58 protein-coding genes and 1 other RNA gene (2 of these 59 running past the window's edge) are annotated in these 56,900 nt (G+C 59.6%); 33 read left to right on the plus strand and 26 right to left on the minus strand.

The genetic code is table 11. The features are described 5' to 3' along the window. Nucleotides 1-92 carry the final stretch of a serine hydrolase gene (locus tag V8J85_RS16305; protein WP_339954827.1) on the plus strand. 1,342 nt of this gene lie to the left of the window's left edge, so only the last 92 of its 1,434 coding nucleotides appear in the window; its start codon lies off the left edge, out of view; the stop codon is at nt 90-92. A 326-nt stretch (nt 93-418) separates the two neighbouring features. Then, a complete protein-coding gene (locus V8J85_RS16310) occupies nt 419-2,002 on the plus strand; it encodes an ExeA family protein (RefSeq protein ID WP_339954893.1) in 1,584 nt (527 codons plus the stop codon). Between the two features lie 29 nt (nt 2,003-2,031). Here the strand turns inward: V8J85_RS16310 and V8J85_RS16315 are convergent, their stop codons facing one another. From V8J85_RS16315 to V8J85_RS16345, 7 genes are all read right to left on the minus strand, one after another. Next, nucleotides 2,032-3,081, minus strand: a complete 1,050-nt coding sequence (locus V8J85_RS16315; protein WP_339954828.1) for a TAXI family TRAP transporter solute-binding subunit — start codon at nt 3,079-3,081, stop codon at nt 2,032-2,034. A 23-nt stretch (nt 3,082-3,104) separates the two neighbouring features. Then, entirely contained in the window at nt 3,105-4,199 is a 1,095-nt protein-coding gene (locus V8J85_RS16320; RefSeq protein WP_339954829.1) for a hypothetical protein, read from the minus strand. A gap of 126 nt (nt 4,200-4,325) precedes the next feature. Then, a complete protein-coding gene (locus tag V8J85_RS16325; RefSeq protein ID WP_339954830.1) occupies nt 4,326-5,921 on the minus strand; it encodes an ABC transporter ATP-binding protein in 1,596 nt (531 codons plus the stop codon). Then, entirely contained in the window at nt 5,918-7,108 is a 1,191-nt protein-coding gene (locus V8J85_RS16330) for an ABC transporter permease (protein WP_339954831.1), read from the minus strand. Before V8J85_RS16330 ends, V8J85_RS16325 begins: the two co-directional genes overlap by 4 nt. Then, nucleotides 7,108-8,181 (minus strand): microcin C ABC transporter permease YejB, encoded by a 1,074-nt coding sequence (locus tag V8J85_RS16335; RefSeq protein WP_339954832.1) that lies wholly within the window; start codon nt 8,179-8,181, stop codon nt 7,108-7,110. The genes V8J85_RS16330 and V8J85_RS16335 overlap by 1 nt, the downstream gene beginning before the upstream one ends. A gap of 9 nt (nt 8,182-8,190) precedes the next feature. Next, the gene (locus tag V8J85_RS16340) at nt 8,191-10,140 is read right to left on the minus strand and encodes an extracellular solute-binding protein (RefSeq protein ID WP_339954833.1); all 1,950 of its coding nucleotides are present in this window, start codon (nt 10,138-10,140) and stop codon (nt 8,191-8,193) included. Between the two features lie 134 nt (nt 10,141-10,274). Beyond that, on the minus strand, nt 10,275-10,793 hold the full coding sequence (locus tag V8J85_RS16345) for a c-type cytochrome (RefSeq protein WP_339954834.1): 519 nt from the start codon (nt 10,791-10,793) through the stop codon (nt 10,275-10,277). A 121-nt stretch (nt 10,794-10,914) separates the two neighbouring features. On the opposite strand from V8J85_RS16345, the gene V8J85_RS16350 reads away from it, so the two are divergent. After that, complete coding sequence (locus tag V8J85_RS16350) at nt 10,915-11,763, plus strand: prephenate dehydratase (protein WP_339954835.1); 849 nt, start codon at nt 10,915-10,917, stop codon at nt 11,761-11,763. Here V8J85_RS16350 and V8J85_RS16355 read toward each other — a convergent pair. Both V8J85_RS16355 and nudC read right to left on the minus strand, forming a co-directional pair. Further along, entirely contained in the window at nt 11,754-12,224 is a 471-nt protein-coding gene (locus V8J85_RS16355; RefSeq protein ID WP_339954836.1) for an SRPBCC family protein, read from the minus strand. The two genes, V8J85_RS16350 and V8J85_RS16355, sit on opposite strands and share 10 nt — an antisense overlap. A gap of 27 nt (nt 12,225-12,251) precedes the next feature. Then, the gene (nudC, locus tag V8J85_RS16360; RefSeq protein ID WP_339954837.1) at nt 12,252-13,196 is read right to left on the minus strand and encodes an NAD(+) diphosphatase; all 945 of its coding nucleotides are present in this window, start codon (nt 13,194-13,196) and stop codon (nt 12,252-12,254) included. Nucleotides 13,197-13,314: 118 nt separating this feature from the next. Here nudC and V8J85_RS16365 point away from each other — a divergent pair, with 118 nt between their 5' ends. Together V8J85_RS16365 and ffs are read left to right on the plus strand one after the other, a co-directional pair. Continuing rightward, nucleotides 13,315-15,105: a bifunctional 2',3'-cyclic-nucleotide 2'-phosphodiesterase/3'-nucleotidase gene (locus tag V8J85_RS16365; protein WP_339954838.1), complete on the plus strand. Its 1,791-nt coding sequence runs from the start codon at nt 13,315-13,317 to the stop codon at nt 15,103-15,105. A gap of 38 nt (nt 15,106-15,143) precedes the next feature. Continuing rightward, nucleotides 15,144-15,241: signal recognition particle sRNA small type (gene ffs / locus V8J85_RS16370), an RNA gene on the plus strand. A 35-nt stretch (nt 15,242-15,276) separates the two neighbouring features. Here the strand turns inward: ffs and V8J85_RS16375 are convergent. Both V8J85_RS16375 and V8J85_RS16380 read right to left on the minus strand, forming a co-directional pair. Then, entirely contained in the window at nt 15,277-15,861 is a 585-nt protein-coding gene (locus V8J85_RS16375; RefSeq protein ID WP_339954839.1) for a hypothetical protein, read from the minus strand. After that, on the minus strand, nt 15,849-16,463 hold the full coding sequence (locus V8J85_RS16380; RefSeq protein ID WP_339954840.1) for a hypothetical protein: 615 nt from the start codon (nt 16,461-16,463) through the stop codon (nt 15,849-15,851). The genes V8J85_RS16375 and V8J85_RS16380 overlap by 13 nt, the downstream gene beginning before the upstream one ends. A gap of 251 nt (nt 16,464-16,714) precedes the next feature. Between V8J85_RS16380 and rsgA the strand changes: the two genes are divergently transcribed. Beyond that, entirely contained in the window at nt 16,715-17,746 is a 1,032-nt protein-coding gene (gene rsgA / locus V8J85_RS16385; RefSeq protein WP_339954841.1) for a ribosome small subunit-dependent GTPase A, read from the plus strand. A gap of 32 nt (nt 17,747-17,778) precedes the next feature. Here rsgA and V8J85_RS16390 read toward each other — a convergent pair whose 3' ends face one another. From V8J85_RS16390 to V8J85_RS16405, 4 genes are all read right to left on the minus strand, one after another. Continuing rightward, a complete protein-coding gene (locus tag V8J85_RS16390) occupies nt 17,779-18,135 on the minus strand; it encodes a DnaJ family domain-containing protein (RefSeq protein WP_339954842.1) in 357 nt (118 codons plus the stop codon). Nucleotides 18,136-18,137: 2 nt separating this feature from the next. Then, nucleotides 18,138-19,187, minus strand: coding sequence for a RelA/SpoT domain-containing protein (locus V8J85_RS16395; RefSeq protein ID WP_339954843.1), 1,050 nt, complete (start codon nt 19,185-19,187; stop codon nt 18,138-18,140). 87 nt (nt 19,188-19,274) lie between these two features. Then, nucleotides 19,275-19,748 carry a phosphatase domain-containing protein gene (locus tag V8J85_RS16400; protein ID WP_339954844.1) on the minus strand — a complete coding sequence of 158 codons (474 nt, stop codon included), beginning with the start codon at nt 19,746-19,748 and terminating at the stop codon, nt 19,275-19,277. Beyond that, nucleotides 19,741-21,267, minus strand: coding sequence for an ankyrin repeat domain-containing protein (locus tag V8J85_RS16405; RefSeq protein ID WP_339954845.1), 1,527 nt, complete (start codon nt 21,265-21,267; stop codon nt 19,741-19,743). The genes V8J85_RS16400 and V8J85_RS16405 overlap by 8 nt, the downstream gene beginning before the upstream one ends. Before the next feature lie 184 nt (nt 21,268-21,451). Here V8J85_RS16405 and V8J85_RS16410 point away from each other — a divergent pair, with 184 nt between their 5' ends. From V8J85_RS16410 to recR, 6 genes are all read left to right on the plus strand, one after another. After that, entirely contained in the window at nt 21,452-21,835 is a 384-nt protein-coding gene (locus V8J85_RS16410; RefSeq protein ID WP_339954846.1) for a YidH family protein, read from the plus strand. Between the two features lie 266 nt (nt 21,836-22,101). Then, complete coding sequence (locus tag V8J85_RS16415) at nt 22,102-23,841, plus strand: DNA polymerase III subunit gamma/tau (RefSeq protein ID WP_339954847.1); 1,740 nt, start codon at nt 22,102-22,104, stop codon at nt 23,839-23,841. After that, the gene (locus V8J85_RS16420) at nt 23,817-24,206 is read left to right on the plus strand and encodes a hypothetical protein (protein ID WP_339954848.1); all 390 of its coding nucleotides are present in this window, start codon (nt 23,817-23,819) and stop codon (nt 24,204-24,206) included. Before V8J85_RS16415 ends, V8J85_RS16420 begins: the two co-directional genes overlap by 25 nt. A 13-nt stretch (nt 24,207-24,219) precedes the next feature. Next, nucleotides 24,220-24,564, plus strand: coding sequence for a YbaB/EbfC family nucleoid-associated protein (locus V8J85_RS16425; protein ID WP_339954849.1), 345 nt, complete (start codon nt 24,220-24,222; stop codon nt 24,562-24,564). A 35-nt stretch (nt 24,565-24,599) separates the two neighbouring features. Further along, nucleotides 24,600-25,694: a TraB/GumN family protein gene (locus tag V8J85_RS16430; protein WP_339954850.1), complete on the plus strand. Its 1,095-nt coding sequence runs from the start codon at nt 24,600-24,602 to the stop codon at nt 25,692-25,694. Then, nucleotides 25,687-26,280 (plus strand): recombination mediator RecR, encoded by a 594-nt coding sequence (gene recR, locus V8J85_RS16435; RefSeq protein WP_339954851.1) that lies wholly within the window; start codon nt 25,687-25,689, stop codon nt 26,278-26,280. The genes V8J85_RS16430 and recR overlap by 8 nt, the downstream gene beginning before the upstream one ends. Here recR and V8J85_RS16440 read toward each other — a convergent pair whose 3' ends face one another. Next, a complete protein-coding gene (locus V8J85_RS16440; protein WP_339954852.1) occupies nt 26,281-27,171 on the minus strand; it encodes a LysR family transcriptional regulator in 891 nt (296 codons plus the stop codon). A gap of 104 nt (nt 27,172-27,275) precedes the next feature. Between V8J85_RS16440 and V8J85_RS16445 the strand changes: the two genes are divergently transcribed. Next, a complete protein-coding gene (locus V8J85_RS16445) occupies nt 27,276-27,884 on the plus strand; it encodes a class I SAM-dependent methyltransferase (protein WP_339954853.1) in 609 nt (202 codons plus the stop codon). Between the two features lie 72 nt (nt 27,885-27,956). Here the strand turns inward: V8J85_RS16445 and V8J85_RS16450 are convergent, their stop codons facing one another. Next, nucleotides 27,957-28,724 (minus strand): DUF1013 domain-containing protein, encoded by a 768-nt coding sequence (locus tag V8J85_RS16450; protein ID WP_339954854.1) that lies wholly within the window; start codon nt 28,722-28,724, stop codon nt 27,957-27,959. Between the two features lie 133 nt (nt 28,725-28,857). Here V8J85_RS16450 and V8J85_RS16455 point away from each other — a divergent pair, with 133 nt between their 5' ends. From V8J85_RS16455 to V8J85_RS16465, 3 genes are all read left to right on the plus strand, one after another. Next, nucleotides 28,858-29,487, plus strand: coding sequence for a ribonuclease T2 (locus tag V8J85_RS16455; RefSeq protein ID WP_339954855.1), 630 nt, complete (start codon nt 28,858-28,860; stop codon nt 29,485-29,487). Between the two features lie 83 nt (nt 29,488-29,570). Next, nucleotides 29,571-29,894: an SH3 domain-containing protein gene (locus V8J85_RS16460; protein WP_339954856.1), complete on the plus strand. Its 324-nt coding sequence runs from the start codon at nt 29,571-29,573 to the stop codon at nt 29,892-29,894. A 104-nt stretch (nt 29,895-29,998) separates the two neighbouring features. Then, nucleotides 29,999-30,625, plus strand: a complete 627-nt coding sequence (locus tag V8J85_RS16465; RefSeq protein WP_339954857.1) for an HAD-IA family hydrolase — start codon at nt 29,999-30,001, stop codon at nt 30,623-30,625. On the opposite strand, the gene V8J85_RS16470 is transcribed toward V8J85_RS16465, so the two are convergent. Beyond that, entirely contained in the window at nt 30,589-31,341 is a 753-nt protein-coding gene (locus V8J85_RS16470; RefSeq protein ID WP_339954858.1) for an alpha/beta hydrolase, read from the minus strand. The two genes, V8J85_RS16465 and V8J85_RS16470, sit on opposite strands and share 37 nt — an antisense overlap. A 63-nt stretch (nt 31,342-31,404) precedes the next feature. Between V8J85_RS16470 and V8J85_RS16475 the strand changes: the two genes are divergently transcribed. The 3 genes from V8J85_RS16475 to V8J85_RS16485 all read left to right on the plus strand — a co-directional run bounded on the left by V8J85_RS16475 (nt 31,405) and on the right by V8J85_RS16485 (nt 34,405). Continuing rightward, nucleotides 31,405-32,883, plus strand: a complete 1,479-nt coding sequence (locus V8J85_RS16475; protein WP_339954859.1) for an NAD-dependent succinate-semialdehyde dehydrogenase — start codon at nt 31,405-31,407, stop codon at nt 32,881-32,883. A gap of 1 nt (nt 32,884) precedes the next feature. Continuing rightward, a complete protein-coding gene (locus tag V8J85_RS16480; protein ID WP_339954860.1) occupies nt 32,885-33,340 on the plus strand; it encodes a GNAT family N-acetyltransferase in 456 nt (151 codons plus the stop codon). Between the two features lie 81 nt (nt 33,341-33,421). Beyond that, on the plus strand, nt 33,422-34,405 hold the full coding sequence (locus V8J85_RS16485) for a glycosyltransferase family 2 protein (RefSeq protein ID WP_339954861.1): 984 nt from the start codon (nt 33,422-33,424) through the stop codon (nt 34,403-34,405). A 3-nt stretch (nt 34,406-34,408) separates the two neighbouring features. Here the strand turns inward: V8J85_RS16485 and V8J85_RS16490 are convergent, their stop codons facing one another. Next, entirely contained in the window at nt 34,409-35,584 is a 1,176-nt protein-coding gene (locus V8J85_RS16490) for a Hint domain-containing protein (RefSeq protein WP_339954862.1), read from the minus strand. A 144-nt stretch (nt 35,585-35,728) separates the two neighbouring features. On the opposite strand from V8J85_RS16490, the gene V8J85_RS16495 reads away from it, so the two are divergent. Together V8J85_RS16495 and V8J85_RS16500 are read left to right on the plus strand one after the other, a co-directional pair. Next, complete coding sequence (locus V8J85_RS16495; protein ID WP_339954863.1) at nt 35,729-36,265, plus strand: RNA polymerase sigma factor; 537 nt, start codon at nt 35,729-35,731, stop codon at nt 36,263-36,265. Further along, the gene (locus V8J85_RS16500) at nt 36,262-38,514 is read left to right on the plus strand and encodes a vWA domain-containing protein (protein ID WP_339954864.1); all 2,253 of its coding nucleotides are present in this window, start codon (nt 36,262-36,264) and stop codon (nt 38,512-38,514) included. The genes V8J85_RS16495 and V8J85_RS16500 overlap by 4 nt, the downstream gene beginning before the upstream one ends. Nucleotides 38,515-39,210: 696 nt before the next feature. On the opposite strand, the gene V8J85_RS16505 is transcribed toward V8J85_RS16500, so the two are convergent. From V8J85_RS16505 to V8J85_RS16520, 4 genes are all read right to left on the minus strand, one after another. After that, the gene (locus V8J85_RS16505) at nt 39,211-40,221 is read right to left on the minus strand and encodes a serine hydrolase domain-containing protein (RefSeq protein WP_339954865.1); all 1,011 of its coding nucleotides are present in this window, start codon (nt 40,219-40,221) and stop codon (nt 39,211-39,213) included. 135 nt (nt 40,222-40,356) lie between these two features. Beyond that, nucleotides 40,357-41,040: a helix-turn-helix transcriptional regulator gene (locus tag V8J85_RS16510; protein ID WP_339954866.1), complete on the minus strand. Its 684-nt coding sequence runs from the start codon at nt 41,038-41,040 to the stop codon at nt 40,357-40,359. Then, entirely contained in the window at nt 41,037-41,405 is a 369-nt protein-coding gene (locus tag V8J85_RS16515; protein ID WP_339954867.1) for a VOC family protein, read from the minus strand. The genes V8J85_RS16510 and V8J85_RS16515 overlap by 4 nt, the downstream gene beginning before the upstream one ends. Nucleotides 41,406-41,534: 129 nt before the next feature. Next, on the minus strand, nt 41,535-42,296 hold the full coding sequence (locus V8J85_RS16520) for a hydroxypyruvate isomerase family protein (RefSeq protein WP_339954868.1): 762 nt from the start codon (nt 42,294-42,296) through the stop codon (nt 41,535-41,537). A 122-nt stretch (nt 42,297-42,418) separates the two neighbouring features. On the opposite strand from V8J85_RS16520, the gene V8J85_RS16525 reads away from it, so the two are divergent. From V8J85_RS16525 to V8J85_RS16535, 3 genes are all read left to right on the plus strand, one after another. Further along, a complete protein-coding gene (locus tag V8J85_RS16525; RefSeq protein ID WP_339954869.1) occupies nt 42,419-42,610 on the plus strand; it encodes a hypothetical protein in 192 nt (63 codons plus the stop codon). A gap of 71 nt (nt 42,611-42,681) precedes the next feature. After that, complete coding sequence (locus tag V8J85_RS16530; RefSeq protein ID WP_339954870.1) at nt 42,682-43,410, plus strand: sterol desaturase family protein; 729 nt, start codon at nt 42,682-42,684, stop codon at nt 43,408-43,410. 81 nt (nt 43,411-43,491) lie between these two features. Then, on the plus strand, nt 43,492-43,956 hold the full coding sequence (locus V8J85_RS16535; RefSeq protein ID WP_339954871.1) for a YHS domain-containing (seleno)protein: 465 nt from the start codon (nt 43,492-43,494) through the stop codon (nt 43,954-43,956). Between the two features lie 60 nt (nt 43,957-44,016). Here V8J85_RS16535 and V8J85_RS16540 read toward each other — a convergent pair whose 3' ends face one another. Then, nucleotides 44,017-44,946, minus strand: coding sequence for a hypothetical protein (locus tag V8J85_RS16540; RefSeq protein ID WP_339954872.1), 930 nt, complete (start codon nt 44,944-44,946; stop codon nt 44,017-44,019). 213 nt (nt 44,947-45,159) lie between these two features. Continuing rightward, a complete protein-coding gene (locus tag V8J85_RS16545) occupies nt 45,160-45,735 on the minus strand; it encodes a DUF1285 domain-containing protein (protein ID WP_339954873.1) in 576 nt (191 codons plus the stop codon). Nucleotides 45,736-45,803: 68 nt separating this feature from the next. On the opposite strand from V8J85_RS16545, the gene V8J85_RS16550 reads away from it, so the two are divergent. The 8 genes from V8J85_RS16550 (at nt 45,804) to V8J85_RS16585 (ending at nt 55,493) form a co-directional block, all read left to right on the plus strand. Next, nucleotides 45,804-46,811, plus strand: a complete 1,008-nt coding sequence (locus V8J85_RS16550) for an AAA family ATPase (protein ID WP_339954874.1) — start codon at nt 45,804-45,806, stop codon at nt 46,809-46,811. Continuing rightward, nucleotides 46,808-47,677, plus strand: a complete 870-nt coding sequence (locus tag V8J85_RS16555; RefSeq protein ID WP_339954875.1) for a DUF58 domain-containing protein — start codon at nt 46,808-46,810, stop codon at nt 47,675-47,677. The genes V8J85_RS16550 and V8J85_RS16555 overlap by 4 nt, the downstream gene beginning before the upstream one ends. After that, nucleotides 47,677-50,430 carry a DUF4159 domain-containing protein gene (locus tag V8J85_RS16560; protein ID WP_339954876.1) on the plus strand — a complete coding sequence of 918 codons (2,754 nt, stop codon included), beginning with the start codon at nt 47,677-47,679 and terminating at the stop codon, nt 50,428-50,430. The genes V8J85_RS16555 and V8J85_RS16560 overlap by 1 nt, the downstream gene beginning before the upstream one ends. Further along, the gene (locus tag V8J85_RS16565; protein ID WP_339954877.1) at nt 50,430-52,496 is read left to right on the plus strand and encodes a hypothetical protein; all 2,067 of its coding nucleotides are present in this window, start codon (nt 50,430-50,432) and stop codon (nt 52,494-52,496) included. The genes V8J85_RS16560 and V8J85_RS16565 overlap by 1 nt, the downstream gene beginning before the upstream one ends. A gap of 199 nt (nt 52,497-52,695) precedes the next feature. Next, nucleotides 52,696-53,385 (plus strand): AfsR/SARP family transcriptional regulator, encoded by a 690-nt coding sequence (locus V8J85_RS16570; RefSeq protein ID WP_339954878.1) that lies wholly within the window; start codon nt 52,696-52,698, stop codon nt 53,383-53,385. Nucleotides 53,386-53,642: 257 nt separating this feature from the next. Further along, nucleotides 53,643-54,044, plus strand: a complete 402-nt coding sequence (locus V8J85_RS16575) for a COG4315 family predicted lipoprotein (protein ID WP_339954879.1) — start codon at nt 53,643-53,645, stop codon at nt 54,042-54,044. A 163-nt stretch (nt 54,045-54,207) separates the two neighbouring features. After that, the gene (locus tag V8J85_RS16580; protein WP_339954880.1) at nt 54,208-54,714 is read left to right on the plus strand and encodes an RNA polymerase sigma factor; all 507 of its coding nucleotides are present in this window, start codon (nt 54,208-54,210) and stop codon (nt 54,712-54,714) included. Next, on the plus strand, nt 54,711-55,493 hold the full coding sequence (locus tag V8J85_RS16585; protein ID WP_339954881.1) for an anti-sigma factor family protein: 783 nt from the start codon (nt 54,711-54,713) through the stop codon (nt 55,491-55,493). The genes V8J85_RS16580 and V8J85_RS16585 overlap by 4 nt, the downstream gene beginning before the upstream one ends. Before the next feature lie 149 nt (nt 55,494-55,642). Here the strand turns inward: V8J85_RS16585 and V8J85_RS16590 are convergent, their stop codons facing one another. Beyond that, complete coding sequence (locus tag V8J85_RS16590) at nt 55,643-56,653, minus strand: LacI family DNA-binding transcriptional regulator (RefSeq protein ID WP_339954882.1); 1,011 nt, start codon at nt 56,651-56,653, stop codon at nt 55,643-55,645. A 22-nt stretch (nt 56,654-56,675) separates the two neighbouring features. Between V8J85_RS16590 and V8J85_RS16595 the strand changes: the two genes are divergently transcribed. Next, nucleotides 56,676-56,900, plus strand: the 5' portion of a protein-coding gene (locus V8J85_RS16595; RefSeq protein WP_339954883.1) for a DUF1989 domain-containing protein. Its footprint extends 2,145 nt past the window's final position; only the first 225 of its 2,370 coding nucleotides appear in the window; the start codon lies at nt 56,676-56,678; the stop codon falls past the right edge of the window.

A 56,900-nucleotide genomic window follows, 5' to 3' on the forward strand; every position in this document is an offset into this window, starting at 1 on the left:
TCATGGGACTGACGCGGGAAGGCGCAGACCTGGCCTGCCGCAGATTGCAGGCCCGTGGGACGACCTGTTTCATGATCGGGTCCGAGAGCTAGCAGCCGAAGTGTTGCGGTGACATTTCGATGTCGTCGCATGCGGCGGTCCTTGCACATATGGGTCAGAGGTATCTGCGTACGAGCCGCCGCCCTTTTCGATAGTTCTTGACGTGATGCACGGCACGTCATCTTATACCTTTGTAATATGAACATCATCGCTTTCGGCGTGTCGCGCGCAACGGGTGTAACGATTTGATTTATCTTGACCATTTCCAACTGGATCGTCGCCCTTTCGCGACACGGCCAGAGCTTGCTTTTTTTTTGGGTCGCGACAACATACGCAAGCACTCAAATCACTAAGCGACGGCATCCGGGACGGGGCGTTCCTGACTCTTTTGACCGGAGAAACCGGGCTGGGAAAGACGTTACTGGTCCAGGCATTGCTGGCCGATCTGAGCAAGAATAGCGAATTCAGCCCTTGCCTGATCAGTGACCCACGGGGTGAAACGGCCGTTATCCTCAACCAACTTGTCCAGGTCTTCCAACCGCCCCCGGCGATAGAAGACCCTTGGCATGCTTTTTGGGCGGGTGTCGATCAGACCCGGTCGACGGGATCATCCGCCATCGTCATCGTCGATGATGCGCATCTGCTGTCCAATGAGGGCGCGGCGATCCTGGGCAAGCTCGCCACCGGGGATCGCGCCCGGACGATACCTGTTCCTGTGTTGCTGGTCGGTCAGCCGACGACGGTGCGGCGATTGAACCTACCGGCCTTTCGGCTGCTCAAGGGTGCATCGTCTGATGCATCGATCGACCTGGGGCCATTGTCACCGGATGAGGTTGGGCCGTACATCGACAGTCGGCTGCAAAAGGCCGGCGCACCTGCAGACAACGACATCTTTGCGCCAGAGACGGTTCCCATGATCGCCGATGCGACGGGTGGGGTGCCGCGCCAGATCAACAAACTGTGCGAGGTTTGTCTGTTTCTGGCCGGGGAAAGCAAGGCGACTTCGATCACGGCAGAGTCGCTGCGTCAAACGTTGGTGATCTATGACGACATGGAAGTACCCGGCCAACATGACGCCCTCGACGATCAAAGCGCCCCGTCGGATGTTATCGTCCTACAAGAGCCGCAGCGGCAACAGGTGGACACGCCGCTGCGTGAGAACCCACTACTATCGCCCCCAGTTTCACCCGCCGGACCACGAAGGGGATCGTCTCGCGCGGCGAAGCCCCGCAAGGGTAGACGCGGCACCGGGTTCGCCATCTTAGGCATCGTCGCGATTGCGGTGATCTACGTTCTCAGCCCCTTTGGTCCGTTGCCCGCGGACAATGCCATCATGGTCGCATTGTATGGCGCGCCACCTGTGACCAGCCCGGCAGATCGGTCTGTCGCAACCGAATCTGACGTCGAGAGGACCCAGCCCACCGCGGAACCGGACATAACCGCCCTGCCCGCACTGCAACGCACATTCGATCCGGTCGCGGACCCCGCCGGTCCCTATTACGATGCGGCGATCGCATCGACCGGTTCGCAAGAGATCGCGGTTGCCTACAGCCGGGCGGCCATCCGCGGCCATACACGCAGCGCGCTTTACCTCGGGCAGTTGTTCGAGACGGGGGATGGGGTCACGTTCGCCCCGGATGTCGCCGCGCAATGGTACGCCGTAGCCGAGGATGCGGCGTTGTTGGACAAAGCCGTATCGCCCCGTGATCTGGCTAACGGCGGTGCGATCACCCCGCTTTTTTCCGCGATCAATGGCACAATGGCCGAGTTTATCTGGGAGGGAAACGCGGCCATGTTCCGGTTGGAAATCGGGGATGCAGACGGCAACCCCATTGCCCAATTCACCACACCGTTGACCGCCGCGCTGGTCGAAATCCCGCCGGATGCGGTACTGTGGCGTGTTCAGACCAGCGAGCAGAGCATAGCTGACTGGATCCCGATCGGGGATGAGCGCAACGAATAGCAGGGTTCGCTGCGCCTTTTCGGTCTTTCTCAGCAGCCGATCTGGGCGCAGATACGTTCGCGATAGGCGCGGTTGGCATCGCTTTCATCTGCAGCGGCAGTTGCCGGGCGACCGCCAGTGCAGCTGACGGTATAGCCCGGGGCCAGCCCTTCGTTCACGCAGGCGGCAATGTCCCAGCCCGGCGGGATATCCGTCAAATCGACCTGATTCCACTTCGGGTGACCTTCGGCCTGTAGATCGGAAAACCGGCTGAAGACCTGGTTGGCGATGTCGGATACCGCCTTGCAGCTTTGCCGGTGATAGCTGTTCAGGCGCGGATTATACTCGAACGTCATGAGGATCGCCTTGACCGCGACAACCTCCAGCACGTCTTCCTGAAAGTCATAGGTGCCCGCCGGAATTTCGGCTGGTGTATAGACCGACTGCAGCACAGGGTCCGAGATCGGCACCAAATGGAAGACCTCTGGATCGATATCGGCATCGGCGAACAACCGGGTCGGCGCGCCAGCGACGTAGAAAAACGCATCGATGTCGCCGGACCGCAACTGCGCGAATGAATCGTCGGGGCCGATCGTAAGGGCCTCGGCCACGCCGACCTCGGCCAGATCGAGGATAAGAGAGGCCGTCAGGAACGTGCCGCTATCCTCGACCCCGATCGCCACACGCTTACCGGCAAGATCGGCCAGGCTGTTGATCTCTTTCTTGGCGAGGATGTGAACCTCTTCATTGTAAAGCGGAAAGGCGATGCGGACACCGCTGATGGCGCGTGCAATGGCCGGATCATCGGCGGAATAGGTCTGCAGATACTCCAGAACGTCGCTTTGCACGATCCCAAACTGGGTGCGGGGGCGCTGGCGCACGCCAAGAAAATTTTCCAGCGACCCTGCGGATTCGTTCACGATCAGGGTTTGCCCGCATTCGCCCATCAGGTCGGCGATGTCGTTGCCAAACTGGATATAAGTACCGGTCGGCCCGCCGGTCAGGATGTTCTTTTCGAACTCCTGCGCGCTTGCCGCCCCTGCACCAAGGGCCATCGCGGCGATGGTGATCACCGATTGGAGTGTTCTCAGGTTAAACATATCGATTTTTCCTCACTGAATTCCTAGCAGCGCCCAAGGTCGCGGATCAGCGATACCAAGGTTTGCCTGTTGGCCGCGCCAAAAACCGTTTTCAGGGCGTCCGGTGCGCAAACGCCATCCGACAACAGCTGCTCGAGCTGCGAAAGTTGTCCTGCGGATGCATCGTTCAGTCCCGGCGCGGCCTGCAATGCCTGGCGGATTTGGTCCAAGGTCAATGCATCTTGGCGCGTTTGCGGGTCCGGGGTTGGCGCCGCCGCCGTGTCGGCCTGTGGTTCGGACTGGGGCGTCGGCGCGTTTTGCAATGCGGCCAGTTCCGCCCGTGCAGCGGCGGTTTCGGCCACGGCCTTGTCACGTTCGACGGTTGCATTCGCCAATGCGCTCAGCGCGTCCGAGGTCAGCTGATCAACCCGCTCCCGCGCAACGTTCGCCTGTTCGATCACCTCGGCAAGGCTGTTTTCCTCGGCGACGCGCTGTTCTTGCAGCGCGGTCAATTCCGCCTCGAGCGCGGTCTTTTCAGCGGTGAGCGTAGCCAAGTCGGCACTTGCGGCGGTCATTGCCGTTTCCAAATCAGACAGCTGAGTGCCCGAACTGGTCTCTGCATTGTCCAGTTCGCTTTGCAGTGACGCCAATTCCTGCTCTGCACTGGCCAATTCGGCCATCGTGCTGTCCAGTTTGGCTTGCGCATCGGTTTGTGCCTGCGCCAACGCGGCTTGCTGGGTCGCGAGATCATCGGTCATGCCCGACAACTTGTCGCCCAGCGCGTCAACTTCGTCGGATATGCGCGTCTTTTCGGCCTGCAGATCGTTCAGTTCGGCGCGCACGGCCTCGCGCTGTGTGGTCATCTCGGCCTCTTCGGACCGCAGGTCGGTCACACGGGTTTCTATTGCAGCCAATTCCGCATTTGCTGACGTCAGCTTCTCTTGCGTTTCATCAAAAGCCGCTTGCGCAGCAGCGGCGTCAGCCTCGAGAGACGCGATAATCTTTCTGAATGCATCCGCCTGCTGCGACAGTTGATCGACCGAACTGTCGTCCGACGAAGCGACTGTCTGGGCAAATAGTCCTGACCCAGAAAAAATGAGCAGTGCGAAAACGCACGATGCCGACCTAAAGTTTTTCATATCTATCCAATAAACTGACAAACGGTACACTGCGAAAACGTCTCTTGACGTTAAGCGATGAGTTTACAACCCGTCAACTAAAGCGTGAAGGTGAAAACCCGACCCGAGCGCCGCTCGGAGCCGTCGCTAAGCCACTTTGCCTTCGAACGCCGCCGCCATCAGCGCGCGGGTATAGTCGGTTTGCGGATTGTCGAAAATCGCATCGGCATCCCCGGCCTCGACCACATCGCCTTGCTTCATGACCATGACTTTATGCGACAAGGCGCGCACCACCTTCAGGTCGTGGCTGATGAACAGATAGGCCAGACCGTAGCGCTGTTGCAATTCTCGCAATAGCTGCACGATCTGCACCTGCACGGTCATGTCCAATGCTGACGTGGGTTCGTCCAAAATGACCAGCTTTGGGCGCAGGATCATCGCCCGCGCGATGGCGATCCGCTGCCGCTGACCACCCGAGAACTCATGCGGGTAGCGGTCCATCAACGCGGGGTCGAGCCCGACCTCACCCATGATCTCGGCCACCATTTCACGCTGATCCCGACCCTTTTCCACGCCGTGAACGCCAAGCCCCTCCGATATGATCTCGGCCACTGTCATCCGGGGCGACAGGGACCCATACGGGTCCTGGAACACGATTTGCATCTCGCTGCGCAGGGGGCGCATTTGCCGCTGGCTCAGCCCATCGATCGGTTTGCCCTGAAACACGATCCGCCCCTCAGACTGGATCAAGCGCATGCAGGCCAGCGCCAACGTCGTCTTGCCTGACCCGCTTTCGCCGACAACACCCAAGGTTTCGCCCGCACGCACGGTCATGGTCGCCTGATTGACAGCCTTTACGTAACCGGCGGTCCGTTTGAGCAACCCACGATGGATCGGGAACCAGATCTTTGCCTTTTCGGTTTCCAGAACAACTGGCGCGTCGCCAGACACCGGTTGGGGAACGCCAGTCGATTCCGCGGCAAGCAGGGTTTGAGTGTAAGGATGCTGCGGGTTGCCGAAAATCTCGGTCGTCGGCCCGGTTTCGACGATCTCGCCATTCTTCATCACGCAGACCCGGTCGGCGATCTTGCGCACGATGGTCAGGTCATGGGTGATGAACAGCATCGCCATGCCCTCGTCGCGCTTCAGGTCGGCCAGCAGGTCGAGGATTTGCGCCTGGATGGTCACGTCGAGCGCCGTCGTCGGTTCATCCGCGATCAAGAGTTCCGGCCCATTGGCGAGCGCCATGGCGATCATGACCCGCTGACGCTGCCCGCCCGAAAGCTGATGGGGGTAGGCGCCAAGGCGGCTTTCCGCATCGCGGATACCGACCCGTTCGAGCAGTTGGATGATCCGCTCGCGCACCTTTGGGCCGCGCACGCCCTGGTGCAGCTCGATACTCTCCGCCAGCTGCTTTTCGATCGTGTGCAGCGGATTGAGGGATGTCATCGGTTCCTGGAAGATAAAGCTGATATCGTTGCCGCGGACGCGGCGCAGTTCGCGTTCATTGGCACCGACCATCTCGGCCCCGTCATACCGGATAGACCCCGCCATGACGGCACTGTCGCCCAATAGCTGTACGGTGGACAAGGCAGTGACGGATTTGCCAGAGCCGCTTTCGCCGACCAGCGCGACGGTCTCGCCCTTGTTCACTTGAAAAGACACGCCGCGCACCGCACGGGTCGTGGTGCCATCCTGTCGGAAGGCGACCTTCAGGTTGCGGACATCCAGAAGCGTACTCATCGTCCGTCGGTCCCCGTTTTTTCAAGCGTCATGGGCTGGTCGGCAAAGACCGTATCGTCCTGCACGACATCACCATCGGCCACGAAGGTCTTGCGCGGATCGAACGCATCACGAACGCCTTCGAAGATGAAGACAAGCAGCGACAGCATGATCGCGAAAGTAAAGAAGGCGGTGAAGCCCAGCCAAGGCGCCTGGAGGTTCTGTTTCGCTTGCAGCGTCATCTCGCCCAGTGATGGGGCCGACGATGGCAGGCCAAAACCAAGGAAATCCAGCGTGGCGAGGCCACCGATTGCGCCCGTAACGAGGAACGGCAGCATCGTCACTGTCGCGACCATCGCGTTGGGCAGCATGTGGCGGAACATGATCGTCCAATCGCTTACCCCTAGCGCCTTGGCCGCACGCACATATTCGAGGTTCCGCGCGCGCAGGAATTCCGCGCGCACCAATCCTGTCAGCGCAGGCCAGCCGAACAACACGGTGACAAAGACCAAGAGCCAGAAACTTCGCCCCAGGATCGCGGTCAGGATGATGATCACATAAAGCGATGGCATGCCGACCCAGATTTCAATGAAACGCTGGAACAACAGGTCGGTCCAGCCGCCGCGATAGCCTTGCACAGCGCCGGCAATCACGCCCACGATGGATGACAGGACCGTCACGATAATCGCAAAGAGGACCGACAGCCGGAAGCCATAGATCACCCGGGCAACGACATCGCGTTTGGTGTCGTCGGTCCCCAGCCAGTTATCCGCAGACGGCGCTGAGGGCGCTACGCCGGGCACATCAACAACCGTGTTGTAGGAATAGGGGATGATCGGCCAGATCATCCAGCCACGTTCATAGCCTTCGAATTCGATATCTTCGCCCGCCTGTGCCATGGCGATCAGGCCTTCGGGCGTGTCGAAACATTCGACCAGACCGCCGGTAACGATCAGGCACTGCACCTCCACATCGCGATAACCTGCCTCGGTCGGGAAATCGCCGCCGAAGTCACGCTCGGAATAGAAGCTAAAGATCGGCATGCGGAGTTCGTCGCGATAGCTGACAAGGATCGGTTTGTCGTTGGCGATAAACTCCGCAAACAGCGACATGACGAACAGCACGCTAAAGATAATCAGCGACCACCATGCACGGCGGTTCCGGCGGAAATTGCGCCAGCGGCGCTGATTGAGGGGGGACAGGCGCATCAGCCTCGGGCCTCGAAATCAATGCGCGGGTCGATCAGGACATAGGTCAGGTCGGTGATGATCCCGACGACCAGGCCGATCAGCGAGAACGCAAAAAGCGTCCCGAAGACGACCGGATAGTCCCGCGCCACGGCCGCCTCGAAACCAAGCCGCCCGAGCCCGTCGAGCGAGAAGAGCGTCTCGATAATCAGCGACCCGCCAAAGAAAACACCGATGAAGAGCGCCGGAAAACCCGAGATGACGATCAGCATCGCATTTCGGAAAACATGGCCGTACAACACCTTGCGTTCGGACAGGCCCTTGGCCTTGGCGGTGATCACGTATTGCTTTTTGATCTCGTCCAGAAAGCTGTTCTTGGTCAGCAAGGTCAGCGTCGCAAAGGCCGAAATGGTCGAGGCCAGCACCGGCAAGGTGATATGCCAGAAATAATCCAGAACTTTGCCGATCAGGCTTAGGTCTTCGAAATTGGCCGAAGTCAGGCCGCGCAGGGGGAAGATGCGGAAATAGGACCCACCGGCGAACAGGACGATCAGCAGGATGGCGAATAAGAACCCGGGAATCGCATAGCCGATGATGATCGCGCCAGACGTCCAAGTATCGAACGGCGTGCCATCATGCACGGCCTTCCGAATGCCAAGTGGGATTGAGATGAGATAGGCGATCAGCGTGGACCAAAGCCCCAATGTGATCGACACGGGCATCTTCTCCATCACCAGATCGAACACGCTGATCGAACGGAAGTAGCTTTCGCCGAAATCGAAGCGGATATAATTGCCCATCATGATCAGAAAACGTTCAAGGGGCGGCTTGTCAAAGCCGAATTCGCGTTCGAGTTCTTCGATGAAATCCGCCGGCAGGCCCCGCGCACCGGCATAGTCGCTGTCACCACCGTCAAGCAATTCGCTGCCGCCGCCGGCGATACCTTCAAAGACATCGCCGCCCCCTTCCATCTGGGCAATGATTTGCTCGATCGGTCCACCGGGGACAAATTGGGTCAGACTGAAATTGAGGATCATGATCCCAAGAAGTGTTGGGACCACCAGCAACAATCGGCGAAGGATATAGGCTCCCATATCCTTGCCTTACTGAAATGCACCTGCGGCGCGCAACGCCTCACCAGCTTCGGCGTCGTACCACCAATTATCGATCGGTGAGAGCGACAACGGCGGAATCTCCTTAAATCGGAACATGTCATAATAGGCGACGGTGTGGACGTTCTTTTGCCATTGCGGGATCCAGAAGCCCTCTGCCCGCAGCACACGATCCAGCGCCTGTGTCGATGTCGTCAACTCCTCCAACGTCTCGCTTTCGATCACGATTGTCATCAGTTGGTCAATCGCTGGCGACCGCAGTCGCATCAGATTGCGTGAGCTGTCATCAGCCGTTTCAGACCCGAACCATTGGCGTAGACCCGAGCTCGGTTCAAACCCCTGACCAAGGGAGTGATTCACAAGATCGAAATCACCTGACCGGCGCCGCTCCACATATTGCGAGGTATCGACGCGATTTAATTTTGCCTCGATACCAAGGCGCTGAAGGTTCTCGACAATGGGATTGATCACCCGGTCGAATTGCGGCGAGAATTGCAGAAACTCAGCGGTCAGAACCTTGCCGTCTTTCATGCGCTTTCCGTCAACAACCACCCAACCGGCGTCATCAAGCAAAACAGAAGCGCGGCGCAGCATGCTGCGGTCAAGCGGACGATCTACAGTTCCAGAAACATAGGGCATCACCGCTTCATCTGTCAGAATGCTCGCATCCAGCAAACCGTCATCGACGAGGGGCTGCAAGATCGCTATCTCTCCCTCTGTTGGCACGCCGGTGGCCACCAAATCGGAGTTATCCCAGAAAGACACCGGACGATCATAGATACCATAGAAGAGTGTCTCGTTCATCCACTCGAAGTTCACCATCATGTTGACGGCCTGGCGCACGCGATTGTCCTGCCAAACTTCTTTATCAAGATTGAAAACAAACCCCTGCCCTGAACCGATTGACCCGTCGGGAAGCTCGACCTTATTAACCCAGCCGTTCCGAACACCCAAAAAGTCATACTGCGTTGCCCACTGCAAAGAAGAGTTCTCACTCCGGAAGGTATAAACGCCCGATTTGAACCCCTCCAAAGCAGCGCTGCCGTCGGCGAAGTACTCGATGCGGATCGTTTCAAAGTTGTTTCGACCTTGGTTCACAGGCAGATCCGCGGCCCACCAGTTTGGGTCTTTGCGATAAATAATCTGACGATTGATATCGACAGTATCCAGCAAGTAGGGCCCCGTGCCCACAAAGGGCGCATTGTTTGCTTCATCCAAACGTGTACCGGTTTCCTCAAACCAAGCCTTGCTGAAAACGGGCGTTCCGCCGGCGAACCCGATTACATCGCGCCGTGGCGCGGTATCAGTAAAGCTGAAGCGGATGCGGTGGGTATCCAACACTTCGACAGTATCAATGTATTCGCTCACAACCGCGCGGTATTCGGCGATGCCCTGCTCTTGAAAAAGATTGAAGGTAAATGCGACATCTTCGGCGGTCATGGGTGTGCTGTCGGAGAAAGTCACGTCGTCGCGCAGATTGAAGATCACCCAGTCTTTGCTTTCTGGATACTCTAACGTCTTGCAAAGATAGCAATAAGAGCCATACGGATCATCAGCATAAGCGGTCAGCACCGTTTCGTAGGGCAGCGTATTTAGCGCGCCGGTCGTTCCCTCACGGGCATACTGGTTGAAACTGTCGAACGTGCCTTGCGACCATTGCGAAAACTCACCGCCTTTGGGTGCGTCAGGATTGACGTAACTCAGAACTTCATCCGGCCCGTATTTCAGCTCTCCAAAATTGGTGTATCCGTGGCTCTCGATCACCGTCTCATGTTCTGCGCCAAACACCTCTGCCCCGCCCCAAACCGCCCCCATCGCGATCACCGACCCGACCGCCCAGTGTTTCCACCGCGTCCGCATCTCATCCTGGCGGGCGGTGGCTTGGGCGTGGGGGCGATTTTTCATCATTCTCTCCAGCTTGAAAAACGGCGAAACAGGCATACATGTATAAATGAAGCTAGAGGACGTTTTGGCAAACATTCAAGTTGAGTTTGCGTGATCACCGGTTGATCGCACGTCAATGAGCAGCAAAAAGGCCGCCCGGTCAGGCGGCCTTTTTGCTGCTTAAATTGTGCTTAGTCGTCCAGACTATCGAGATAGGCGATCAGGTTGGCCCGATCTTCGACACTGCGCATGCCGTTATAGCTCATCGCGGTGCCCGGTGCCCAGCCGCGTGGGTTTTCCAGAAAGCCGTTCAGGTTTTCCGGCGTCCAGACCTCGGCCACAGCCGCAAGCGCGCCGGAATAATTGAAATCGTCGTAGAACGCGACTTCGCGACCGACCACGCCATAAAGCGCGGGACCGGTGCCATGCTGTCCGGCCTCGAGCGCGTGACATGACCGGCAGTTGCGCCAAAGCGCCTCTCCGTCCGCGGCGCTGGCCGAGGCCATGACCACAGAAAAATCAACTTCTTCAACGGGTTCACCGTCGGCAGGCTCATCCGTTTCGACTTCGATCACATAGGCCTGTTCGTGGTGATCACCGTGACCACCGACGTGATAAATTTCTTCGGCCACCCAAGCCCCCAACAGATACACCAGGAACGTGCCGCACAGGCCACCCAGTACCTTGGTCATCGTCATTGTGTCGAACATGTCGCGTTCCATTCCGTTCACAGTTTTGCGGGTATGTATCCGCTTCCAACGCCGGGTTGCAAGGTATAGTGGCGCGACGAAACGCCCAATTTTTGGCGCTGTTGTCGGAGAGGATCGGACCATGTCACCGAAAATCGCATTCCAGGGCGAATTGGGGGCCTATGGCCATCAGGCGTGTGCCGAGGCCCGGCCCGATCACGCACCACTGCCCTGCCCCACCTTTACAGCCGCGATCGAGGCCGTGCGCACCGGCGATGCCGATCTTGGCATGATCGCCGTCGAAAATTCGACCTATGGCCGCGTGGCTGACGTTCATTCGCTCTTGCCGCAAAGCGGGCTGCATATCGTCGATGAGCAGTTCATCAGGGTACATATCAATCTGCTCGCCAAGCAGGGCGCGCGGCTTGATAAAGTAAAAACCGCGTTCGGACATGTCGTGATCCTGCCGCAATGTGCGGGTTTTCTGCGCGAAAACGGGATCACGCCCCGTGCGAAGTCAGACAACGCCAAAGCCGCCCGCGACGTCGCCGAAGGTGAGGACCTGACCGTCGGCGCACTGGCATCGGAACTTGCCGCGGATATCTACGGTCTCGACATCCTGGCCCGCAATATCGAGGATGCGAGCAACAACACCACCCGTTTCCTGATCATGGCCCGCGAACCGGATTACCAGCGGCGCGGCACAGGCAGCATGATGACCAGCTTCGTCTTTCATGTGCGCAACATTCCGGCGGCGCTTTACAAGGCGATGGGCGGTTTCGCGACCAATGGCGTCAACATGACCAAGCTGGAAAGCTACATGGTCGGCGGATCATTCACCGCCACCCAGTTCTATGCGGAAATCGAAGGGCACCCGGACGACCGGAACGTGCAACTGGCGCTGGAAGAGCTGAACTATTTCACCGACTACATGCACGTGATGGGGGTCTATCCCGAAGCACCGCACCGGCGCGACCGCCTTCAGACCTGACCAGCCTTGCGATAGTCGTCTTCGATATCCTCGGCGAATTCCAGGACCCGGGCCTTGAACCGTTTGTTCAATTTGGTTTTGGCGAGCTTCATCGACTGGAGCAGCAGACGCGCCGTCAGGGTCTTGGCCCGCAGGTCAAAGGCCACAGCGACCCGCGTTCGGCCGGGGGACAAAGCGACGAGATCGACCGATCCAGTGATCGTCATCCCTTCCGACACCGTGAGAATGATGTACTGATTGGGTGGGTCGATTTCCGCAATCGTGGAGTGCATCCGTCGATCGCGCCCACGAAACTTGAACCCGATATCCCATGCCGAACCCAGCTTGACCGGTCCTTCATCCTGCCGCGTCACCTCGGCACCATGGCGCAGGGCGCGCCTTTCGAAGGCGGCGAAATCACTGACCGTGGTAAAGACGTGGTCGATCGGCGCCTCGATATCCTCACGTGTGCTGAACTTCATTTACAGCGCCCCAGATTTGCAGTCCGCCTAATCAAGCCGATCCGCCAACCAATTTTCCAGCAAAAAATGTGCGATGGCGCCTTTGCGGGCCGGCAGAATTTCCGGGTGATCGCCAGCAAAGGCAAGGGCAAGCTCTTCGCGGCTGACCCAGCGGGCATGTTCGATTTCGACCGGATCAATGGTCAGATCGGTATTCAGCGCCTCACCGATACAGCCCAACATCAGCGACGATGGAAATGGCCAGGGCTGGCTTGACAGATAGTCAACCCGTCCAACGCGCACACCTGCCTCTTCGAATACCTCGCGGCGTACTGCGGCCTCGATCGTCTCACCGGGTTCGATAAAGCCTGCCAGGCAGGAATACATCCCTTCAGGCCAGCCGGGCGACCGGCCCAGAAGGACCGCATTGCCATGGGTGATCAGCATGATCACCACCGGATCGGTGCGCGGGAAATGGTGGCCACCGCAGGAGGGGCAATCGCGCTGCCATCCCGCCATGGACAGAACGCTTTCGCCACCGCACCGGGCGCAGAAACGGTGGGTCTGGTGCCAACCCAGGACAGCCCGGGCCGTCGCAGCCATTTCGGCATCCAGCGCGCTCAGCCGGGTCATCGCGACGCGCAGTTCGACAAAAGCGGTATCGGTCAGCGTCGGGTGCTGCTGCTGGCTGGGATCCAGAAACTTGTCCAGTGTTCGATCATCCAGATCATCCGGCGTCCAGCCAGACAGATCGCTGGCGAAAACCGTTGCATCGTCGATCCGGCCCAGCAATATCTGATCCCCGGCATCCATCAATGCCGGGTGATCCAGCGGAACCCGCACAAGCATGTCATCTTCCAGCAACGGCTTGCCGCGCCACATCAGGATCGTCCGCGCATCATCCCGTTTTTTCAGTTCGGTTACGTCGGCACGGCATTCCGCCGCGCGATCCAGACCACCCCCACCAAATGTCACCATTTCCGCAATTCTCATTATGCGGCAATGACATGTACACGATGCGAGTTCAATTTTTTCTGTCGCTTACCTTTATTCATCCACGCAATTCGTCTTATGGTTGTTCGCCGCGCAAATCAGCCGAGATCAACGACGTATGACATCTTCAAACCCCTTTCCGTCCGGGCGGCTGCGCATTCTGGAAACGACCGATCTGCACATGCAGGTACTGCCCTATGACTATTTTGCTGACCGGCCAGACCCCAAAACCGGCCTGCTGCAACTGATTGGCACGATCGCAGACCTGCGGGCCGCGCCCGAGGTCACGACGCTGCTTTTCGACAATGGCGATTTTCTGCAAGGCAATCCGTTGGCCGATTACATCGCCGCGCATTGGGAAACGGGCGACACGCATCCGATGATCGCCGCGCTCAATACAATACGTTACGACGCGATCACACTGGGCAATCATGAATTCAACTATGGGCTGGATTACCTGCAAGACGTCCTGGCGGACGCCGCATTTCCGATCACCTGCGCCAACCTGCGTCACCTTGATGATCTTGACCTGGCCGGGCCCTATCTGATCCTCGATCGCACCGTCACATGCAGTGACGGACAGGACCGGCCGATCCGTGTCGGGGTCATTGGGTTTCTTCCGCCGCAAATCACGACGTGGGACCACGCCACGCTCGCCGAACGTGTCGAAACCGAAGATATTGTGACAGCAGCCCAAAGGATCATCCCCAAGATGATTTCGGACGGCGCGGACATCATCATCGCGCTATGTCACTCGGGGATCGAAGGCATCGGCCATGTCGACAACATGGAAAACGCCGCTGTTCCGCTGGCCGCCGTTCCCGGAATCGACGTGATGTTGACCGGACACACGCATGAACTGTTCCCGCATGCCGATGCCACCGCAAACGGCCCGGTCGATCCGGTAGCCGGTACCCTGCACGGCAAACCCGCGGTGATGGCGGGCTTTTACGGCGGACATTTGGGGCAGATCGACCTTGTCCTTGATTGGACGCGCGATGGATGGGTTATCAGCCAGCACTGTTCAAGATTGCGAACCGGCGCCACCTCGACGGACCCTTCTGCCGCGATCATCGCACAACATATGGCCCCCGCGCACAAAGCGACGCTGGACCACATTCGCCAGCCGATTGCGACAACGTCGGGGCCAATCCACAGTTATTTTGCAGATATCGGCCACGACCATGCGCAACAATTACTTGCCCGCGCGCAACAGGACTTCGCCCGCGATCTGCTTGCCGAGACGCCATATCATGACCTGCCTATCCTGTCGGCGACATCGCCCTTTCGCGCCGGAGGTCGTGCAGGGCCAGATCATTACGTGGACATCGCACCCGGTCCGCTGACGCTGCGGGATGCGGCGGCGATCTATCCTTTCCCGAATACGTTCTGCGCCTTACGTCGGACCGGTCGGCAAATCCGCGACTGGCTGCAAGTATCCGCCGCACGTTTTGCGGGGATCGCGCCGGGTCAACAGGACCAACCGCTGATTAACCCGCGCTTTCCAGGCTACAACCACGACAGCCTGTTCGGTATCAGTTACCGGATCGATCTGCAGACAAGCCACATCGTGGACCTGACCCATGACGGTAAGCCGGTGCAGGACGACGATGTCTTTATCGTGGCCACCAACAGCTACCGCGCCGGAGGTGGCGGTGGGATCGTGACAGACGGCATCCCGGATATCGTGCTGAGCACCACGGATGCCAACCGCGATATCCTGATCGCTTACCTGCGCGATCATCCCCGGATCAGCGTGACACCGCAGCCGCTGTTCCAGTTCAGTCCGATCCCGGGCACCGCGGCGACCTTTTTGTCGGCGCCCGCTGCCCAAGATCACCTGCCCGAGAATGTCTTTCATCTTGGCCCCGGCCCGCAGGGTTTCCACCGCTATCGGATCTGTTTCTGACGGGTTGCACCCGCCGCCATCGCCGCCTATATCAGCGGTGAGAGGTTGGCGCGGGCGAGCGCCTCGCCAACCTGGTCAGGTCCGGAAGGAAGCAGCCATAACGAGCCCCGCTTGGGTCGTTGTCAGCCTCTCACCTTAGATGCATCTGCGGTCGGCAGACGGAATCAAATCTCATCGATCACAAGCAGCGGCAAGACCCGATTGCCACCAGAATGGTCCAATCGCATCCCGGGTCCTGCTTTCAATCTCGACTTGATCCGAAATCACCCGTTCGACAAAAGTGCCGTCATCCACGCTTTCAATGCGGCATGTCAGGTTTTTGTCCTGATTGGTCAACGAGGCGCGCGTGATGTCCCATCCGTCCGAACGACGACCAAGGAAAACCTCACCATACATCCCGGGACCGCTGATCCACAAAAGCAGCCGCTGAACACCATCCGCCTCTCGGCTCAACGCCAGGGTATGCAGATCACTCTCCAGACGTGGCGACTTTGCCGGAAGGATGCCGGCCATCTTTTCTCTTCCGGTAAGGTCACCGGTCACCGGATCAGTGACGATCGTAACAAGGTCAGCGGCGGTCTTGTCCTCGGTCAAGACAAGCAGCACACGCTGCGTGAAAGTACTGCCCTGCCAGTTCCGGAGGTCACTGACCACCAACACGTCATTCAAATCAACCGCCGTCGGGACCTGTCCGTCAGCGCGTGCCGCCAACGGCTGGATCAGCAGGATCAGTGCAAGCCACCTCAGGGAAAGCATGGCTTTGGCCAATCTGTGTACCGCCATTCCGTCACCGACGGTGCGGGACCGGCAGGATACTCAACCACTTCGCCATCGGCCAATGTAATGACGGCCTTTCCGGCCATGTCAGGCAGGAATAGGCCCTCATAGACGACCTGACACACATTCTTGGCCACGTTAGTCTCGGCCTCGGTCCGATATGTCGTGATGTCGGCAATCTTAATCGCATCATCCGCAGCCTCGGTTAGCGAGATCGTCATGGTGAGCCCTGATTCAACGGATGAGGCCGACAAGACGACGCCCCATTCGTTACCGAAATGCATGTCATAGTTCATTTCGGCAAAACGGGACGGATCATATGGGAAGAGCGCTGGATTAACCACTACAGCCTGCAAAGCACCGGTATCCGGGTCGGAGATCGCGATGTAAAGCTCGACCGTTTCCCGACTTTCCGACAGCACCAGCGCAGCCAGGTCCTGATAGGCATCCTTGTTCCAGTTCAACTGCGCATATTCGTCGCCGGACAGGCCGGCCAATATCCGTTCGGGCGCGATCATCACCGGCTCTGCCAACGCGGACGGTGCGATGATCGCGCCAAGCAGAACCGTGAAGAAACGCATTTATCGCCCCTGAATGATCGTATCAGCGCAAACTATGCATACATAAAGGCAAAGCTCAACAAGTCTGCCTTGACAAGGTATGCTTGCCTTGGGCATCCAATATCAACGAAACCGATGATACAGGAGGACATTCATGACTGTGTTGATACCCCTCCCGGCTTGGGTGCGCTGAAGACGTTTCCGTTCCCTCGTCCGGTCTTTGCTGACCATATCAGGCCAGCCCACCTTACGCCTTTGACGAGGATACCCCATTGACTGAATTGACACGCGACGCCCTTGGCTGGTCGCCTTTCTACATGTCCCAGCTCGATATCGACGAACTGGAAAACCTCACCCCTGCCCGCATCACCAACGTGCATCGGGATCGGGTCAACGCATTATCTGAAGACGGCCCGCTCGAACTGACGCTTGATCCCGGTATCACGACCGCCGCCGTCGCCGTCGGTGATTGGGTGATGTGCGCGCCCGAACAGCACCGGCTGACCCGTGTGCTAGATCGTAAAACGGAACTCAGCCGCGGCACCGAGTACCATACCGGCGACAAACAACTGATCGCTGCCAATCTCGACACGCTGTTCATCACGACATCCTGCAACGATGACTTCAACGTCGCGCGGCTGGAACGGTATCTGGCGCTCGCACATGACGCGATGATCACGCCGGTGATCCTGATCACCAAGGCCGATCAGGCAGACGACCCGGACAGCTATAGCGACGCGGCGCGCAACCTCGGGCGCGATCTCGAGGTGCTGACGCTCAACGCCAAATCCGAAACCGTCGGCGACACGCTCGCCCCGTGGAGCGGCAAAGGACAAACCGTCGCCCTCACCGGCTCATCCGGCGTGGGCAAAACGACCATCGCCAACGCGCTGACCGGTGGTGCGGCGGAGACGCAGGCCATCCGCGAAGACGACGCGCGCGGGCGGCACACGACCACGGGGCGGTCGCTCCACCGCATCCCCGCGGGCGGGTGGCTGATCGACACGCCCGGGATGCGCGGCCTAGGGGTGGCTGACGTCGCTTACGGGATCGAGGCCACGTTTTCCGAAATCACGGAGCTGGCGGAGCACTGCAAATTCCGGGATTGCGAACACGAGACCGAACCGGGCTGCGCGGTGCAGGCGGCCATCGCGGCGGGTGATGTGGACCCGGAGCGGCTGAAGCGGTTCCAAAAGCTGAAGCGGGAAAACCGATACGCGACCGAGACCATCGCGCAGGCGCGCGAGCGGTACAAGAAGTTCGGGCGCATGGTCAAAAACGCGCAAAACCGGAAGAAGCGTTAGGGTCATGTCGTAAGGTGGGTTTCAATCCACCCTCACCCAAACCGCTTGAACGCCTCGATCTCAACCGCAAGGCGGGTCTGCAGGTCCGCAAGGATCTTCATCTCTGCCTTGCGCTGATCCGGGTCGGTCAAATCCGCCAACCGGGCCTTCGACGCGGCAATCTGCTCGCGCAACACACCCACCGGAGAACGCACCTCTGCATCCTTCGCCATCCGATCCAGCAAAGCATCCTTCGGATCGCCCGTCAGGTCCAACGGCTTGCCGGCACCGGGGAGATTATCAAACTCGCCCCGACGACGGGCCGCTTCGATCTGTTGGTCGATGAGAGAGATAAGAGGGTGGTCCATATCGTACTGACGGTTCGTGTATTCAGCGAGGTTCTCTGACAAGTCTATGCTGCCCGCAGCAGCTCAACAAAGTCTACTGGGTCGTAGAAATAGTTTCTGTACGCCGAGCGTAACTGTTTTGGATTCTCGGAGCGAACATAAACCGCATTTACACTTTCACCACTCTCCTCAAGCTCGGTCGCTTTTAAGATAGCAGGCGCCGCAGACCGGAATGATATAATATCCAACTGAAAATCTCCGTACTGGTCTCTAACAATACTTAGCACACTATGTTCGGTCAGCTTTTCCTCCACTTCAAATTGTTTAAGCAGCTCCAGCCTTCTAAGTATACCCATCGATTTTTCTAAACTCATTAATTGATCTCTTATCTCGTTGGTGGATCGGTCCAGAAATGCGCGCTCTAACTTCTCTTCGGTTCTTGCGATTAACTCACTCGCCAAAGCAAAAAATAATCCTCTGGCGGACCGATCCAGCTCAAACTTGGTTTTCTCACCATCCAATAAATCGGAAATCTCGACTGCGGTGGCCCATGCGTGTTGTGCGCGAGTACGATACTGAATTTCGACTAATAAACCGTCCCAGGGTTTTTTTGCCTCCAGTCTTTTCGATCCTCGTGGGTAGTGCCGGTAGACATCATGTATTCCACGATAGCCACTTGGTTTGGGAGAGTTTATGTAGTCGTATTTGTCTTTGGAGTGTCGAAGCTCATGCTCTACATTCCGCATCACACCAGATGAATGCAGATACTCTCGAAAGCTGGTAAGCTCGGCCAAATCATCAAATATCATACGACAACCCGCGAAATCATGCATACCGGTTACGTCTTTGATCAACGGCACGCCACTGGAGCTTGTTCTAAGTAGTTTATCAATGACTGTGTTTCGGCGTTTAAGCCGCTGGGCAAACTCCACCCACAACTCCTGTTTCGCGATGTGACCCTTTATCCAAGCCTGAAAAGTATTAATTACATAGCCATGCGAAGCACGCCACTGATCGACCAGTGCTATGTCCTCAGCGGTTGCGGTATGATCGGCGATTGCTCGTCCAGCTTTTCGAACTGCAGACTTACTTGCTGGTGGTTTTGGGTAGGCCAATCTCTCGTCCTCAGAAACGATTTCAAGACTTATGCTCGCGAATCGTAAAATATCTCTAAGCAATCAACTTAGTTAATCACCTCAGCATTAACCAGCCGCCCACCCCATCTGCGCCTCCGTCTCCACCGCGCAGGGCCGCACCTTTCGCAACCGCGCCAAGGCCGTCTCCGCGTCTTCCCCTGCCGCAATCATCAACCGCAGGCACATCATCCCTGACCGTCCGCAGCCGCCGAAGCAGTGGACCAGCACGCGCTTGCCCTGCCCCAGCACGCTCAGCGCTTCATCCCGGACGGGCGCCCAATCCCAACCCCTATCCGGTACGCCAAAATCCGCGACCGGGCAGTGCAGCCATCTGATCCCCGCATTCACCAGATCGGTGCCGAGCGACCCCGATCCTTTCCGTTCCAACTCCGCCTGCGTTGTCATGGAGATCACCAGCGCAGGCCCCCAGGCCTCCAGCCGCAACCAGTCGGTATAATAGTGCCGCGTGCGGCCCGGGATGGGGGTGATCGCCAGTTCACCCCCGCACACTTGCAGGCTGTGGATCACAAACTCAGGCAATCCCGTGCTCCACCACCTGCCCCGGATGCGCCACCGCCCATTCGGCGAGGAAATCGGCCACATCCGGCTCGCCCGCCAAATCCACGGCCCGTTTGGGCAGGGCCACCCCGTGTTCCAACACAAGGCGCAGGCAGGCAACATAATCGCGCTCTGCCCGTTCCGGGCAGTTCTCGGACCCATGGATGATCGTGCTCAGCAGCGTGCCGCCATAGCCGTTCACGTGGGACATATCGGGGCCGAGCCGCAGGAAGTAATCCAACATCTCCGGCAGCCCCTGCCACCCGGCCAGATGCACCGGCGGCATGCCCTGATGATCCGGCGCATCCCATGGCAGCCCGGCGGCGACCAAAGCCTGCACATGCGCCTCCCGCCCCGGCAGCCCAAGCAGTTCGCCAAGGATATTGCGGAACGGGCGCGGCACCTGATCAGCATCGATCCAGCGACCCTTCTCCACCTGCCCTTTCGCGCAATCAGCCAGGATCACCTCAACCGGTGACAACGGCTTCTGGGGCAGGCGTTCCCGCAGGGCGTCATTCCCATAAACACAAGCCGCCGCGTACGGTTGCACTCCATCCCACGTCAGGTCCGGGTCCGCCCCCGCTTCCAATAACAGATCAATCAAATCAGGCGGAGACATCCGCCGCGCCGCCTGAAACAAGGACGGGACGACAAAGGGCAATTCACCACCCACAGGCTCCCCCGCAAACTCGTTAGGATCCGCACCGGCGTCGAGCAACATCCGCACCGCTTTCACATCATGAAAATCCATCGCCCGCAGCATCGCATTCGTACCCGCCGGATCAGCACCATGGGCCAATAGCATCTGCAAGCCCTCGTGATGGCCCAATTCCGTCGCATGATAGAGGCTTTCATTGTCGTTCGGATCAGCCCCGTGATCCAAAAGCCATCGGCCCAAGGCCATGTTATCCGCATGCCCAATCGCGCCATAAAGAGCCGACAGCTTATGATCGCTGCCCGGCTCATGCGGGAAGCCGTCATTCATATCGGCCCCATACGCCAACAGCAATTCGGCGATAGCGAGCATATCCGCCTCCCGCTCCGGCCACAGCTTCAGCACCTTCGAAAACGCCAGATGCAGGATCGGACGGCGCGGGCCATAGGACCGGGTGGCGGCCTTCGGGTCATCCGCCAAAACCGCCCGCACCGCTGGCAAATCGAACAAAGCCACCTGCAGCCCAAACGCGCCTTCCGCCAAATCAGGCGTATCCCAGAGCAGTTCCTGCACCACATGCATCTGCCCGTGAAACAACGCCATCTTCAGCCGTTGCTGCTTGGTCGCGCGGTCCATGCCCTGTATCTCCACCGCGCGCTTCAGCTGCGGCCAGGACACAAAACTGTTCTCGCGCGCGATGACATGCAGAAAATCCGCCCGCTTGAGCGCGCCCTTGGCCCGCGGCTGAATCACGTCAATCCGCTGGATTGCCGCCTTATCACCGGCCTCATATCGTTTGTTTAAAACCTTCGCCTGCCGCCGCAGGCTATCCAGATCATCCATCATGGCTTCCTCACCAAATCACCCGCCGGTTCGCTGATCCGGGCATATGAGAAAGACCGTATGAGGTCATCTTGAAGGTCTTCATTGGGTGCATCACGCTTTCCGCGAACCTGGATGCCGCCCAACACGGCGTGCTTTGGTTAACGCGAAGGCTCGCCTTTCGCAAGTCCGCCGCTATTGTCGGGGAATGAATGACAAGAACAGCCTTGCTGAAGACCGCACGGATTGGGCGGAAGACCGGACGGACTGGGCCGAAGATCGGACGATCCTGGCCAATGAACGCACCTTTGCCGGCTGGATGCGGACCGGGATGGCGTGTCTTGGACTGGCGCTGGGACTGAAAGCCGTATTCAACGGCTTTTCACCCACATGGGTGCCGAAAGTGGTTGCCAACGTCTTTGTCCTGCTCGCGATCTTCATCTTCTGGGCCGCGCGGAACAAATCCTGCCAGACTCAACGGCGGATGAACGATCATGCGACCAACGCGCAATCGTCGACCAACATGACCATTATTGCGACCGTCCTGACCTGTGGGGCCATCGCGACCGGGGCGATCTTGTGGTGGTTTTGACATTCCAGCGCTGAGGGCACCGCCCGACCTGGAGGGCATTGGGATGTATGAGCTACAGGCAACATCGCCATATGCCTGACCTTCCGCTTCTTGAGACGCTGCAAAATCGCCCTCCGTGGGGAGGTCGGGCGATGCCCGGTGGCGCCCACCGGGCGGAACTCATGGGAAAGTACCATCTCCGTCCTGAGAGACACCAACCCACGATCCCCATAGACCTCCCCCCGCCCCACGCTTAGGCTGGCAACGTTCCGAATCCAAAGGCCCGCATGTCAGACCAACCCGCCTATCAAGTCCTCGCCCGTAAATACCGGCCCGAAACCTTTGCCGATCTGGTGGGGCAGGATGCGATGGTCCGCACCCTGCGCAACGCCTTCGCCGCCGACCGGATCGCGCAGGCTTTCATCATGACCGGCATCCGGGGCACCGGAAAGACGACGACCGCGCGGATTATCGCCAAGGGGATGAACTGCATCGGACCCGACGGGAAAGGCGGACCCACGACCGATCCTTGCGGGCAATGTGAACATTGCGTCGCGATCATGGAAGGGCGCCATGTCGATGTGATGGAGATGGACGCCGCCTCGCGCACAGGCGTCGGCGATATCCGTGAAATCATTGACAGCGTCCATTACCGCGCGGCCTCGGCCCGGTACAAGATATACATCATCGACGAAGTCCACATGCTGTCCAAAAGCGCCTTCAACGCGCTGTTGAAGACGCTCGAGGAACCACCCGAACACGTCAAATTCATCTTCGCGACAACCGAAATCCGGCAAGTCCCGGTCACCGTCTTGTCGCGCTGCCAGCGGTTTGATCTGCGGCGGATCGAGCCCGAGGTGATGATAGGCCTCCTCCGCAAAATCTCGGACGCCGAAAACGCACAGATCACCGACGATGCGCTGGCACTCATCACGCGCGCCGCGGAAGGGTCTGCCCGTGACGCGACCTCACTGCTCGATCAGGCGATCAGCCATGGAGCGGGCGAAACCACCGCCGATCAAGTCCGCGCCATGCTCGGCCTCGCTGACAGGGGGCGCGTGCTGGACCTCTTCGACATGATCCTGCGCGGCAAGGCGGCGGACGCGCTCACCGAACTCGGCGCGCAATACGCCGACGGGGCCGACCCGATGGCGGTGCTGCGCGACCTTGCCGAAATCTGCCACTGGGTCAGCGTGGTGAAAATCACCCCCGACGCGGCGGAAGACCCGACCATCAGCCCCGACGAGCGCAGCCGGGGTCAGACTATGGCCGCTGAGCTACCTATGCGGGTCCTGTCGCGGATGTGGCAGATGCTGCTGAAAGCGCTGGAAGAGGTCGCCATCGCACCCAACGCGATGATGGCCGCCGAGATGGCGGTGATCCGGCTGACCCATGTGGCGGACCTGCCCAGCCCGGATGAGCTGGTCAAAAAACTGCAAGACGCGACGCCACCGCCAACGGCACCCGCCGCACCACGCGGGGCGCCTGCTGGCACGACGGCCATGGCGGTGAGTCCTGCGCCGACCCACAGCGGATCGACCGGCCCGACGGGATCAGGCGCGCAAACGGCGACCGCCCTCGCCACGGACGCGCTGCAACACTACGCGCGGTTCGAGGATGTGGTCGCGCTCATCCGCACCCATCGCGATGTGAAACTGCTGGTCGAGGTCGAAACCGGCCTGCGGTTGGTCAGCTATCAGCCGGGACGGATTGAGGTAAACCCGACACCTGACGCCAGCCCGGACCTGATCGGGCGGCTCGGATCGCGGCTGCAAGCCTGGACGGGCAATCGCTGGGCGATCAGCGTCGCCGAAGGCGGCACGCCGACCATCGCCGAAACGCGGGATGCAGCGGCAAACGCGCTCAAGGCGCAGGCAGAACAACACCCGCTCGTGCAGGCGGTCATCAAAACCTTCCCCAAGGCCAAAATCACCGACATCCGCACCGAAGACGACAAAACCCAGGACGCGCTCGAAGACGCGCTGCCCGAAGTGGACGAAGAATGGGATCCATTCGACGAGGATTGATCGGGGGCGTCACCCTGCTGGTCCCAAATTCAGCCGCCGCAGATGCCTGCCAGCAACAAAGACCCGGCTGGACGGGAGGACAGGTGTCTGCGTGGGAAGAGGTGATCTTTCTGGCCCAGACCCCCATCGTGCTTGCCTTGCTTATCGCGACGGCGCTTGTAATCCGGCTGCGCAGCCAATGGGGCGGGCTGATCGTTGTGATCGGTTGGAGTATCTTCACCTATATGCTGATCGCGACGCAGATTTTCGCCGACATCCGTGCCGAGGGCTGCGCGGGCTCTCCGGCCTTGTTCATCGGGCTCGCCACTGCAATATGTATCGGGATCGTGCTTTACACGACGCCTCAGACGGGGCGGCAAAAATGACAGGAGATCAAAAATGCTCAAAGGACTAGGCGGCCTTGGCGATATGGCCAAGATGATGAAGCAGGCGCAGGAAGTGCAGGGCAAGATGGCCCAAATGCAGGAAGAGCTGGATACAATCACGGTCACCGGCGAAAGCGGGGCGGGGCTGGTCAAGGCGACGGCGACCGCCAAGGGCGAACTGAAAGGGCTCGACATCGACCCATCGATCTTCAACGGGGACGACAAGGAAGTGGTCGAAGACCTCATCCTGGCCGCAATCAAGGACGCGCAAACCAAGGCAAACGAACGCGCGCAGGAAGAAATGGGGAAGATTACCGAAGGTTTGGGCCTACCACCCGGGGTGAACCTGCCATTCTAAGACCTACGAAATCCAGGCGTGTTTCCGGATCGGGTATGATTGACGGCACCGGACATCCGCGCGGCATGTTTTCGCATCTGCGTCGTTCATTGGCGCGCTGGTGCGCATCCCTCGTATGCCTTTCGGCGCTCGCCCCATCTGCCACAGCGCAGGACTGGGTCACACCGGAATATTGCGCCATTACCGATGATCAGATCGCGGCCCTGACGACCGCTGATCTGGTTGATCCCACGGCGGACGAACCCGAAAACGGGCTTGGGCGTCTGTGGCAAATCACGTCATCCGACGGGGCCGTGTCCCACCTTTGGGGCACTATGCATTCCAGCGACGCACGCATCTTGCGGCTGCCGCAGACAATGCGCGACCATCTGGATCAGTCCCGCATTCTGGCGCTAGAGGTTGATTTCCGGTTCGCCGATCGCGACGCGATGGTCGAAACCTATAGCTACGCAAACTGGTGGCAGGACCCGTGGCTTCCCCACAAACCAGTCCTGTTTCTTGCGGGCGCCGACCCTCGGATTGAAAAGTGGATCGAAAACCGGGTCCTGTCCCAAGGCTATCAAGCCGACGATTACCGGCATATGAGCCCGGGTGGCATCTTGAGCCTTTTACTGGGTGATCCATGCGATGATTTCAATGCAGGCCTGATCCCCTATCAGGATTACTACCTCATGTCGCTGGCCCATATCCACGGCACCCCGATCATGGGGCTAGAGTCGCCAGACGCGATGATGACAATGATCAACGACCCCGCCAATATCGACTATGCGCAGGCGATGATCACGACCTACGGCGCTTATTTGGAACCACAAGAAACCAATGCAGCGCGCATCAATTTCATGGCGCAATATCATCGCGGCCAGATCGGACAGATGATGGTGGCTGATGACGTCTACGTCGCCGATTTGCTAGGCCCCAACGGCCAGGCCGCAGTCGCGCTCCGCGATGATTATCTGCTGTCGCAACGCAATCGCGACTTCCTTGCCGCTGCGATGGGTGAACTTGAAGAAGGCGGACTTTTCGTGGCGATTGGCGCGTTTAATCTTCCCGGAGAAACCGGGTTGGTTACGATGATGCGCGACGCGGGCTTTGCCGTCGTCCGCATCCCGGTCGAGGGCGAAGATGAGTAACGGCACCGAAGACCTGGATCATTTGATCGCACTGATGGCCAAACTGCCGGGCCTCGGCCCGCGTTCCGCGCGGCGTGCCGTGTTGCATCTGGTCAAGAAACGCAGCCTGATCCTGCTGCCACTGGCCGAAGCGATGCACAAGGTCGGCAGCACGGTGCGCGAATGCCTCAACTGCGGGAACATCACCACCTCGGATATCTGCGATATCTGTGCGTCCGAGAAACGTGCCGTCGGGCAGATCGCGGTCGTCGAAGACGTGGCTGACCTTTGGGCAATGGAACGCAGCGGGGTCTTCAAAGGACGCTATCACGTCCTTGGCGGCACCCTGTCTGCCCTCGATGCCATCGGCCCGGAAGAACTGCGCATCCCGAAACTGATCGACCGGATCAAAAGCGAAGAGATCAGCGAAGTCATCCTCGCCCTTGGCGCCACGATCGATGGACAGACGACAGCGCATTACATCGCCGACCAACTGCCCGACATCACCGTCACATCACTCGCGCAGGGGGTGCCTGTGGGCGGTGAACTCGATTATCTGGACGACGGAACGATCACCGCCGCGCTGAACGCGCGGAAGGCGCTGTAATCATTTTCGCGCCAACGCCTCTGCCAGCAGATCGAACACGATCCTGATCCGCTTGCTGGTCTTCAACTCGCGATGGGTCGCCAACCATGCCGGGAATGTGACCGGCGGGTGATCCGGGATGGCCTTGCGCAACTCCGGGTCGTCCGCGCAGAGTTTATCCGGCAAGACACACATGCCCAAACCGGCCTTCATCAACTGCCACATCACCACACCGCTGTCGGATCTCGCACGAAACTGCGCGGGGTCGGCCCGAAATCCGAAGGCGGCCATGCTTGCCACCATCACCTCGATATCAGGTGGCCCGATCAAATCGTGGCCGCGCAAGTCATCAGCGGTCGGCGGATAGCCGCGCGCAGCGAAATAATCGACTGATCCGTAAAGATTCGCCGCCATATCCGACACGTGTTTGGCGATCAGGTCCGGCTGATCCGGGCGAACATGGCGAATGGCGATATCGGCCTCGCGCCGGGTCAGGTTCTCGATCCGGTTCGAGGCGACGACATGAACGTCGATGCCCGGTGCCGCTTTGCGAAGATCAACCAGTACATCCGGCAAAAACTGCGCAGCAAGCAGGTCACTCGCCGTCACCGTCACGGTACCCGACACATCCTGCGACTGACCGCTGGCGACCATCGACACCCGACTTGCCGCCTCGCCCATCGCCTGAACATGCTCCACAAGATCGCGGCCAGCGCCGGTCAGCGCCAATGATCGGCCGCCGCGTTCGAACAAGGTCACGCCCAGCGCTTCTTCCAGCCCAGTCACCTGTCGGCCCACGGTCGGCTGTGTGGACCCCAGCGCGCGGGCCGCACCGCTGAGCGAACCCTCCTCGACCGTTGCGAGAAACGCCCGGATCTGGTTCCAATCAAAGGAAATCGCCTGCCAGTTCATACAATCATGTATAGCTGAGGTGCGAATTCAGGCAATTCCTCTGTCAAGTGCGCATGGGTATGTTTCAGCCAATGACAAATCAACGCCACAAAAGGAAAACCGCCATGACCGAAGCCGCCTTTTGGGATCGCCTCGCCCTCAAATATTCGCGCAAACCGATCGACAACGTTCCCGCCTACGAGGCCACGCTCGACCGCACCCGCACCTTTCTGCACGCCGATGACCATATCCTCGAAATGGGCTGCGGAACGGGCGGCACTGCGATCCTGCTTGCGCCATCCGTCGCGCATGTGACCGCCACGGATATCTCGGAAAAGATGGTCGAGATCGCGCGTGCGAAGAAACAGCCCGGCAATGTCAGCTTTCAGCAGGCCGCCGCCCTGTCACCCGTGCCGGATGCGCCTTTCGACGCCATCTGCGCCTTCAACCTGCTGCACCTGCTGCCTGACCTGCCAAAGGCGCTTGCGCATCTGAAGGCATCGGTCAAACCGGGTGGTTTCGTGATCACAAAGACCCCGTGCCTGGGCGAGATGAACATGTTCTTGCCGATCGCGATCGGTGCGATGCGGTTGGTCGGTCGGGCACCCTACGTGAACAGCTTCACCATCAATGCGCTGGAGCAGGCTTTCCGCGAGACCGGATTCACACTGGTCGAGACGGCGCATTTTCTGGATCAAAAGAACAGCCGTTTTATCGTAGCGAAGCATAGATAGCTCAGCCGGTTCATGTCCCGGCCATACGGCGCTCGGGTCCCAAAAAAAGCCCCGCCTTGGCGGGGCTTTTTATCAATCGTCTTTCTCGTCGCTTTCATCATCATCGGGCAGGTTGAAAAAGCTGTCCGCATCGGAAACATCGCGATCATCCGGCTTTTCTTCCTCATCCTCGTCATCGCGGGGATCGGACAGGCTGAATGTCTCGAGGCCCGCCATTGCCGCAGGCATCTTTGGCTCTGGCTCCATGCCCAGCGACTGTTCGGTACTGACCAGCTTGCGCCGCTCATCATCGGACATTACCGTGCCTTCCTTCGCCTTCTTCGCGTTGGCTTTCTGCACGGCCATGTCCAGTTCGGACTGCTTGCACAGGCCCAAGGCGACCGGATCGATCGGGTCGATATTGTTGATGTTCCAATGGGTCCGATCGCGGATCGACTGGATCGTCGGCTTGGTCGTCCCGACCAGCTTGGAAATCTGGCCGTCCGTCAATTCCGGGTGGAACTTCACCAGCCAATAGATCGAGGCCGGACGATCCTGCCGCTTGGACAAGGGAGTGTACCGCGGCCCACGACGCTTTTCCTCACCGGCAGAGGCAGGGTTATACAGCAGCTTCAGCTTATGCATCGGGTTGTTTTCGGCCTTGTCGATCTCTTCCTGGGTCAACTGCTTGTTCGCAATAGGGTCGAACCCTTTCACGCCGGTCGCCACATCACCATCGGCGATCCCCTGTACCTCTAATTCATGCAAACCGCAGAAATCGGCGATCTGCTTGAACGTGATCGTGGTATTGTCGCACAGCCAGACAGCGGTCGCCTTGGCCATGATCGGTGTATTTGACATCGCTTCTCTCCTATCAGCCGACAAAGCTGTCCCGCGCCCTGTCTTGGGCTGACCTGAATGTCAGGCCGGGTTCGCATTGTCAGGGAACTTGACGCCTATATAAGGGCCGCGTTGCCCAGAGGAAAGGTCAAAAATGCGCTGGCTGATTGCGGCATTCGCCCTCATCACAACCCCGGTCACTGCGGACGATATCGCAGGCGAATTCGACTATTACGTTTTGTCATTGTCGTGGTCCGCCAACTGGTGCGCGCTTGAGGGCGACGCCCGCAACTCCCGCCAATGCGACCCCGCTGAAGATCACGGCTGGATCCTGCACGGGCTGTGGCCACAATATGAAAGCGGCTATCCTGAATACTGCCGGTCGTCTTATCGCCCCCCTAGCCGCGGCGATACCGCAGCGATGGCCGACATCATGGGTACATCCGGCCTCGCCTGGCACCAGTGGCGCAAGCATGGGGTTTGCTCTGGCCTGTCGCCAGACGATTACTACGACCTGTCGCGCCAGGCTTACGGCCAGATCACACGGCCGGAGGTGTTCCGGCAACTCGAAAACCCGATCACCCTACCCGCGAAAGTGGTGGAAGAGGCCTTCATCCGCGACAACCCGACCCTGATGCCCGATCACATCACCATCACCTGCCGCGACGGCTACATCCAAGAGGCCCGCATCTGCCTGGACCGCAATCTCGCCCCCCGGCTTTGCGGAGACGACGTGGTGCGGGATTGCACGCTGGATGACGCGCAATTCGATCCGATCCGGTGATCAACCATCACCATCTGTCCACAGCCTTGCGGCAAACGTCATCCCCCGCCTATGCTCGTATCATTGTCATGTGGGGATTTCGTATGAAACATGTTCTGATCTTGGCTTTGCTTTTCTCGGCAAACGCGCTGGCCGCGCAGCAATTAGATGTCGAATTCGACATCCTCGAAGATGATCAGGCCGCCGGATGCGCTGGCAGCATCGTGTCGGGTCTTGACCCGAACGGCGACGGCTTTCTGGCCGTCCGGACCGGACCGGGCGCGGACTATCGGAAGGTGGACGAATTGCGAAACGGCGATCTTGTCCGGACCTGCGCGCAAAGCGGCAAATGGTTCGGGGTCTATTACGGCGACCCACGCCGCGTCGGATGGGTGCACGGGAACTGGCTGATCGATGGCGCAGGCTAGGCCAAGTCGTTAACGTTAACCTTTGGCACCGCACTTGAAGGTCCGATGGAATTCCGATGAAAGTCCGATGGAATTCCGACACCGTTTTCCCGGAGAAATGAGCAATGGTTAACGCTGAAAAACCGGTCCTTCTGGTGGATGTGGATGGAGTGCTTATTTTCCCGAATGACCCTGACGCGACGCACTGGACAGCCAATCTGAAACGCGATGTCGGGTTCGAAAGGAAAGCGCTCAGCGACCACTTCTTCCGCCCCTTCTGGAAAGACATCGTCACCGGAAAAGACACGCTCATGCCACGTCTGGAACAGGCCTTGCAGGCCATGGGCAGCACCGTCAAAGCGACTGATCTGCGCGACTATTGGTTCGCCAATGATGCGCGCCGCAACGTCCCTTTGATCGCTTGGGTCGATGCCCAACGCGATGCCGGACACCGGGTCATGCTCGCCACAAATCAAGAGCACGAAAGGGCGGCTTACATCATGGATACCATCGGCCTCAGCGCCCATTGCGACGGCATCTACTACTCTGCCGCCCTTGGTATGGCCAAGCCCAACGCATTGTTTTTCCATGAAATATCAAAGCGCGAAGGGCGTCCGCTCCAAGACATGATCTTCATCGACGACACCAAAGCCAATGTCGAAGCCGCCCGCGCCGAAGGCCTCCTCGCCATCCACTATACCGGCCAACCGCCCGATCAGCTCACCACCGCCATCGTCAGCGGCGACGCCTGATCCTCCAGCGCTTCGATCACGTTGAAATGGTGCTGATCCGGGGCGACGACATGGTCACACGCCCACGCCTCCCCCAACCAACGCGCCTGATCCAGAAAGGCGGGCCGCTCATCCGCGCCCACCCACACGTTCACCGGAACCGACGGCGCCATCATATGCACCGGGCTTTCCGCCCGCGCCTCGATCTCATCGATCCGCAAGTCCTTGTTCATGCTGGTTTTCATCAGCGGGGCGAGGTCCGACACCGGCGACACCGATACCACCTTTTCCACCCGCTCCGCCCCCGCGACACGGGCCACCAAATGCCCCCCGGCGGAATGCCCGACCAGCCGCACAGGCCCAGGCACACGGTCCGCGATGACTGTCACAGCCTGTCCAATCTGCTGCGTAATCTCGCCAATCCGCACATCGGGGCACAGATCATAAGACGGCATCGCGACCGCCCAGCCATGCCCCAACGGCCCCGCCGCCAAATGCGACCAGTAGGATTTGTCGAAGCGCAGCCAATAGCCCCCGTGCACGAAGATCACGACCCCCTTTGCCAGCCGCGGGGGATGGAACATATCGACCACTTGACGCGGGCTTTCACCGTAGGGCAAATCCAACTCGCACATCACGCGGTCCCGAAACGCGGCAGCCGCGGCGGCCCATTTGTCCGGGTAGCTATCCCCATCCGGAATATAGGCCCCGTTGGCATAAGCATCGTCCAATTCCATTGATCCCCCCGTCGCCACGCCCTAACTGTTTCACAAATAGCGCAAATCATCTGGGAGACGATCATGCTCGACGACACCACAAACCTCAAATCAATGCTGTCGCGCCCGGATCTGATCTGCGAGGCGGCGTTTCTTGGTGGCGAATGGGTACAGGCAAAATCGGGCAAGACATTCGACGTGGTGAACCCGGCAAGGGGCGACGTGATCGCCAAAGTGCCTGACCTCAGCCGGGACGAAGTCGCCGAGGCCATCGCCGCCGCCGAAAAGGCGCAGAAACCATGGGCCGCGAAGACGGCGAAGGAACGGTCGCAGGTCTTGCGCAAATGGTTCGATCTGATGATGGCGAACCAAGAAGACCTCGCCATCATCATGACCGCCGAACAGGGGAAACCGCTGGCCGAGGCCCGGGGCGAGGTCGCCTATGGCGCCAGCTTTATTGAGTGGTTTGCAGAGGAAGCGCGCCGGGTCTACGGCGAAACCATCCCCGGCCATCAGGCCGACAAGCGGATCACGGTTATCAAGCAACCCATTGGTGTTGCAGCCGGAATCACGCCATGGAACTTCCCCAACGCGATGATCGCGCGCAAGGCCGCACCCGCGCTAGCAGTGGGCTGTTCCTTCGTTGTGCGGCCCGCGTCGTTGACGCCCCTCTCTGCGCTGGCCATGGCGAAACTGGCGGAGGAAGCTGGGCTGCCAAAAGGGCTGTTGTCGGTCGTAACCTCAACCTCGTCCTCTGACGTAGGAAAAGAATTCTGCGAAAACCCCATAGTGCGCAAACTGACCTTCACCGGCTCGACCGAGGTGGGGCGCATCCTGCTGAAACAGGCCGCCGATCAGGTCATGAAATGCTCGATGGAGTTGGGCGGCAACGCGCCTTTCATTGTCTTCGACGATGCTGACCTCGACGCAGCTGTCGAAGGTGCCATCGCCTGCAAATTTCGCAACAACGGGCAAACCTGCGTCTGCGCCAACCGGATTTACGTGCAGAAGGGTGTCTATGACGCCTTCGCCCAAAAGCTGAAAAAGGCCGTCGAGGATCTGAAGGTCGGCGACGGGATGGAAGACGGGGTGGCACTCGGGCCGCTGATCGAACCCGATGCGGTGGACAAGGTACAGGAACACCTGGATGACGCACTGGAAAAGGGCGGTGAAATCCTGACAGGCGGCAAACCGCACGATCTGGGCGGGCAGTTCTTTGAACCCACGATCCTCACCAACGCGACACAGGACATGAAGGTCAGCACCGAAGAAACCTTTGGCCCCTTCGCGCCGCTCTTCATGTTCGAAGACGAAGACGACGTGATCGCCAAGGCCAACGACACGATCTTCGGGCTGGCGTCATACTTTTACGCAAAGGATATCAGCCGGGTGACCAAGGTCGCGGAAGCCTTGGAATACGGGATCGTCGGCGTGAACACGGGGATCATCTCGACCGAGGTCGCGCCTTTCGGAGGTGTCAAGCAGTCCGGGCTGGGGCGCGAAGGATCAAGCCACGGGATCGAGGATTATCTGGAAATGAAATACATCTGCACGAGTGTCTGACATGATCATCCGCGATGCGACCGCCAAAGATGTCCCGCAAATGAGCGCTTTCCTGACGCGGCTGACGGAGATGGGCAAGCGGACCCGCCCAAGCGACGAGGGCTTTGTGCTGGGGCATTACATCAATGCGCCGCACAAAATTCAGTGCGCGCTGGCCGAAGAAGACGGGGTTGTCCTTGGCTTTCAATGGCTGGGCGTCGCTGTCGAAAATGACGAATTCGGCGTCACGCCCGGCTGGGGCGTCGTTGGCACCCATGTGAATCCTGATGCCGCAAGGCGCGGTGTCGGCCGTGCCTTGTTTCCGGTGACCGTCAAGGCTGCCGAAGCACATGGTCTGAAACATATCGACGCCAGCATCGGCGCCGACAACGCCGAGGGCCTCGGCTATTATGAGGCGATGGGCTTTCGCACCTACCGCACACCTGAAGGCCGTATCTGCAAGCGCTATGATATCTGATCGGCGCGGCAAGGTTCCTTGAACCGCCATGGCCGGACATCGTAGAAGATCGCAAAATCAATCACTTTCCCGGGGCTCAACGTGGCAAAACCAGAATACGTCGTCGTCTCGACCATGAAGAACGAGGGCCCCTATATCATCGACTGGGTGGCCCATTACAAAACGCTTGGGTTCGATCATATCCTGGTCTGCACGAACGATTGCACCGACCCGACGGTCGACATCCTGCTGCGCTTGCAAGAGATGGGCCTAGTCACCCAGCACAACACAATCGTGCGCCGGGCAGGCATTCATCGCAGCGCATTGCGGCAGGCCAGCCGACGCTATGACGTGGTGAAAGACGCCAAATGGGTCTTTGTCTGCGATGCAGATGAATACCTGAACGTCCATATGGGCGATGGCAGTGTCCGGGCTCTGGTGGAGGGCTCTGGCGATGATGCCGATGTCATTTCCGTCCCGTGGCGGATTTTCGGCCCGGATAATGTGCAGGATTTCGTCGATGAACCGGTAACGACCCAGTTCAGGAAGGGTGAGTTTGCATGGGATGCCGAATTGCGCCCGCAGACCGGCAAATTCGTCAAATCGCTATACACCAACCAGCACAAGTTCCAGCGGATGGGCCTGCACGCGCCTGTCTCTCTGGAAGAGCATATCGCGGACACCAAACGTGTTCTGCCCGGCGGGATGGATTATGTGGTCCATGGCGAACGAACCGAGCACCCGCCCCTGTTCACCCATGCGCAGGTCAATCACTACGCGCTACGATCGATGAGCAGTTTCCTGATCAAACGGGCGCGCGGACGGGCCAACCATTCGCATCACGTGTTGGGGTTGGAGTATTGGAACAAATTCAACCTGAATGATGAGACAGACACGACGATTGACCGCTATGCTGAGGCAAGCGGCGCGCTAGCGGCAGAGTTGAAATCGGATCCGGCGTTGAGCGAACTTCACCAAAAGGCAGTGGACTGGCATCAGCGCAAGGCAGCGTCACTGATGATGGATCCAGAGCTTGATGCACTGGTTGGGCCGTTGCGGGACTCGATCACCGCTTCCGAAGCGTAGCCCTCAGGCGGCGCGGCGCACCACATCACCGCGCGGTGCGATCAGGGCCAGCAGCAGTGCCGCTTCGAACCCGCGCAGGACCGGGCGGCAGGTCTTGTCGTGCGACATGTCTTCAATCGTGCAGCCCTCCTGCACGTCCCAACCACTGGCTGTAGCGATCGCAGCATGAGCCGCATCCCCCAGAAACAGGCTTTCCGACCAGCATCCATTTGCCATGATAAGCTGGTGCGCATCAAACAACAGGTGGAAATAATGGGCGGGCGCATCGCTTTCATCCACGAAAGCGGCCCCATGACGTACCATCTGCTGGGCCGAGACCAGCACCTCTTCGGCACCGAAATGCAATGCCGCCAGCCCGGACATTATCAGAACCCGATGCGCTGGCGAGACGTGAATGGGTCGATCGTTGCCCACAAGGCCGGCAGGAATCACAACGGGTCTGGCATCGGGGTGCCACCGCAATATCTGCCGCCCGATCGGCGCGGCCCGCACGGCGCGGAGCGGGACAAAGCCGTGATCCTTGGTCAGAACACGCATGCCCGGCCGCAGCTCTTGCACAGGGATGTCACCTTGTTCCGTTCTGATCAGCGTGCCGGCGCAAAAGCAGACCGGTCCCGGTGTCCCCGGGTTTGGTGAACCGGTTGTGAAATCGCCATCCGCATCACGAACGAATGACGTGGCATTCGGTGCACCATTCGCGAATACCTCACCCCCGACCTCGTTCGTACCGGGGAAGCCCGCTGGCGGAGATACCGTCAGCGGATTGCTTCCGTATGAAAGGAAGATGTAGTCGCCTGTATCAGCGTTTACCAGATAGAGAACATCTGCCCGGTTTTGACCGCCAGCAGTTTCACCGTCCGGGATAAAGTTCGTGCCGTTGCTGTCGCCCGAGTCGAAAAAGCCCGCTGGCGGGGTACCGCTGTACTCGCCGACAACCGTTGCCGTTGCACCATCGTCAACCGTCGGTGAACCAGCTGTCGCGAAATCGAACAGCAACCCATTGGTCTGTGACCAAAGCTGATAATCGCTGAGGTCGACAGTACCGCCGGAGTTATTCTGGATCTCGATAAATTCGTCCGACTTGTTCGAACTTCCGTCACCATCTGTGTTGAAGCCACTGCCGCCGATATTGTCGGCAAGGATTTCGCTGAAAAACAATCCATCGAGAAAGGCGGGCATGTGAGGTCTCCTTCAGCGCTTACGACACTGCACCTAAAGCCTTTGCGCAAGTCCGCAAAGAACGAACCGGCCTATTTTGGCGAAAAAAAGCAAAATGTGCCCAAGGATTGACCTTTGGCCTGCGTCTTACCAAACGTGATGCGCATGATGACAAGCGACGAGGACCTGGCAGAGGCGGCGGCCCACGGCGACGGGGCGGCCTTTGCGAGCCTGCTCGATCGGCACTATGACCGGCTTTTCGCCTTCTGCTTTCGCCTAACCGGTGTGCGGGCCGAGGCGGAGGATCTGACGCAGGATATCTGCGCCGCGCTGCCCGCCAAGCTCGCCAGCTATCAGCGGCGGGCGAAGGTGACGACATGGCTCTACCGCGTCGCTGTCAACGCAGCCCATGACCGCCGCCGCAAGCGCGCCACCTATACCAAGGCGACCGAGGGCTGGGGCGATTGGGAAACGAACCGAACCGCCGCCGCGCGTGACACGAATGAACAACTGGATTGGCTGACGATGGCCATGAACCAACTGAACGAAGACCTGCGCGACACGCTCGCCCTTGTGCTGGACGACATGACCCACGCCGAGGCGGCGCAAGTGCTGGGTGTCAGCGAAGGCACGATCAGCTGGCGGATATCGGAAGCCAAAAAAGCCCTGCGGGCGATCAAGGAAAAGGAGGACGTGGCATGACAGACGATCTGAACGACCTCAAGGCAATGATGGATAGGGCGACCCCCCGCCCCGATGCGGCGCGGCGGGCGGAAAATCTGGCTCTGGCCCAGAAAAATTTCGAAGATCTCCAAGGATCGCGCAAGGCGGCGCGTCCCACTCCTGCAAACCGGCCGAAGGGCCTTTGGACAGGAGTAAAGACCATGCTGAACACATTTACCTCAAAAGCTGCGCTGACGACGACCACGGCGCTTGTCGCCTGCGGCTTTCTGTTTTTGACGCCGCAAGGGCAGGATTTGCTGTCGCCACCGACGGACGGAGAACTGACGCGATCAGAATTTGATGGAGACGTCGCTCAGCCCGAGGTCGAACGGGAACCGTTTCGTGCAGAGGACATGCCGTCAGATATGATCTTGCGGGAACCTCTCGGGGATGATGAAGCCGAGGTGATCCAATCACCGCCGCGTGCGCCAACGCCCGAGATTACTGAAGCAGTGCCGAAAAATGATGAGGCTTCCACCATCGATCTGACGTTTGGGGATGGTGAAACGGTTCGCGTGCCCGTTCAGCCGTCCAATACTGCCAGCGTGCGACCAGAACCCAGAGAGCGGGTCGTCGAAAATATAGACGAACTTGCTGCGGAAAGCGCAGAAACGGCGCTACAACAGAGCGCCGATAGCTCAAGCATTCTGCTCGGAGTAACCGACTCCATCACGCCCGCCCCTGTTCCCACCGCTCCCTTAGCGCCACCACCAACAGCACGTTCGATTGCGCAAACAGCGCCACCAGCCATCGGGGCTCAGTCAAATAATTCTTCCGATTTTACCGCCGCCGATATGGGCGCGATCTTCGACGAAGTTGCCCCAGCCCCCGCACCTGCCACCGAAGCCTTCCCCACAGAGGCCCTCAATGACCTGAAAATCACGTCTGAGGACCCCGTCTCCACCTTCTCCATCGACGTGGACACGGCAGCCTATTCGGTCGTGCGCTCATCGCTGACGGGAGGCCAACTGCCTCCGCCCCAAGCGGTCCGCATCGAGGAAATGATCAACTATTTCCCCTATGACTACCCAGCTCCCGACGCGGGTGAGGCGCCGTTCCGTCCGACCGTCAGCGCCTTCCCGACCCCGTGGAACGCCGACACGCAACTGGTCCACATTGCCCTGCAGGGCGAAATGCCAGCATTGGACGACCGCCCGCCGCTGAACCTCGTCTTTCTGATCGACACGTCAGGGTCGATGAACCAGCCGAATAAGCTGCCGCTGCTCAAGCAGTCCTTCCGCCTGATGCTCGACCAGTTGCGGCCAGAGGATGAGGTGGCCATCGTCGCCTATGCGGGCAGCGCCGGGCAGGTGCTGGCGCCCACCCCGGCCTCCGACCGGCAGACGATCCTGCAAGCGATCCAATCGCTGCAGCCGGGTGGCGGCACGAATGGGCAAGGCGGGCTGCAGCAGGCTTACGCCATTGCTGATAGGATGGCCGAAGACGGTGAAGTTGGGCGTATCCTCCTTGCGACCGATGGTGATTTCAACGTCGGCATCAGCAACCCCGACGCGCTGAAAGACTTCATCGCCGACAAGCGCGAGACCGGCACGTACCTCTCCGTCCTCGGCTTCGGACGTGGCAATCTGGACGACGCAACGATGCAGGCGCTCGCCCAGAACGGCAATGGGACGGCGGCCTATATCGACACGCTGAACGAGGCGCAGAAGGTGCTGGTCGATCAGCTGTCAGGCGCGCTTTTCCCCATCGCTGGCGACGTGAAAGTGCAAGTTGAATTCAATCCTGAGCAAGTCGCCGAATACCGATTGATCGGGTATGAGACGCGCGCGTTGGCCCGTAAGGATTTCAATAACGACAAGGTCGATGCGGGTGAACTCGGTGCGGGCCACGCAGTGACCGCAATCTACGAAATCACCCCCGTCGGCAGCCCGGCCCAACTGAGCGACCCGCTGCGTTATGCGCCCAACACCGTCGCGGCATCATCCGAGGAACTCGGCTATGTCAAACTGCGCTACAAGGAGCCGGGTGAGGATACCAGCCAACTGATCGAGACCCCGATCATCGGCAGCGACATCCCCGGAGCCGAGGCGAACTTTGCCGCCGCCATCGCGGGTTTCGGGCAACTCCTACGCGATGACCGTTATCTTGGCGATTGGGGTTATGACGACGCCATCGCGTTGGCCAATGCGAACCGCGCCGAAGACCCGTTCGGGTATCGGACGGAGGCGGTGCAGCTGATGCGGCTGGCGCAGAGTTTGTCGCGGTAGCGCGCGTGGATTTCACCCACCCGAAGCCATTGATACTTGCCCCGGACCTGATCCGGGGTCTTTCACAAATCCTCAAATAAAATGTTGCAGAAGGCACCAGCAAATCTTAACAAACCGCCCTTGAAAAAGGTGATGCGACGCACTCAAAACACCTGATCGCGGAATTGAGGTACAGAAATGCACGGTAAGCGGATGAGCAGTATCTTTGGTTGCTGTCTGACCCTCATAGCTCAGAATGTAATGGCCGAGACTTGCCTGCGCCCACCTGATGACGAGGTGATCGAAAACATACTGGCCGTCTATCTCGAGGCACAACCGACAACAATAATATCCGGCGAAAGCGGCGTTTGGGCGGAAGTGCCATTGGTACGATATGCGTCAGTGGACGACTTTCAAAGGGAATTTCCGGATTGTTGTACGGTGCTTCAAAGCGGCCCCGAAGGTTGGATGCCCGACAGCACTTTGGCAGACAGGCTGGATTTTGGCGGTAGTGTCCGAATAGCTCATGATCTTCGGACTATACGTGAGGGACAGGCCGTCTCAAAATCAATGGCGGACATGTATGTGCCGATAGATCGATGTGGTCGGTTAATCACAAAGAAGGTATGGCCGTGGTAAAGGTTGAATGATCCTTTGACGCTATGACTGTCCAACCAGTTCACCCCCATCTCCCGAGTCCAGCCCCGGACTGCGTTGTCACCTCAACTGCGCCCGCGCAGTCGGCACGATCCCTTCCGTGATCAGCCGCATGATGTCGCTGAAATAGCCCCCGCTCCGCGCGGGCTGCAAAGGATCGGACGTCAGCGCGACGGTCAGTGCAAGCCCAGGCACAACGCAGATGATCTGTCCACCATAGCCCCGCGCCAGCGCAAAAGGCTCGCCGCCTGTCCGCCCCAGAAACCAGCCATAACCATAGCCCAGCCCGGACCAAAAGGACCGTGTGCGCGGCTGAAGCGACCGCTCCACCCAATCGCGGCTGAGGACTTGCTGCCCGCCATAGACACCGCCCTGCCGGTACATCTCACCAAATCGGATCATCGCCTGATGGGTCAGCGCCATCTCGTTGCCGCCCAGATAGCGGCCTTGTGGATCGCGGGTCCAGGCAGGGATGTCGATGCCCAGCGGGTCACCCAGGCGGCGGCGGGAAAGGGTCAGTAGGCTTTGGCCCGAAACCTCGGCCAAGACCGCCCCAAGAACATGAAAAGACCCAGTGGAATAGAGCATGCCCGCCCCTGGCTCGGCCACGAACGGGCGCGACAGGGCGTTGGCGACCCAGTTGCTACTGCTGACCCAGCCACCGTAATTCGCGCCGGATGTCCGTTCGAGGCCTGCCTGCATCGTGACGAGATGTTCCATGGTGATATCCGCCACACGGGGATCGGCGGATGGCGGGATCAACCCCGGGGCCACCTCGCCGATGGTCGCATCGACAGACACTATTTCGCCGCGGTCCAAAGCGGCACCCAGCAAGGCCGCGACAATGGTTTTGGACACCGACTTCACTGGCACGGCCCGGCCCAATTTCGGCCCGCGAAACGCCTGCGCAAGCACATTTTGGCCATCCATTCGCACGACCAAAGCGTGACATTGTTCCATTTCGGATGCGCGGGCCGCGACCGGCTGCCATGGATCGGTTTGCGCAAGGGCCGGTGCCACAGCGACCGTCGCCACGGTCGTCAGAAAATGGCGGCGGGTGATTGATGGCATACGGGCTCCGATAGACAATGCGCCGAAGACTACCGCGTCTTTACGCCAAGGCCACTGAGAAAACCGTGATGTCTGCAAATCGTTTTTCGTCAACCCGACCGCGGGTTTGCGAGATGCCTGATGCCATCAGCGATGTCAGCGGCAATAGGCTTCCGTCTCGTAGAAATCACGTAGTGTCTGACCCTTCTTGGGACGAAAGTCGCCAACCTCGGTCACATCGAGCACCCGATCCAGCCGAAACATCCGGAAATCGTGACGCAATTCACACCAGCATATTGCGGTCCAGACCTTGCCCCAGAACCAGACGCCAAGAGGGCGGACAACGCGGTCAGAGCCTTTGCCGGACTCGTCCTCGTAGGTGATCCGCAGTCGGATGTATTTTTCGGACGCGGCCTCGAAAATGTCGAGAAAATCGCGCCAATGTCCACCGTGCCACGGGGTTTCCATCGCGTGTACGTTGACATGGCCGACCCGTGCCCGCTGATCTTCGGGCAGCACGGCGTCGATTTTGACAAGGGCCTCTTGCGCGGCGGCGGCCATGTTTGAGCCACCCCAGGTTTGCAGGATACGCGCACCCGCCACCAGCGCCACGATCTCGTCATGCGTAAACATCAGCGGCGGCAGATCGTAACCGTCGCGCATCAGATAGCCGACGCCTGCCTCACCTTCGATGGGCACACCCGATCCGATCAGGTGCGCCACATCGCGGTAGATGGTACGGGGCGTGACCTCCAGCCGTTCGGCCAGCCCCGCAGCTGTCATCAGCCGACCGCCCCGCAGATATTGCAGGATCTGAAAAAGGCGGTCGGCGCGTCTCATGCCTTTGCGGGCTCGAACAGACCGATGGAATTGCCATCGAGGTCCTTGGCATAGGCGAACCGGCCAAAGGGCATCGCGATCAGGTCGCCGATGATCTCGCCACCGGCCTCTTTGCAGCGGGCCATTCCGTCTTCGAGCGCGTCATCCAGCGCAATGTGGATCGTATTGCCACCGTCTGCCGCAGGCTTGCCGGGATACAGATGAGCGCCCGCATCCTGCATGGAGTTTCCCAGAACCGCCATCGGGTTCGGACCCGAATTGTCGATCTTCATGTCGTAGCCAAAGACCTTGTTATAAAAGGCCACCGATTTTTCCATATCGGTCACCGGGATTTCGCCCCAGGCCATAATTGCGCGCTCACCCATGTCTCATCTCCTGTGTTGCGGGTTGATGGACATCTTAGAACATACCCCTCCTGACAGCGTTATGTCAGCATGTTTTCAGGAGCGATTTTTTTTGCATGGGCCCGAAGTGCAGTCGGACGATGACACCCCCTAACGCTGGTCGAGCCTCATCCATCCCAAACCCGCCTCGGTCTTTCCCTTCGGATCATATTCACCGCTCACCCAACCGGAATAGCCATCCGCATCTATCCGGGCGAAAAACGCCGGATAGTCGATCATTCCCGGACCGGGCGCCGTTCGATCAGGTATCTGCGCGATCTGCACGTGTACGACGATATCGCGCATGGCGTTCCAAGTGCTCATCACATCGCCGCCGATCTGACCCGCATGAAAGGCATCAAACTGTAGCTGGACATTGGGCGCATCGACCGCATTGATCACATCGCGGGCCAAATCGAAGTCATTCAGAAAGTATCCTGGCATTGACCCTTGGCTGATGGGCTCGATCGTCAGGCTTTGCTTGGGCGCTTCTTTTGCAGCCCATCGCAGGTTTTCGATGAAACATGCTTTGGCCTCGGCACCGGACGCCCTGCCTGCCATGATATGGACATGCTGCGCGCCCAAGGTGCGGGCGTAGCGGGCGGCGCGGCGGAAATCCCGCCGAAAGCGATCTTGCAACGCGGGCACAGCGGCCCAGCCCTTCTCACCGCCAGTATAGTTCGGCGGCGGACAGTTGATCAGTGCCATTTTCAGTTCGTGGCGTGCCAATTCGTTGACGATGTCCTGCGCATTGACGTCATAGGGAAACAGAACCTCCACGGCGTCGAAACCGGCCTCTTTCGCGGCTGCAAAACGGTCCAGAAACGGCAATTCGGTGAAGAGCCATGTCAGATTGGCACAGAATTTCGGCATGGTGCAGTCCCATCAAGATGTCCGGTGACCATGCGCAAAAGCAACCGCCGGATGCAATAAATTTGCAATCCGATCAGACGGTTCCTACGTTTTGTCGTGGGGTGTCGTAAGGGAGTGTGATCATGCAGTCGTTTCTGCGTTTCGTCATCGGTCTGTTCATGCCGGTTATTCTGATCGCTGTCGGAGGTGTTGTCGCCGGCTGGGGGATCGATAACGATTGGCGATATGTCGTCTGGGCCGGAATCGGGATGGTCGGCGCCGGGATCGTTTGGGGCCTGGTCGTGTGGCTCTGGGTCGGCATGAATTCCTGGTAGTGACGCGGCGTTCGACTTGTCGCACGGGCCGTTGCTCCGCACGATTGCCAAAAGGATCGGGAGGGTAAACCATGATCGCAACCTTGCGTGTTCTGATGCATATGGGCAGCCTGCAACGGCTGTTTCCGTTCTGGTTGGCCGCGGTCGCAATGATCGTCATCTTCTTTTCGCCGTGGCTACTGTTGGCGCTGGCTTACGGGATCCTGCTGCAGTTTTTCGTCGAATACGGGATGCATCGATTCCTGCTACACCGCGAACCGCCTACTGATCAGGGCGTGTTCAACCAGCTCTATCGCAGCCATATCGGGCATCATGAATTTCCGTCCGACCCCGAATTCTTTACCGGCGATGATCATTGGTATCCGGTCCGCTTCGGCCTGATCTCGGTTCTGCTGCATACGCTGGTCCTCTGGCCCTTCCTGGGCCTCGGCACTGCTGCGCTGTTTGCCTTTGTCGCGCTCTTCGCGGGATCGGTCAGCGCGTTTGCGTTCTATGAATATTGCCACACGTTGGCCCATCTGAACGTCAAAAAGGGCTGGTTTGGGCAGCGCATTACGCGGTCTCATCTGGCACATCATTTTCAGGATCACCACGCGACCTTCCATGTCAGCTTTGGTATGGGTTGGATCGACCGATTGTTTGGTACCCCGCATGACCCGTATGAGGCGCGCGCGCGGTATGACCGCGAAACGATCCTGTCGATGGGCATGGATCCCGAGGATTTGCGGCTTGTCACTGCGCGCAAGGCCTATGGGATCACCAAGATGCCACGCGGTGCGCGGTCGATGACATCAACATAAACTCTGGGTGAGCCGGGTCGCTTTTGCGGACGCGATGACGCATCTGAATGGTATCGGACCCGCATCATGAAGGAGCCCCCAATGCATCACAACCGTCGCCAGATCCTCGCAATCTCTGTAACACTGCCCTTTGCCGCTATGGCAGGCAGACTTGCCCACGCCCAATCCACACCAACCATCTACGCCGAGGGCGGTATTGCCATCGATGGCACCGATCCGGTTGCATATTTCACCGAGAGCGCGCCCGTGGCCGGTGATCCATCCATCACCCATGATTGGAATGGCGCAACCTGGCGGTTCGCTAACGCCGAAAACCGCGACACCTTCGCCGCGGACCCGGAAGCCTACGCCCCGCAATACGGCGGCTATTGCGCCTGGGCAGTCAGCGAAGGCTACACCGCCTCAACCGTGCCCGAGGCGTGGAAAATCGTTGACGGCAGACTGTATCTGAACTTCTCGCGCCGGATCCAAAGAAGGTGGGAGCGTGATATCCCGGGCCGGATCGCGTCAGCGGATGCTAATTGGCCAGACGTCCTGAACGCTTAAGAAAAAGGCCCGCGCAGCAACGCGGGCCTCTTTGCCATGTCCGGAGTTAACGTCGCCCGCTTAGAACGCCAGTGCAGGCAGCGCGCTAAACCGGTTGTCGTCAGACCGGGCTTGACCCAGACGCTGATCAAGACGCTTACGTTCGCCAAATTCGTAAGTCAGCGTCAGCTGCGCAGCATAAGGGTCGCCGGAGACATCATCGCCGCCCAGGATACCGTAACGTGCATCGGCCCAGAAACCGTCCGTGATCTGATATCCGGCACCACCGGTCAGGGTGTAAAAATCACCAAGGTCGTCGCCTGTGAAGACTTCATAGCCCGCCGTTGCACGAATTTGGGGTGTAATCTCGTAGTGACCCCGCAACAGCAATACGCCGATATCAGATTCGGTAAAGTCGCTATAGACGCCGCGGACAAAGATAGGCCCGGTTTCATATTCCGCAGTCAAAGCATAAGATGTGCCATCAACCTCGGAATCGGTCGAAAAAATCGCGGCCAGCGTAATTTCGGGCGATGCAGAAAACTCACCATAGAGTGATGTTACAAAGTTGTCCTCGTCGGTATCGGCTTTCGCAACGTTGACACCGGCGCCGAACTGCGAGTTCACGTATTGCCCGAAAACCTCAAATCCGGTGGCATCGTCTTCGACCTCGGTCACCCCGTCATCTGCGTCAACTGATGTATAAAACAAACCGGCACCGGCCAGCACTTCGGGCGAAAAAATATAGGCACCGGAAGCGCCAAGGACAAAGGTTGATAGGTCAACATCATCAATGTCGAAAGACAGGTTGGCGATATCAGCCGTCAACAGAAACTGGCCCAATTCATACTCGACACCGCCCAGCAATACGCTGCGATCAAGCTCAAAATCACTGTCGTCATTGGTATATCGCGTAAAGTCATAGCTGAACCGACCATAGTTCAAGCCATCTGCCGTTGCAGGCGCCGCAATCAACGTAGCCAAAGCCGTTGTTGAAAGAATACGTATCATTTTCAATTCCTTTCTTTGTGATGATGAAAGGTCATGTGTATTGAGATGTTGCGGACCTCAAGACGATGTAAATTCTGTTAGTTGTTGGTGATGCATTTCCGCATCGCACCGAGAGGTAACCGCATTTAAAATCCTTTTTGATCAATTATTTATATTTTTCCCCTCAAAAAAAGAGACTTAACACTGGTTTTTTGGGCAAAGCTCTTGAATTTTTCAGCCCAACTCCGCCGCGGGAATAATCGGAAAGAACGCGCCGTTCGACCGAACCCCAAACCAGCGATCCCCGTCGTGGTCCGCCTCTTCCCCGATCTCGACCAGCCGATAGAACGACTTCCGGTCGATCAGCGCCTCCAGATTGGCGCGGACCAGCACATAAGGGCTGGGCTCGCCCGTCTCCGCATCCCGCTCCACCCGGATCGGATGATCCGGCCCAGCGCTGACGTAGTCGCCCACATTTGTCTCGAAAACCAAAGCGTCGCCGTCCTGATCAAAATCGACCGCCACAAACGGCGCATCATCGACCGTGATTCCGACCTTCTCAACCGGCGTCACAAGAACAAAATCGTCCTCGTCCTTCCGTAGGATGGTCGAAAACAACCGCACCAGCCCCGGTCTGCCGATCGGCGTCCCCTGATAATACCACGTCCCATCCCGCGCGATCCGCATGTCCAGATCGCCGCAATGCGGTGGATTCCACTCATGCACCGGTGGTAAACCGCCTTTTTGGACGGCACGTGCCGACGATGCGAGGCTTTCTGCCGACGGGGTCACAATCTTTTGTGTGGGCATTACTTTTGCCATTGGGCTTCATCCGATTATCTGGTCCTATGTAGATATAGCGTAACCGGAGGAAAGTCATGGCCAACGACGCCGATCTTGTCGCCCAAATCGAGGAAATGGGCGCAAAGCTGGGCGCAGCCCGCACCAGCATCTCGGCCCGTTTCATCGGCCAGCAAAAGGTCGTGGACCTGACCCTGACCGCGCTGATCTGCGGTGGCCATGCGGTGCTGATCGGCCTGCCCGGTCTGGGTAAGACGCGGCTGGTGGATACACTCTCAACGGTGATGGGTTTGAACGGCAATCGGATCCAGTTCACGCCGGACCTGATGCCAGCCGATATCCTCGGGTCCGAGGTGTTGGAAACGACCGAAACCGGCAGCCGCAATTTTCGCTTCATCGAAGGCCCTATCTTTTGCCAGCTTCTGATGGCCGACGAGATCAACCGCGCCTCGCCCCGGACACAGTCGGCCCTGCTACAAGCTATGCAGGAAAAAGAGGTCACCATCGCCGGGCAGCACCGCCCCCTTGGCGTACCCTTCCATGTACTGGCCACACAAAACCCGATCGAACAGGAAGGCACCTATCCGCTGCCCGAAGCACAGTTGGACCGTTTCCTTGTCCAGATCGACGTGCCCTACCCCGACCGTGACACCGAGAAAGACATACTGATCGCCACAACCGGTGTCGAGGAAGCGCAATCCAGTGCCGTCTTCACCGCGCAGGAATTGCTTGATGCACAAACACTGCTGCGCCGGATGCCCGTCGGCGACAACATCGTCGAGGCCATCCTCGACCTCGTCCGCGCCTGCCGTCCATCCGACCCAAGCGCCCCAGACATGATCAAGAAAAGCGTCAGCTGGGGGCCTGGCCCACGCGCGGCGCAGGCGCTGATGCTGACAGTGCGTGCCGCCGCGCTGCTCGACGGTCGCCTCGCCCCATCGGTTGAAGACATCCGCACCATGGCCGTCCCAGTCCTTGAGCATCGGATGGCCTTGTCCTTTGCCGCACGCGCCCGGGGTGAGAACATCCACGATGTCATCAACGCCGCCGCCGATCATGTCACCCGGGTCGCGACCGCCGCATGAGCAACCCTCTCGCCCTACGTTCAGACGCCGAGGCGCTTGCCGCACCCTTTCCGCCCCTGTTGGCGGATGCAGAGCACTTGGCGACGACGGTGCTGCTGGGCGATCACGGGCGCCGCCGAGCGGGTACCGGCGACACATTCTGGCAATATCGCCCCGCGCAGGCTTACGACGATGCACGCGGTATCGATTGGCGTCGTTCGGCCCGATCCGACAGTGACTTTGTGCAAGACAAGGAATGGCAGATCGCCCAATCCATCGTCCTTTGGGTGGATCAGGCGGCCTCGATGGGATTCCAGTCCGACGATCATCCGACCAAGGCGCACCGCGCACGGACCCTTTCGCTCGCTATCGCCATTCTGCTGATCCGCGGCGGTGAGCGTGTTGGCCTGACCGGGCTGCGCCTGCCACCCCGCCGGGGTGAGGCGCAACTGATGAGGATGGCTGCCCTGCTGAGCGAAATGGAAGATATCGACTACGGCGCACCCGAAGCGCAAGGGATGCTCCCCCATTCCCGCGCGCTTTTCGTCAGCGATTTCCTTGGCGACATCAAACCGGTCGAGGCGGCCCTCCTGCGCGCCGCCGACCGCGGTGTCCGCGGGGTCATCCTGCAGGTGCTGGACCCCCAGGAAGAGGCATTCCCGTTTGACGGCCGCACGATCTTCCAATCCATGACCGGGGCCATTCAGCACGAAACGCTGAAAGCCGGTGACCTGAAAAAACGCTATCTCGACCGTCTCGCTGAACGCAAGGCACGCCTGCAGCACCTCGCCCAAACGACGGGCTGGCAATTCCAGACACACCATACCGGCGAAAGCGCGGCCAACGCCCTCCTGTGGCTCTATGGCGCTTTGGAGCGGCATCCCTGATGTGGTCGCTCGGTCCCATAGGCTTCACGGCCCCTTGGCTCCTGCTCGCCCTGATCGCGCTGCCTATCCTGTGGATTCTCCTGCGCGCCGTGCCTCCCGCCCCGATCAGGCGTCGCTTTCCCGGTGTCGCACTTCTGCTGGGCCTGACGGACGACGAAAACCAGACGGACCGGACGCCATGGTGGCTGTTGCTCCTGCGTTTGCTCGCCGTCGCCGCTGTCATCATCGGCTTCGCTGGCCCCGTCCTGAACCCGCAAACCGCGCGCGACGGCAGGGGTGATCTGGTCATCGCGCTCGACGGATCATGGGCCGGTGCAGCGACATGGGCCGCGAAGATTGAGCGTGTCGAAACCCTCCTCTCCGAGGCCGCCTTGGCCCAACGCCGCGTGGCCGTCGTCAACCTGACCGACCTACCCGACGAAGACCTGCCCTTCGACGCCCCGATGGACTGGCAAAACCGCCTGCCAAATATCGCACCCAACCCTTGGCAGCCCGCCGATCCCGTCAGCTATTTCGCCGAACAACAGGGCAACTTTGAGACCTACTGGATTTCAGACGGTCTGAATTACGAGACCCGCGAAGACCTGCTTGCCACGTTCGAGGCTGCAGGGAACGTCACCGTCTTTCAGACTCCACGCCAGACCATCGGCCTGCGCCCAGCGCGGTTTGAAGACGGCCAAACCATCGTCTCCGCCACCCGCACCCCCGTCGGCAACGCGACCGAGACCACGATCACCGCCATCGGCCTCGACCCGGCCGGCGTCGAACGGCAACTCGCCACCGTGCCGATGACATTCGATGCAGGCGAGGCCGTAGCCGAAACGCCGATGATCCTCCCCCCGGAGTTGCGCAACCGGATCACAAGGTTCGAGATCACCGGCACCCGCTCCGCCGGGGCGGTCAGCCTCACCGATGACGCACTCAAACGCCGCGAAGTCGCCCTGATTGCAGGTCGTGACGAACGCGAAAGCCTCGAACTGCTCTCGCCGCTCTACTACCTGCGCGAGGCGCTTGAGCCGACCGCCGACATCATCGACGGCGCGCTGGAAGACATCCTGCTTGCGAACCCCGACGTCATTATCCTTGCTGACGTAGCGATCCTGACCGGCGTGGAGGCGGAAGGTGTGGAAGAATGGGTGGAAAACGGCGGGATGCTGCTACGTTTCGCAGGCCCCCGTCTTGCCGCCAGCGACTTGGGCCGGAGCGAAGAGGATCCGCTGCTGCCCGTTCGCCTGCGTTCCGGCGGGCGCAGCGTCGGTGGCGCGATGAGTTGGGGTGAGCCCAAATCTCTCGCCCCCTTCGACGAAGACAGTCCGTTTTTCGGCCTGCCCGTCCCCGAGGACGTGACCGTCAGCAGTCAGGTCATGGCGCAGCCCGATCCGACGCTGGCCCAGCGCGTCATCGCGCAACTCGCCGACGGCACACCGCTCGTGACACGTAAGACCAGCGGCGAAGGTCAGGTCGTCCTTGTCCACGTCACCGCCAATGCCGAATGGTCCACGCTCCCACTCTCCGGCCTCTTCGTGCAGATGCTTGAACGGCTCGCCGTGTCCACCCGGCCCGCGTCACCGGACAGCGCCGAACTGGAAGGTACGACATGGCAGGCCAACAAGGTGCTTGACGCCTATGGGCGACTGCAAGACGGCAGCACACTGCCCGGCATCGCGGGCGAAACGCTCGCCACCGGCACACCGGGGCCTGACCTACCGCCCGGACTATATGCAGGTGATGACCGCCAGATCGCCATCAACGTGATTGGACCCGAAACCATGCTGAACGTCGCCCAATGGCCCGCAAGGATCGCTGTCGAAGGCATGGCCGTGACCCGCGAAACCGCACTTAAGGGCTGGCTGATCGGGGCAGCTTTGGTCCTGCTTCTGATCGACGTCATCGCGTCACTCGCTGTCGCCGGGCGGCTACGCGGTCCCCGCGCCGATGTCGCAGCGTTACTAGCACTCATGCTGCTCGTTGCCCCGGACGCCCAAGCGCAAGCCGACGACGAATTCGCCATCCTCGCCACCTCCGAAGTCGTCCTCGCCCACGTCCTGACCGGCAATGATGAAACCGACGACGTGACCGAGGCAGGTCTCCTTGGCCTATCCCAAACCCTGTTCAGGCGCACGTCAATCGAGCCCGCCTCCCCCATGGGCGTGAACCTGGAAACCGACGAACTTTCCTTCTTCCCCTTCCTCTACTGGCCCATCACAGCCGACCAGCCCCTGCCCAGCCGCGAGGCTTACGGCAAGCTAAACCGCTACCTCCGCTCTGGCGGTATGATCATGTTCGACACGGGCGACGCCAACACCGCCCGCTTCGGCTCTAGCTCACCCGAGGGCCGCAAACTGCAAGCCATCGCACGCAGCCTCGACATCCCGGCGCTGGAACCGATCCCCTCTGACCACGTCCTGACCCGCACCTTCTACCTGCTCCAGGATTTCCCCGGTCGCTACGCCAGCCGCGATGTCTGGGTTGAGGCATCACCCCCCGACGCGGTGCAGGTCGAAGGGATGCCCTTCCGCAACCTCAATGACGGTGTGACACCGGTGATCATCGGCGGCAATGACTGGGCACGTGCCTGGGCCGTGAACCCCAACGGCACCCGCATGTTCCCCGTTGGGCGCGGTCAGGCGGGTGAGCGGCAGCGCGAAATCGCCCTGCGTTTCGGGGTCAACGTGATCATGCACGTGCTGACCGGCAATTATAAATCCGATCAGGTCCACGTGCCTGACCTGCTTGACCGTCTGGGGCAATAATGACCGGCACGCTGATCCTCGACCCGCTTCTGCCGCTTGTCCTGCTCTATGCGCTGGCCGGGCTGGCCGCCTTTGCCGTGGGCCTCGCCATCTGGCGCCGTCTTCCCGGCTGGTGGCTGCGTGGGCTCGCGGGGCTGGCCTTGCTCGCCGCTCTTGCCAACCCAGCCATCCAGCGGGAAGACCGCGAGCCATTGACCGACATCGTCGTCATGGTGGTCGATGAAAGCGCCAGCCAACGGATCGGCGACCGGCCCGCGCAAAACGCGGCCGCCATCGCGAATATCGAGGCCGAACTGGCCCGCCAGCCCAATACCGAACTGCGCAAAGTCACGCTTGGTGATGGCGAAGGCGATACCGGCACCGCGCTGATGACCGCCCTGTCCACAGCCCTTGCCGAAGAACCCCTCGCCCGCGTCGCCGGGATCATCCTCGTCACCGACGGGCGCCTACACGACCTCGAACGGGCGCCCCGGCTGCCCGCTCCCACGCACACGCTCCTGACCGGCCAACCCGAGGACTGGGACCGGCGGTTGATCGTCTCCAACGCCCCCGCCTTCGCGATCTTGGGCGAGCAGGTCAACCTGACACTCCGCGTCGAAGACCAGGGCGCAGCCCCTGAGGAAGACAGCGTCGTCCTCTCGATCTCCATCGACGGCGACGCACCTCTGACCCTGCCCGTTCCCATCGGCGAAGACGTGACGCTGCCCATTGAACTGCCCCATGGCGGCATGAACGTCCTGCAATTCACCATCCCCGAGGCCGAGGGCGAGCTGACCAACCGCAACAACGCCGCCGTCGTCCAGATCAACGGCGTGCGCGACAGGCTGCGGGTGCTGCTTGTCTCGGGTGAGCCGCATCCGGGCGAACGCACATGGCGGAACCTTCTGAAATCCGATGCCTCGGTTGACCTCGTGCATTTCACGATCCTGCGGCCGCCGAACAAGCAGGACGGCGTCCCCGTCGAAGAACTGTCGCTTATCGCGTTTCCGACACGCGAACTGTTTTTGGAAAAGATAAACGATTTCGATCTAATCATCTTTGATCGTTATAGCCGCAGGGGCATCCTGCCTAGTGAATATCTTGATAACATTCGGCAATATGTCGAACAGGGCGGCGCCGTTCTGATTTCCTCCGGTCCTGAATATGGAACGGCGGAAAGCATCTATCGCTCGCCATTGGGGAATATTCTGCCGGGCGCGCCGACGGCTCGGGTTTACCAACAGGGGTTCACACCGCAAATCACCGATATCGGCCAACGCCATCCCGTTACGGAAGGTTTGGACGCTTTCGCACCCGAAAGCGATGATGAAGGCCCGGGTTGGGGGCGGTGGTTTCGCCTGATCGACGTTTTGGTACCGGAAGGTGCCGACACGGTCATGTCCGGTGTCGACGAAAAGCCGCTTTTGATCCTCAACCGGATCGGCGAAGGCCGTGTGTCGCTCATGACCTCTGACCAAAGCTGGCTCTGGGACCGGGGGTACGAGGGCGGCGGGCCGCAACTCGAACTTTTGCGCCGCCTCGCCCACTGGATGATGAAGGAACCGGAACTTGAGGAAGAGGCGCTGTGGGCCGAACCTGTGGGGCAGACCATGCAGATCATCCGCCGCACGTTGGACCTGGAAACCGGAGATGTGACGGTCACCCACCCCGACGGAACCGAGACAGTGTTGACGCTGCAAGAGGTTTCACCCGGGCGTTTCGAAACAACCTGGGAAGCGCCGGAAATCGGTCTTTATCGTTTGGATGACGGAGAAGAGACCAGCGTTATCGCGCTAGGCCCGGCGGCACCACGAGAGTTCGAGGAGACCATCGCATCGGGCGAACTGCTGGAGCCGGTCGCGGAAGCCACCGGTGGCGGGATCAGGGCGATCGCAGATGGTGACCTGAACATCCGCACCGTGCGTGAAGGACGCCCGGCCGCAGGGCGCGGCTGGATCGGGATCACTCCGCGCGGGGCTTACCGGACAGCCGACATCAGCATCACGCCACTTCTGCCAGCGTGGGCATGGTTACTGCTGGCGTCACTGCTGATCATCGGCGCCTGGTTGCGCGAAGGGCGACGCTGACCTGACCACCCTGCATTTCGGTAATGATGTTCCAAAAGGGCCTGGCACGTCAGTGTCGGGCCTTTTTCGTGAATAAATCCCGCCGGTCGTTCGTAACTGTCCTGAAACGACACGATGACAGGGGTGGTGACCATGTTCAGGACATGTGATGCGCAAGCATCCGACAAGTACAGGCAGATCATGCCCCGATGGGCGATCGATGCTTGAAATCATCCAAATCAACCTTTTGGGCGAAGTCGCTTACTATCGGGGTGAAACGAAAGTACCTCTGATCACGTCGCGCAAAACCCGCGCCCTGCTGATCTATCTTGTCGTCACCGGCCGGTCGCAACATCGCGAACATCTGTGCGAGATGTTTTTCGCCAAAACCGCTGATCCGCGCGGTGCGCTGCGCTGGTCGCTCAGCAAGCTGCGACGGTTGATGAACACGGACGGGGCCGACCGGCTGATATCCGAACGGGACTATGTGGCGATCGACAAGGCCGATATCGCTCTCGATATCGATTTTCTGCGTGCAACGCACGGGCACCCCAATCCACCGATCGCCCGTCTACGGCGCGCGGCACAGCTTTTGTCGCAAAAACCGTTTCCAGACCTGGATCTGCGGCGGGCCGATGAATATCAGCTTTGGCTGATCCGCACCCGAGAGGCGTTGTTGAGCCTTCGCGGCGGGATCACCGAAAAGTTGGCGTGGGCGCCCCAGATCACCGATGCCGAGGCGTTGCGATGGTTGCGTCAATGGCATCAGCAAGACCCGTTTTCGCACGACGCCCCGTTTATGCTGTGGCGCAAGTTGATGGAGCTGGATCGGATCGAGGAGGCGCAGGCCGTGTCCAAGGAATACCTACGTCTGATGGAAACGGAGGCACGGGATTGGCGCGACAGGTGACAAAACCGTGGTAAACCCCAACAAACGCATCCCGCTTTGTCGTGGCAGGGACCGAAAGGCTAGTTTTCCGAATGCACGTTTCGCGTTGCTGGACGGTCGCAGACAAATGCTTCTCAGCGATGAACCTGCATGGATGAGATCACCCCGTTCCTGCAAGAGCACAAATAAATGGTCGAAACCGGGAATAAACCCGCGACCGGCAGCGTAACCCTGTTGAGAGCGACACAGCGTCGTTCAAAAACAACAGGAGCCAGAACATGAAACTGATCGCAGCACTTGCCACCGCCGGTTTGATCGCCGGTTGCGAAAACGCCGATGCGCAAACATATGACTACAGCTACGGGAGCGATGACACCCCCGTAGCCGCAAAGGCGGGGGATACGCCGTTGACGAATGCTAACGGCATGACACTTTACACTTTCGACAAGGACACCAATGGCACATCTACCTGCTATGATGATTGCGCCGTCAACTGGCCACCCTACATCGCCACCGCCGAAACCGCGGATATGGGCGACGGATTTGCCATGGTCACGCGCGACGACGGAACGCAACAATGGGCAAAGGACGGCGCACCGCTTTACCTTTGGATCGGTGACACGGCACCAGGCGAGACGAACGGTGATGGCGTCGGCGGCGTGTGGCACGCGGCCTACTAGGGCAGTGCCTGTCGCACCGGGCGTCATAGGCGCCCGGCCCGACCCGGGAGAATATCTGCCGAATGGTCAAAAACCCGACGGCAAAACGTTGAAATACATGCGAAAATCGCAGATAATCCGGTGGAATGGGCTTTTTGTCCGCCAAGGATTCGATGCGCGCGCAATGACACCGGACCAGTTCAAATCAGAGATGATCGCTCTGCTGCCGCGGCTGCGCCGCTTCGCGCTGAGCCTGACCCGATCCGGGCCGGATGCCGACGATCTGTTACAGGATGCCGTCACGGCGGCCCTGCAGAAATGGCATCAATATGATCCGGCGCAACCGCTGGATCGGTGGATGTTCCGTGTCGTTCGCAACCTTTGGATCAGCGAAATCCGCAAACGCAAGGTGCGGCTGGGTGAAGGCCAGGTCGATGCGGCGGAAAGCACGGAATTGCAGGTCGAAAGTCGGCCCGAAGAGGTGCTGACAGCGCAGCAGGTTCGTCAGAAAGTGGCCGATATGGATCAAGACCTGGCCGAACCCCTGATGCTGGTTTGCGCCGAAGGATACAGCTATCGCGAGACGTCGGATCTGCTGGGTATCCCCATCGGAACCGTGATGAGCCGCATACACCGCGCGCGAAAACTACTGATCGCGAGCATGTCGGAAGGGGAGTATGTCACGCAATGACAGACTTTTCTGAAAAGTTAAGCGCCTATCTGGATGGCGAATTGGACGCGACCGAGGCCGCAGCGGTCGAGGCACGGCTGGAATCGGATCCTGCCGCCCAAGCGGAGTTCGACGCGCTGATGGAGGCCGATGCCTTGGCGCAGGATGTCTTCGAAGCCCAACTGGATGATCCCGTGCCTTTTGCGCTGGCGCAACAGATCAAGGCAGCGGACCTGACAGTGCCTGCCAATAGCGCCGCCGCACCGACGCCGCGGTCGGGTTGGGGGGCCATCGCGGCCAGCCTTGTAATGCTGGTTCTTGGCGGCGTCGGGGGCTACGTGGTCAAAGGGCAGACGACGCCACCTGTCCAGACAGCAGGATGGCTGGCGGACATCGCCGACTACCACGCCGTTTACGCAAGCCAGGGCCGTCATCTGGTCGAGGTCGCAGCGGATGAGTCCGACCATATTGAAGCCTGGTTGGGCAATACGGTCGGTGCAGAATTCTCGATCCCCGATCTGTCGGAGTTCGGTCTGACATTTGAGGGTGGGCGTTTGCTGGTGGCCAATGCAAAGCCGGTAGCGCAGCTGATGTACCGCCTGCCTGATGGCACGGTCGTCGCATTGTGCCTGCAGGCCAGCAGTCGCGAAACCGACGGCACCCTGGCGTTCCGGGAGCAAACGATCAATGGGTTCGACTTCGTATCCTGGACAGCGAATGGGGCCGATTACGTCGTGATCGGACCACAGGGTCAACCCGACCTGAACGCGATCGCGGCCGACGCGGCACTGGAAATCTGATCAGAGCGATACGGTCGGTCATCATGCGTCGCAACATCATCTTCGTTGCGTTCAGGGCGCCCCGCCGTTTTCGCCATCATCTGCCAAAACCACGGTGAGGGCCAACGGCGTAATGCGCGACACGATCATGGAAATCAGACAACCGGCATTCAGCGCGGTTTCGCAGTAGAGTCGCGCCAGATCAACTCTGAAGCCAAATGCAATGGCTCAGGACGCCGGTCGTGTTCGACCCACGCGGACAACGCCTCGGCCGCCTCTTCGCCCATCTCTTGAACGCGCAGGCGCACACTGGTCAGGCGCGGATAGGACCGCGCGGAACCGGGAAGGTCCTCGATCCCCATGACCGACATATCCCGTGGAACGCGCACCTTCTGACGGTGCAATTCGGCCAATGCGCCCATCGCCAAAACGTCCGAGAAACACAAGATTGCAGTGAGTCGACTGGATTCTCCGCACAATCTTTCGACAGCAGCGCAGGCCCCGGCGATCGAAATAGGTACTTCGAAGTAATCAAAGGTCAGCGCAAAGCCCCCGCTTTCCAGCGCGGCGCGGCGGCGTTGGGTCCGGTCGTTCTGCGCAAGTGGTCCATGCACCACCGCGACATGCCTGTGACCCAAATCCTGTAGATGCTGCGCGGCAAGATGTGTGGCCTCCCAATTATCGTAACCGATGGTCGGCAAACGGTGGGTCCGATCAAAGTAAGATACCGCAACCACCGGTATCTGCGCCCGATCAATCAGATCGTAAAAGCTGTCATCATGGGTGATCCCGGCAACGATCAGTCCTTCGGCACCAATGTCGATCAACCGCTTTGCACGGTCCAGCTCGACCTTCGGGTCATCACCGGTTTGCGCCACGATCAGCGACAGGCCATGCGCATCCAGCCTGTTCTCCAACCCGTCCACGACACGTGCATAAATCGAATTTTCAAGCGTCGGCAGCAGTGCGGCAACCATCCGCGATCGGCCGCTATTGATCGCGCGTGCCGCAGCTGACGGGACAAAACGCAAGGTATTCATGGCTGTTTCCACACGCTCCCGCGTCGGTGGTGCCACTTTGTCGGGAACGTTCAGGACGCGGCTGACGGTTGCCACGGAAACGCCTGCATGATGGGCAACATCCCGTAAATTGTACCGTTTCTTCACAATCCGCCCCACCATGCAGAAATCATAGAGTCAAAACTTGACAGATGTCATCAGTGGCGTTCTTGATGTAACTAGTTACAAGGGGTCCGTGGTCACGATGCACGGTGGGACGGCAATTCTAGATTTCAGCAATATCGGGCTGGTTTCACCGGCACGATCATTTCCTGGATTTCCATCTACGGCCACCGAAAACATCAGGCTCGCCCCGCGCGGTGCCCGCAGGGTCACGCTGTCACCTGGCGATCTTGTGTCCATCACTGAC

This window comes from Yoonia sp. 2307UL14-13, from assembly GCF_037572755.1.
Lineage (GTDB): Bacteria > Pseudomonadota > Alphaproteobacteria > Rhodobacterales > Rhodobacteraceae > Yoonia.

Bases quoted from the DNA above. Each gene is read 5' to 3' on its own strand.
- V8J85_RS16315 (WP_339954828.1), bottom strand. From the start codon at position 3,081: ATGTTTAACCTGAGAACACTCCAATCGGTGATCACCATCGCCGCGATG.
- V8J85_RS16320 (WP_339954829.1), bottom strand. From the start codon at position 4,199: ATGAAAAACTTTAGGTCGGCATCGTGCGTTTTCGCACTGCTCATTTTT.
- V8J85_RS16325 (WP_339954830.1), bottom strand. From the start codon at position 5,921: ATGAGTACGCTTCTGGATGTCCGCAACCTGAAGGTCGCCTTCCGACAG.
- V8J85_RS16330 (WP_339954831.1), bottom strand. From the start codon at position 7,108: ATGCGCCTGTCCCCCCTCAATCAGCGCCGCTGGCGCAATTTCCGCCGG.
- V8J85_RS16335 (WP_339954832.1), bottom strand. From the start codon at position 8,181: ATGGGAGCCTATATCCTTCGCCGATTGTTGCTGGTGGTCCCAACACTT.
- V8J85_RS16340 (WP_339954833.1), bottom strand. From the start codon at position 10,140: ATGCCTGTTTCGCCGTTTTTCAAGCTGGAGAGAATGATGAAAAATCGC.
- V8J85_RS16345 (WP_339954834.1), bottom strand. From the start codon at position 10,793: ATGTTCGACACAATGACGATGACCAAGGTACTGGGTGGCCTGTGCGGC.
- V8J85_RS16350 (WP_339954835.1), top strand. From the start codon at position 10,915: ATGTCACCGAAAATCGCATTCCAGGGCGAATTGGGGGCCTATGGCCAT.
- V8J85_RS16355 (WP_339954836.1), bottom strand. From the start codon at position 12,224: ATGAAGTTCAGCACACGTGAGGATATCGAGGCGCCGATCGACCACGTC.
- nudC (WP_339954837.1), bottom strand. From the start codon at position 13,196: ATGAGAATTGCGGAAATGGTGACATTTGGTGGGGGTGGTCTGGATCGC.
- V8J85_RS16365 (WP_339954838.1), top strand. From the start codon at position 13,315: ATGACATCTTCAAACCCCTTTCCGTCCGGGCGGCTGCGCATTCTGGAA.
- V8J85_RS16375 (WP_339954839.1), bottom strand. From the start codon at position 15,861: ATGCTTTCCCTGAGGTGGCTTGCACTGATCCTGCTGATCCAGCCGTTG.
- V8J85_RS16380 (WP_339954840.1), bottom strand. From the start codon at position 16,463: ATGCGTTTCTTCACGGTTCTGCTTGGCGCGATCATCGCACCGTCCGCG.
- V8J85_RS16405 (WP_339954845.1), bottom strand. From the start codon at position 21,267: ATGATGGATGATCTGGATAGCCTGCGGCGGCAGGCGAAGGTTTTAAAC.
- V8J85_RS16410 (WP_339954846.1), top strand. From the start codon at position 21,452: ATGAATGACAAGAACAGCCTTGCTGAAGACCGCACGGATTGGGCGGAA.
- V8J85_RS16415 (WP_339954847.1), top strand. From the start codon at position 22,102: ATGTCAGACCAACCCGCCTATCAAGTCCTCGCCCGTAAATACCGGCCC.
- V8J85_RS16420 (WP_339954848.1), top strand. From the start codon at position 23,817: ATGGGATCCATTCGACGAGGATTGATCGGGGGCGTCACCCTGCTGGTC.
- V8J85_RS16425 (WP_339954849.1), top strand. From the start codon at position 24,220: ATGCTCAAAGGACTAGGCGGCCTTGGCGATATGGCCAAGATGATGAAG.
- V8J85_RS16430 (WP_339954850.1), top strand. From the start codon at position 24,600: ATGATTGACGGCACCGGACATCCGCGCGGCATGTTTTCGCATCTGCGT.
- recR (WP_339954851.1), top strand. From the start codon at position 25,687: ATGAGTAACGGCACCGAAGACCTGGATCATTTGATCGCACTGATGGCC.
- V8J85_RS16440 (WP_339954852.1), bottom strand. From the start codon at position 27,171: ATGAACTGGCAGGCGATTTCCTTTGATTGGAACCAGATCCGGGCGTTT.
- V8J85_RS16445 (WP_339954853.1), top strand. From the start codon at position 27,276: ATGACCGAAGCCGCCTTTTGGGATCGCCTCGCCCTCAAATATTCGCGC.
- V8J85_RS16450 (WP_339954854.1), bottom strand. From the start codon at position 28,724: ATGTCAAATACACCGATCATGGCCAAGGCGACCGCTGTCTGGCTGTGC.
- V8J85_RS16455 (WP_339954855.1), top strand. From the start codon at position 28,858: ATGCGCTGGCTGATTGCGGCATTCGCCCTCATCACAACCCCGGTCACT.
- V8J85_RS16460 (WP_339954856.1), top strand. From the start codon at position 29,571: ATGAAACATGTTCTGATCTTGGCTTTGCTTTTCTCGGCAAACGCGCTG.
- V8J85_RS16465 (WP_339954857.1), top strand. From the start codon at position 29,999: ATGGTTAACGCTGAAAAACCGGTCCTTCTGGTGGATGTGGATGGAGTG.
- V8J85_RS16470 (WP_339954858.1), bottom strand. From the start codon at position 31,341: ATGGAATTGGACGATGCTTATGCCAACGGGGCCTATATTCCGGATGGG.
- V8J85_RS16475 (WP_339954859.1), top strand. From the start codon at position 31,405: ATGCTCGACGACACCACAAACCTCAAATCAATGCTGTCGCGCCCGGAT.
- V8J85_RS16480 (WP_339954860.1), top strand. From the start codon at position 32,885: ATGATCATCCGCGATGCGACCGCCAAAGATGTCCCGCAAATGAGCGCT.
- V8J85_RS16490 (WP_339954862.1), bottom strand. From the start codon at position 35,584: ATGCCCGCCTTTCTCGATGGATTGTTTTTCAGCGAAATCCTTGCCGAC.
- V8J85_RS16495 (WP_339954863.1), top strand. From the start codon at position 35,729: ATGATGACAAGCGACGAGGACCTGGCAGAGGCGGCGGCCCACGGCGAC.
- V8J85_RS16500 (WP_339954864.1), top strand. From the start codon at position 36,262: ATGACAGACGATCTGAACGACCTCAAGGCAATGATGGATAGGGCGACC.
- V8J85_RS16505 (WP_339954865.1), bottom strand. From the start codon at position 40,221: ATGCCATCAATCACCCGCCGCCATTTTCTGACGACCGTGGCGACGGTC.
- V8J85_RS16510 (WP_339954866.1), bottom strand. From the start codon at position 41,040: ATGAGACGCGCCGACCGCCTTTTTCAGATCCTGCAATATCTGCGGGGC.
- V8J85_RS16515 (WP_339954867.1), bottom strand. From the start codon at position 41,405: ATGGGTGAGCGCGCAATTATGGCCTGGGGCGAAATCCCGGTGACCGAT.
- V8J85_RS16520 (WP_339954868.1), bottom strand. From the start codon at position 42,296: ATGCCGAAATTCTGTGCCAATCTGACATGGCTCTTCACCGAATTGCCG.
- V8J85_RS16525 (WP_339954869.1), top strand. From the start codon at position 42,419: ATGCAGTCGTTTCTGCGTTTCGTCATCGGTCTGTTCATGCCGGTTATT.
- V8J85_RS16530 (WP_339954870.1), top strand. From the start codon at position 42,682: ATGATCGCAACCTTGCGTGTTCTGATGCATATGGGCAGCCTGCAACGG.
- V8J85_RS16535 (WP_339954871.1), top strand. From the start codon at position 43,492: ATGCATCACAACCGTCGCCAGATCCTCGCAATCTCTGTAACACTGCCC.
- V8J85_RS16540 (WP_339954872.1), bottom strand. From the start codon at position 44,946: ATGATACGTATTCTTTCAACAACGGCTTTGGCTACGTTGATTGCGGCG.
- V8J85_RS16545 (WP_339954873.1), bottom strand. From the start codon at position 45,735: ATGCCCACACAAAAGATTGTGACCCCGTCGGCAGAAAGCCTCGCATCG.
- V8J85_RS16550 (WP_339954874.1), top strand. From the start codon at position 45,804: ATGGCCAACGACGCCGATCTTGTCGCCCAAATCGAGGAAATGGGCGCA.
- V8J85_RS16555 (WP_339954875.1), top strand. From the start codon at position 46,808: ATGAGCAACCCTCTCGCCCTACGTTCAGACGCCGAGGCGCTTGCCGCA.
- V8J85_RS16560 (WP_339954876.1), top strand. From the start codon at position 47,677: ATGTGGTCGCTCGGTCCCATAGGCTTCACGGCCCCTTGGCTCCTGCTC.
- V8J85_RS16565 (WP_339954877.1), top strand. From the start codon at position 50,430: ATGACCGGCACGCTGATCCTCGACCCGCTTCTGCCGCTTGTCCTGCTC.
- V8J85_RS16570 (WP_339954878.1), top strand. From the start codon at position 52,696: ATGCTTGAAATCATCCAAATCAACCTTTTGGGCGAAGTCGCTTACTAT.
- V8J85_RS16575 (WP_339954879.1), top strand. From the start codon at position 53,643: ATGAAACTGATCGCAGCACTTGCCACCGCCGGTTTGATCGCCGGTTGC.
- V8J85_RS16580 (WP_339954880.1), top strand. From the start codon at position 54,208: ATGACACCGGACCAGTTCAAATCAGAGATGATCGCTCTGCTGCCGCGG.
- V8J85_RS16585 (WP_339954881.1), top strand. From the start codon at position 54,711: ATGACAGACTTTTCTGAAAAGTTAAGCGCCTATCTGGATGGCGAATTG.
- V8J85_RS16590 (WP_339954882.1), bottom strand. From the start codon at position 56,653: ATGGTGGGGCGGATTGTGAAGAAACGGTACAATTTACGGGATGTTGCC.